Raw genomic sequence first — 57,671 nt, 5'->3', positions numbered from 1 at the left:
ACGGATCGGCGTCGTTGGTTGACTGGACACTTGACTTTGATTGCACTGGTGGGTTTAGCACTTGCCGGCTACCGTTCTGTTAGCGACCAGGCTAGCCCGTTTTGGCAATTCTTGATTGTCGGTTTGAAGCTGGCAGGCTACATTATTTTGCCAATTGTCATTTTAGTTGTTGCGATTAGTTTTGTGCGTTATAGTTATCGTCTGCTGCACAAAGAAGGGTGGCATTTACACTATACGTTATTGGCGATTGTGGGCCTTTTATTAGTGTTGATGCTTGTGTCAGCAGTTATCAACGGTCTAACCTGGCATTGGCAGTGGCTATGGAAAGCACTGGGATTGGCGTTTATTTTAACCGGCTATTTTACGTTCAGTTTTCTGGCCTACCTAGTGGCTTGTGGCACAACGCGGTTAGGTCGGATTGGGCCAATCGATGATATCATTGTCTTGGGGGCGGGCTTGATGCCGGATGGCCGGCCAACCCGAACATTGAGTTACCGTTTAAAGACGGCGGCGAAGATTTACCGGGCGCAACGTGAAAAGGATCATCATGCGATCCGAATTGTCGTTTCCGGTGGTCAAGGCAGTGATGAAGTTATGCCGGAAAGTACCGCGATGCGTCACTATTTAGTAGCGTTAGGTATTCCGTTAGATGTGATTAAAGAGGAAAATCGGTCAACGTCGACCGCTGAAAATTTACGCTTTTCACACGCGTTAATCGTTCGGCAGCAGCCGTTTTATCGCGCCGTGATGGTGACCAGTGATTATCATGTCTTACGGGCCAATATCTTAGCTCGGCGTTTACGATTGAATGTTTATGGCATGGGTGCGACCACGCCATGGTACTATTTGCCGTTTGCGATGTTTCGTGAGTACTTAGCACTGATTGTGATGTATCGCTGGTCCAATCTCAGCGCCGTAATCATCTTAAGCTTATGGTATGTGGCGTGGTTAGTTAAGATAATTTAAGGAATCTTTAAAAGACTTTGGTTCTCAGTTTGCCATGGTATAATGGAGATTGAGTTAAAAGGAGGGATTCGCCGTGGATCAAGCGCATCGACCACGTTGGGGGCTGATGGTGATCATCTTATTCGGATTGATCACGTTATCAGGCTGTGCGAAGTTGACTAGTAGTCCTAGTGACAACTCAACGTCATCAGCTGCTACCAGTGGCGCAGCTAAGATTTTAACCAAGGCAGATCAACAAATTTCGCACCATCAGATTAAGGCCGCTATCAACACCTTATCAGCGGCCAATACGAAGGATACTGCCGCTAAAAATCTCTTAACGGGATTACGGCATTATCAAAAAGCCGCGACAGCTCTTAACAAAAATCAATTAAGTCAAGCTAAGCCTTATTTCAATACGTTAGCGAATTATCAGCTAGTGACGGATGCTTCGTTTACGCAGGCGAAAGCCGCGCTAACTAAGCAGTATCAACAAGTTAAGCTAGCTAACGGCTACTATAATAGTGCGCGTGACGATATGAGTGTGCATGCATTAGCCGCTGCTAAGACGAATATCGATAAGTTAGATGAGATTGCGCCAACCCACCCGGTCATTAAAGAATTACAGCAAAAGACTACGGCGATGAAGGCTGCTATCATGAACTATGAGGCGTCGCAGTCGACTAGTTCGGGTAGTGATAGCTCGACCGTTGCTGAAAGTGATCTAACGAGTAGCGATTCATCGGCGGATACTAGCAGTACCAGCAGTAGTTCAGCTGATGAGACTAGTGACACTGATGATAGCACGGCAACTAGTCAAGCTGATCACGCCACCAGCGGTAGTGAGCGTAGCATGACCACTAAGCAAGTCTTAAGCAACTTTCGGGCTGCTGCCGGGGTCACTTTTGAACAAGACGATCAGTTTAATGTCACTAAGGAAACGAGCAACTATTATCAGATTGAAGTCATGCATGATAGCAACGATGAAAATGTGACGAATCTGACGGATATTTACCGGTATTATCCAGCGAATGGCAGTGTATTAAAACAAAATATCAATACTGGCGAGTTTGAATAAAGTTAAGCCAGTCTCAAAAAATAAAACCACTCGAGCGTTAAGTTACAGTCGCTTGAGTGGTTTTATTTTGCTCTATTTAATTATAGCGCCCAACTGCGAATCGCAAACGCAACGCCGTCTTCAATGTTTGTTTTCGTTTCAAACTTGGCAAGTGCTTTAGCTTGTGGAATGGCATTACCCATCGCCACACTATTGGTCGCGTATTTCAACATGCTTAAGTCATTCCCTTGATCCCCAATCGCCATCACGTTATCGGCGGTAAAGTTCAACCGTTCGGCCAAATCTTTTAACGCGGCACCTTTGCTGGCGTTTGGATTCATGAATTCTAAGAAATAAGGGGCCGACCTAACAATGGCGTACTTATCATGAAAGGATTGTGGAATCTTTTCGGCCGCTGCGGCTAATAATTCCGGTTGATCAATGAACATGGCTTTGACAACTGGCATATCAAGTCGCATGTCACCGGGGGCGCGGTAACGAATTGGCATGTTAACGAGCGCACTTTCGCCGACAGTATAGGGGCTGATATTGCGGTTAGCCGTGTAGATGTGATCTTCACTTTCCACGTGACAATGAATGCCTAACTTCCGACTTAAAGCCTCTAAGTCGATGTAATCTTCATGGGTCAACGTGTGGCTGGTGATGATGCGGCCACTAATTGTCTGTGCCATGGAACCATTGAACGTAATGGCGTATTCATCGTCGCCATCAATCTGCAACTGTTTTAGAAAGGGGCTAACGCCGCTTAGTGGACGTCCAGTACAAATGACGACTTTAATGCCTTGGTCACGCGCCGCTTGGACGGCGTCGATGGTGGCGGGGTTGAGTTCACTGTGTTCGTTCAATAAAGTGCCATCCATGTCGATGGCAATGAGTTTAACGGTTGACATAAGTTCCTCCTAGATGATTAAGCGATCGTTTTGAATATGGGCTTGAAAAGCTTGGTAGATGGGATCGAATAAGTCGACTTCCGAAGCTTGACTCAGCATTTCCTTTGGGAAGAAGAAGCGGCGATCACCGGATACTTTACCGGTAATGGCGCGGACCAAGTCACTAACGGTTGAGAGCTCAACGAGTGAGCCATCTTCTTGCATTAGTTCGATTTGAGTCCGCGGCTTCTTCATCTTCGGGTCATAAGCGTCGTACGGCAAGTCGTAACTATCATTGGTATCCGTATAGTAATGACTGTCAAAGCCTGCCTTTTCGATCAAGGCTTGCATCTCTGGAATCAGGTCATTTGTCTGATCGTCGATACGCGCCGATTTCAAGGGGCGTCGATCTAAGAACCGGGTGGCTAAGTCGGCTAAGATGGGGTCTTTACTGTCGCGCCAGTGATTGAAGTAAGTGTTCAAGACACCATCATCTAGTCGTAAGTAGTCTTGCAACGTAAAGTTGTTATTGAAGAATGGTAGTAGCATGTGTGGCGTGGCTTCCGCATCGACATCGTGACTTTGATACAAGTCATTGGCGCGTTCTAACAAGTGGTCCAGGATAACTTCCATTGACCGTGAGACGGGGTGGAAGTAGACCTGCATGTACATTTGGAATCGACTGACGATGTAGTCTTCAACGGCGTGCATCCCTTCCATTGCAAAGGTGATTCCACCTTGGTACGGCTTCATGACACGTAAAATCCGAGTCAAATCAAAGTTCCCATAATTAGTCCCTGTAAAGTAAGAGTCACGTAATAAATAATCCATCCGGTCGGCATCGATTTGACTAGAAATCATTTGGACGACTTGGGGATTAGGGTAAGTTTTCTGAATGACCGCGGCCACTTGACTAGGAAATTCTGGTGAAATTTGGCGCAAGACTTGGTTCACTTCAGTGTCAGGCGAAGTTAGAATTTGGACCGTCAAGGCTTCGTGATCAGTGTGAAAGATATGCTCGAATGTGTGCGAATAGGGGCCGTGGCCGATATCGTGCAAGAGCGCGGCACACAAAGCCACTAGGCGTTCGTGGTCATCCCAACCGCCATCGCCAGGGGTCTTAGTGGGATAGTTGCGTTGGAAGTTGTCGCAGATGCGGCGTGTGACTTCGTAAACGCCAAGACAGTGACCGAACCGAGAATGTTCAGCGCCGTGAAAGGTTAGTGAAGTCGTACCGAGTTGTTTAATGCGGCGTAACCGCTGAAATTCGGACGTGTTAATCAGGTCAAGAATGATCTGGTGTTGGATATAGACGTAATCATGGACTGGGTCGCGAAAGACCTTTTCCATGGGAAGCAGTTGATTGCGATATGACAAGTAAAGTTCCTCCGTTCGTTAAGCATTAATGTAGTCGGGCTTGCCGACGTTGCATGTCATGATAGGCATGGGTTAAATGAGCCTGAAACTCAGGCTCTTCGATTAGCTTTTTTAAATGATGGTGATCAAGTTGATAGCTTTGTTGCCAGACCGCGTTGAAGCGGTCGATGGCTTGATCGATGGTGAGCGCTGAGCCTTGCGCTGCCGAAATGGTTGTCATGACTTGCGGGTCAATATCTGGAAAGCGGTCATCTTGTTGACCAGCCAATCCAGCAGTGTAAAAATGGTGAATTAATTGGCTGCGTTGGTCTTGATTGCCATTGATACTGATGTAGAGCATCACGACCAAGGCATTTTCAGTCCGGCGTTGCGACATACCAGCAATTTTTTGGCCATGAATACTTAGGTCGTAATCACCAGGGCAGTAGGAACGCTTGATTTCGCCGGCAACAATCGGTAAGGTTGGCCAAGCCGCTTGAACGTAAGTCGTCATGAGTTGATAAGCGGCTTCAATCGTATAGTCGTTACGGTGGGCGGGTAAGAATAAAGAAACATTTAAAACACCGCGATCAGCGACTACTGCCAGTCCACCAGAGTTACGCAATAAGACATGGTAATCAGCTTGTGCTAAAGTGTGCAGTCCGGCTGAGAGGGCGGGCAGCTGTTGATCGCGCAGGCCTAAAATCACGGTCTGTGGCAGTTGCCAGTAATGCACGATTGGCTGCTGTTGTTCGGCTGTGAGCCAGAGCAGCGCGTTCATGGTGGCAAAACTATCGAGCTTTTCTTCTGGTTGATAATATTGCGTTAAAGTTGCTAACGTGGGTTGAGCCACACGCGTTCACCTCGTTAAGTTGGTTATTAGAATCGTGTTATGTCAGTTGTTGATTGATTCAAAGCCACTTGTGTGGTTAACAGCAAGTGCTGATTCTACGCTTGATGCTAGTTAAAATTGCCGCCTGCTGGTTGGTTGCTAAAACGCTGGAACGCCATGGGCCATTTTGAAGCCAAAAATGAGGTCTTCAAAACTGACCTTGGCCTAAGCCCGAGCAGACCACTCGCACTAAGGCCAACGACACGGCTGAGCATTTTAGCAACCAACCGCTCGGCTAAATTTACTGGTTGAACTAAATAATCAGTAATTTCTGATTAACGCCGGGCGGGCCAGAATTGGCTCAGTGGTGTCATTTATCTTGGTCGGTGATTTTCCGGCTTAGATAAAGCCCGGCTTTCGAGACCGTTCTGTGGCTCGAAAACGCGGCCACCACGTTCCAGCCGATTCTGGACCAACCAGAGTGGCAATTTAAACTCAAGCGGGCCGTTCCTGATTAATTATACTCGAAACCTTACTAGTCCGCAGAGGAATTCCCTGACTTGGGTGGATTTTTAGTCATTTCCGTTCAGATAGCTTATAATTGTTAAGGAGTTATCTTTAATGGCAAGTTAGTGTTTTTAGGGCTGAATTGTCAGATAAGAAGACGTGTGGTTTGTAAGGCTCATATTTTGAATGATTATGACTCAGTCGTTTTGGGGTTCATAAACGTAGCTGCTATGTTGCGGTATCAAGTCCAGTTCGATTGGAACGATAAGTTGAAAGCCACTATATGAACAGATACAAACCACTTAGGAAACTAATCGTGTGTGGCAATCGGGTTGGCAGTCACACACTCTGGAGGTAAAATTCATGGATGATTTAACAACTGGCGTCCCAGTGGCAATCCACCTTGAGACGCAGGCGGTACAAGATGGCGATGCAGCTAACTATGCGTTAGACGTTGATGGTCAGCTCGTTCAGATGGGTGATGCGTTTTATTTACGTTACAAGGAAGAAAGTAAAGATCAGGAGCAGCCGATACCGGTTACCATTAAGCTAGCTGCTAATGGCGATGTCGTGTTGACGCGCAGTGCCGAAAATCGATTACGGCTGCACTTTTCCAACGGTAAGCGAGTGCAAGCGCGCTACCGGACCCCAATGGGCATCCTGCCAGTCGATACAGTCACACCTTTACTACAAGTCCGGTTACGTGAACGCCCATTTTCTGGTGAAGTCAATATCAACTATGACTTGTATGCCGGTGAACAACTAATTGGTAACTACAAGTTGCGATTGCAATTCACGGCTTGATTTGGTATGATGAACTGTAAACTGCGGAAAGGACGTGCACCAGTTTGGAACTAAAACAATTTGATGGACAGAAAAAGTCCGAATTATCTTTAATCGAGGTTGCGCATGCAATTTTGTCACAACATGGTGACGCGATGGCGTTTGCCGATTTGGCGAACGCTGTGCAATCTTATTTGGGTAAAAGCGACGAAGAAATTCGGGAGCGTTTATCACAATTTTATACCGATCTAAATATTGACGGTAGTTTCATTTCGCTCGGTGACAATATGTGGGGCCTGCGTGCATGGTACCCATTTGAATCCATTGATGAAGCTGTGATTCATACCGATGATGATGAAGACGATGATCGGCCAAAACGCAAGAAGCGTAAGAAGGTTAACGCCTTCTTGGCTGACGCCGGCGACGATGATGATGTCATTGATTACGATGATGATGATCCCGAAGACGACGACAATTACGAAGATGAAGACGATTCCGAAAGCGACGATGACGATGATTCCAGTGCAAGTAAGTATGACGAACTTGCCGGTGTGGATGATAGTGATGACGACGCCGCGGATGAAACTTTACCAGATGGCATCGAAGGCCAATTATCTGAATTAAACGATGACGATGATGATGACTTCGATGATGATGACGACGAAGAGCAAAAGTAAGTTGACTGATTTGACTTGACGAAAGTTGAATCAACTTGTATTATCTTATTTGGGCTCTCTGGTAGTCATACTGGAGACATTCAAACGAAATCAAGCTCCCTATTCACTGAATAGGGAGTTTTCTTTATTTAGAGCTAATCCCCACGAAATAAATCTTTAAGGAGTTATCACATGACCAAATATATTTTTGTAACTGGTGGCGTTGTGTCGTCAATTGGTAAAGGTATCGTCGCCGCTTCACTTGGACGCTTACTTAAAAACCGGGGCTTAAAAGTCACGATTCAGAAGTTTGATCCATATATCAACGTTGATCCTGGTACGATGAGTCCTTATCAACATGGCGAAGTTTTCGTTACTGATGACGGGACCGAAACCGACTTGGACTTAGGACATTACGAACGGTTCATCGACATTAACTTGAACAAGTACTCCAACGTAACGACTGGTAAGATTTATTCAGAAGTCCTGCAAAAGGAACGTCGTGGTGATTATTTAGGTGCAACGGTACAAGTGATTCCACATATTACCGACGCCATTAAAGAAAAAATCATGCGGGCTGGGACCACTACTGATTCCGACATCGTCATTACCGAAATCGGTGGGACGGTCGGGGATATTGAATCCTTGCCATTTATCGAAGCTTTGCGTCAGATGAAGAGTGACTTAGGTTCTGACAACGTCTTCTACATTCACACTACCTTGATTCCTTACTTAAAGGCCGCTGGTGAAATGAAGACGAAACCAACGCAACATTCTGTTAAAGAATTGCGGAGTTATGGGATTCAACCAAACATGTTAGTTGTGCGGACTGAAATGCCAATTACCCGGGAAATGCGGAATAAGATTGCGTCCTTCTGTGACGTTGAACCTGAGGCCGTCATTGAATCCTTGGATGTCAAGACAATCTACTCGATTCCATTAAACGTCCAAAAGCAAAATATGGACCAAATTGTCTTGGATCACTTTAACATCAAGGCGCCTAAGGCCGATATGAGCGATTGGGAAGAACTTGAACACCATGTGCAACACTTATCACGGAAGATCAAGATTGCCTTGGTTGGGAAGTATGTGGCGTTACAAGATGCGTATATCTCGGTGACCGAAGCTTTGAAGCATGCCGGCTATACCGACGATGCGGAAATCGAATTAAACAAGATTTCAGCGGAAGACGTGACGCCTGAAAATGTCGAAGACTTATTAGGCGATGCTGACGGTATCTTAGTTCCTGGTGGCTTTGGCGATCGTGGGATTGAAGGTAAGATTACCGCAATCAAGTATGCGCGGGTCAAAGACGTGCCATTCTTAGGTATTTGTCTAGGTATGCAAATGGCTAGTGTTGAATTTGCCCGGAACGTCTTGAACTTAAAGGATGCCAACTCAACTGAAATTGATCCTGACACGCCAGATAACGTGATTGACTTGATGGCTGATCAAGAAGATGTTGAAAATATGGGTGGTACGCAACGGTTAGGGGCTTACCCATGCAAGCTGAAGCCTGGGACAGTTGCGGCCGCTGCTTACCATAACGAAGAAGTCGTCATGGAACGGCATCGTCACCGTTATGAATTCAACAACAAGTACCGCGAAGCCATGGCTGCTAAGGGCATGGTCTTCTCCGGGACGTCACCTGACAATCGTTTAGTCGAAGTAATCGAATTACCAAAGAACCGGTTCTTCGTTGCGTCACAATACCACCCAGAATTCCTTTCCCGGCCAAATCGTCCGGAAGGGTTATTCAAAGCGTTTATTGATGCGGCGAATGCTACGGGAACTACCAAATAAGAGTGTGAACGAGGACGGGTGAAGGTGAGCATTGCCTAGCCAAGTCAATTAGCCGGTGATCTTCCGGCTAGTTGACTTGGCGTAGCAAGCGGAGCCTTCAGTCCGAGTGAACACGTTTCAGCAAAACCAATTCAAAACATAAAGCGTTAGGACGCTCCCAAAGTCCTAACGCTTTTTTGCGCTAAAAAAGCCAGTCACCGTTACCAAAAATTAACCAATTTGAGAATTTTCATCATGAAAACGGTTAAATAACTAAATTTTCGTATTTTATTAGTGATAAAAGATTACAGTTTCCTGATATTGGTTGTTTTTTTGGATGACATTCTTTATTATGGTTATTGATTGTAATTGTACAGTGTGACACTTATTTAGCGAGGAAAGTTATGTTATGAAAAAAATGATTATCCATGGCGGAAAACGACTTTCTGGGGAATTGACGATCGGTGGCGCAAAAAATAGTACCGTCGCACTGATTCCTGCTGCGATTCTCGCAGACACTCCGGTCCGATTTGACACGGTTCCGCACATCTTAGACGTTCACAATTTAAAAATTATTTTGGAATCGATGAATGTCCATTCCACTTTTGAAAACGATGTATTAACGATTGATCCAACTCATATTGAAGAATCCGAATTACCAAGTCACGCAATTAAAAGCCTGCGTGCATCTTATTATTTCATGGGCGCGTTACTCGGGCGTTTTAACCGGGCAACCGTCACTTTTCCAGGCGGGGACAATATTGGTCCTCGGCCGATTGATCAACACATTAAAGGGTTTAAAGCACTCGGGGCGAATGTCGTCGAAAAAAACGACTCCGTCTTTATTTCAACTGGGACTGAAGGGTTACATGGCGCCCGTATATTCTTAGACGTGGTGTCGGTTGGGGCGACGATTAATATTATTTTAGCCGCCGTTAAAGCCCATGGCACAACCACGATTGAAAACGCCGCCAAAGAACCTGAAATCATTGATGTGGCGACTTTCTTAAACAACATGGGTGCGAAGATTCGTGGCGCCGGGACGGATGTCATCCGGATCGAAGGCGTCGATTCTCTACGCGCACGGGCCACGCACACCATTATTCCAGATCGCATTGAGACTGGGACCTACCTCTCATTGGCAGCGGCCATTGGTGATGGCATTTTACTTAAGAATGTCATTCCTGAACATATGGAATCGTTTACGGCCAAAATGCTCGAAATGGGTGTGGGGTTACAGATTAACGAAGACAGTATTTACGTTCCGCGGGTTAGTGACCTTAATCCAGTGCGCGTAAAAACAATGACGTATCCTGGTTTTGCAACTGATTTGCAACAACCGATTACGCCGTTATTATTACGGGCTAACGGCAATAGCGTCGTGATTGATACGATCTACCCACAACGAACGCAGCATATTGCACAATTACGCAAAATGGGCGCGGATATCCGTGTGCAAGATAATTTAATTGTGGTGGGACACTCTTCCCATCTACAAGGGGCGCATGTCGAAGCGGGCGAAATCCGTTCTGGCGCGGCCTTAATGATTGCTGGCTTAATTGCTAGTGGCACCACAGAGATTTCACGTGCCGACAATATTTTACGTGGCTATGACCGCGTGATCGATAAGTTGCATACGCTGGGAGCGGATGTAGAGATTGCCGCTGACGAGATCAGAGTGTGAGGTAAGCCGGGTGGGGATGAGCATTGCCTAGCCAGATAATTATCCGGTGTTTTTCCGGATGGTTATTTGGCGTAGCAAGCGGAATCCCCAGGCTTACCGAGCACGTTTCGGCAAACGACGACCAGCTGAGAAAGAGCAGTGATAATGGATAAAATTTTAACGATGCACGATCTTGAGCAAAAGACGCTCAAGGAAATTTATACGTATGCGCGCGACTATAAGATTCAATACTATTCTCAAATGAATAAAAAAGAATTGTCACTAGCCGTGCTGCGTGCCCAAGATAAAAAGCGCGGCTTTGTCCAAATGGAAGGTGTTCTCGAAATTATTGGACAAGAGGGCTACGGCTTTTTGCGCCCCATTAATTATGGTCCCTCCCAAGAAGACATTTATATCTCGCAGTCCCAGATTCATCGTTTTGGGTTGCGGAATGGGGATTATGTGGCAGGACAAGCCCGGCCACCGAAGCCTAATGAACGGTATTATGGCTTGATGCGAGTCGGAACCGTTAATGGAAAAGACCCCAATGAAGCTAAGCAACGGCCCCACTTTCCAGCCTTAACGCCGTTATATCCTGAAAAGCAATTGACCTTAACCACAACCAAGTCGGTGTTATCGACGCGCTTAATTGATACTTTTGTGCCGATTGGGTTTGGCCAACGGGGCTTGATTGTCGCACCGCCTAAAGCCGGTAAAACGACACTGTTAAAAAACATTGCCAATGGGATTATGACGAATTATCCAGACGTTAAGTTAATTATGTTATTGATTGATGAACGGCCAGAAGAAGTGACTGATCTAGAGCGGTCGATCAAAGGGGAAGTCGTGAGCTCAACCTTTGATCAACAGCCGCAAAATCATGTCCGCGTCGCTGAATTAGTCTTAGAACGCGCCCGGCGCTTAGTGGAAGACAAGCAGGATGTGGTCATTCTACTAGATTCGATTACCCGGTTAACTCGGGCCTATAACTTGACGATGCCGTCAAGTGGGCGCACGTTATCTGGTGGACTGGATCCCACGGCGTTCTATAAGCCCAAACGGTTCTTCGGTTCAGCGCGGAATATTGAAGAAGGCGGTAGTCTGACGATTTTAGGGACCACCTTAGTTGATACCGGTAGTCGTATGGACGATATGATTTATGAAGAATTTAAGGGGACTGGGAACTCTGAACTACAGTTATCCCGTGAATTAGCAGAACGTCGGGTTTTCCCAGCGTTAGATTTGAAACAATCCAGCACGCGTAAAGAAGAATTATTGCTTAGTCAAGCGGCGTTAGAGCCAGTCTGGCAGATTCGGCGTTCAATGACCGGCAATGCGTTGGAATACACGGAGCAGTTGTTACAATTCTTAAAGCACAGTGACACCAACCAAGCCTTTTTACATGACTTGAGTGGTTTGAAGTTTAATGGGCAGTCGACCCGGCGACCACGGCGATAATTGACTGGCTGGGAGGCTTGACGCTGAGCTAGGATTCATGATAAGATGTTTAGCGTTGATTAAAACTATGATAATCTCTGTTTCAGCAAATGATTCAGGGCAAAGGAGCGTAATATTATGCAAAAAGGAATCCATCCAGATTACCACAGCGTTGTTTTCCAAGATTCAACGACTGGTTTCAAGTTTATCTCTGGTTCAACTGCAATGTCAGCTGAAACTGTTGAATGGGAAGATGGTAACACCTACCCATTGATCCGTGTTGAAGTTACGTCAGATTCACATCCATTCTACACTGGTAAGCAAAAGTTTACCAAAGCCGATGGTGCGGTCGATCGTTTCAACAAAAAATACGGTCTCAAATAATCAATTTGATATCAATTCAAGTCAATCGGCAGTGTCGGTTGGCTTTTTTTTTGCGTTTAAAAGTAAGCGCTTAATGGTACACTATTAAAAAAGATAACGGAGGGATGTTATGTTAACGATTCGACCAGAACGACCAGCTGATTACGCAGCGGTTGAGCAACTGACCCGGCAGGCTTTTTACAACATGTATATGCCCGGCTGTGTGGAACATTACTTGGTACACACCATGCGAACTCATCCCGACTTTATTCGAGAATTGGATGATGTCTTAGTTCTAGATGGGCAAATCATTGCTAATGTCATGTATACCAAGGCGCAGTTAACCACGCCAACGGGTGAAGTAAAACCGATTGTAACTTTTGGACCATTAAGTGTGGCACCGGCTTTTCAGCGGCAAGGTTATGGCAAGCAATTATTGAACGCGTCGTTTAAGCAAGTCCGGGCATTGGGCTATCCGGCAATTGTGATCTTTGGTGATCCGAATAATTACGTGGGTCGTGGTTTTAAGAGTTGTCACCAATTTCAGGTGGGTTTACCAGATGGCAAGTTTCCGGCGGCAATGTTAGTTAAAGAATTGGTACCTGGTATTCTGTCTGGAAAAAGGTGGCACTATACCATGAGTTCGGTAATGGACATTGATGTGGCCGCCGCTCAAGAATATGATGATCATTTGCCACCAATGAAGCGACAATGGCAACCTAGCCAAGAGGCATTTAAGATTATTAGTCAGGCTTATTTGACGGATTGAATTTTTGAATGGTCAAAACAAAAAAACTGCCAATTGGCAGTTTTTTTTTGTTTAGTAGCGGAGTAAGGCGAGGGCCGCCGTCTCGATCGGCATCCGGTCAGCTGGGATGATCCGGACTTGTCCTTGGCGACTCATAACAACGTCCACTAAGTCATCGATTAAGTTGTCTGGTAGTTGTAGATCAGTTTGGACACTACCGTCCGGCTTGATGGTACCACCAACTTGGGCGTTAGCGGCTACAATCAAGGTATCAATCCGGCCATCCAGGGCGGGACGGATCATATCGAACGGATCGTTTAAGGCCCGTTGTCGCGACTGGGCTTGGTCGTAACGATCCAATAAGATATCAGTCAGTCCAGTGCGCCACTGGTTCTGAACGGGCGTTGTGGCGACGGCAATCTCGGCTAGACTCAGGCCGTTAGGGGACCGTTCAATCATCAAGTGCTGAGAAAGATAGGGGTTCTTGCTCAACTTGCGGAAGACAGCTTGGTTATGCGGCAAGCCCATTAAGATTAGCGGCCGTTGCGAAGCTTGCGAGTGAGCCGCTAGCAAGTACTGGTCAACTTGTAAGTAGTAATTACGTTGATCCACCGCGCGTTCTTCAGCCTTAGCGTTGTGACCATGGTAGTTCACACCATGCACGGGACTGGAATTAAAGTTCAAGTCACCGCCACGTTTTTCAGTTCCCAGAGTTCCCTTTAAGGTTGTTGGCGCGTCGATTGGCAAGTCTAAGGCCACCAGTTCGCCATGGCGTTGCTGGTACAGTGCCATTGAGTCTTCATTTAAAGCCAACAGGTCAAAGTCGAATTGTTGCTGGCGATCGGCTAAGATGGGCCGGATCGCCGGCATACTATTAACGATAACTTGAGTGTCGGTAGGCGTTTGTAAGTCGAAAATCAGACAAGTTTCGGCATTCGCAATCAAACCGGTTTGTGGGCCGGTATGTTGTAGCCAAAAGCTGTTGTCATTTGCTAGCCGGTCAAATTGAGCTTGGAACGGCTGGAAACTGGCTTTCGGAAAGCGTTGGGCCAATTGTTGCTGGGCGTCAGCCACCAGCTGTTTGAGTTGCAAGCGGCGGCGGTTCAAGTCGTTTAAGACGGCATCAGTATTCAGATAGATGGCGATGAATGGTCCAGCATCGCGTTGTTGCATCAAGTGTTGTAGATCATTTTTTACCATAGTATCCATAGGTCCAACCTACTTTCTTTATTTGTTGATCCTAGCATATCAGAAAGTAATATAATTACGCAAGCATTATGAACTTCATAAGAAAAATATAATTATTTGCCTGGGTTAATTATCTGGTGTTTGATTAGCTTAATTAGTTGGTTGGCAAGTTTACTGCAGCTTTAAGCGGTAATTGGTTACCAGTAGCCAAAGGTAGTTAGCCGCAAGTTACCGCTAACTAACTGCTTCAATCAGAGCAGCAAGCTAAATCTGATTAGTCCCGCAAGTAGTTATCGCAAGCTTATCAATGATCACAATTATTTAGCCGATTGGAGGACGGGAAATCAGGACTCGCGACTTTTCTATTGTCGTAAATTAGGGTATATTTACCGTAGACCGCTTTAGGTTGAGTGGTTAGTCTAATGGAAGGCGGGAAAGAGTATGAAATCAAAACAACATCCCGGTTTAAAATGGCTGGGGCGAATCGTGTTCGTGCTTTTGATAGCGCTGTCGCTAGCGTTGATCTTTAACGAACAAATAAAAAGTTGGTTGGTGAGTTCATATGCGCCGACCGTGACAGCTAAATCTGTCAAAAAGAATCAAACGAAAAAAGGAAATTTTGATTTTTCGAAAGTGAAGTCGTTGGATTTTCAAACGGTCGCTAAAGCCCGGATGAATAAAAGTTCGATTCACGTGATTGGGTCGATTGCGATTCCGTCAATTGACTTGTACTTGCCGATTGGTAATGGTGTCAGCAACGAAACGTTAGCGTTAGCTGCGGGAACGTTGAAAGCTGATCAGACGATGGGGAGTGGTAACTATGCGTTGGCTGGCCATCATATGATCAAGCATGGCGCCTTATTTAGCCCCCTCTACTACAAGAGCAAAGTGGGGCAGATGATTTACTTGTCGGATATGTCGCATATCTATGAATATAAAACAACGCAACGCAGCTTTATTGCCGCCACGGATGTCCAAGTCATCGATGATGTGCCGGGGAAAAAGCTGGTGACCTTAATTACGTGTGATAAGACTGGGGCAGGTCGGCTGATGATTCGTGGGACGTACGTAAAAAAGTGGCAATTCCGTCAAGCACCAACCCAGATTCAGAAGTCATTTTCGAGTCACTTTAATAACAAATATTAAATTTAAGCCGGCCTATGTTGTTGACCCAAGTTTCACGTTACAATAATGATGAGGTTTATTAGACAAGGAGGGTTCACTTGATGGTAGGTTTAATAATTATTGCGATTATCCTCGTGATTGTGGCCATTTATGCGATTATCTATAACGGCTTGGTCAAAGCGCGGATGTATACGCAAGAAGCATGGAGTCAAATTGATGTTCAGCTCAAACGACGGAATGATTTAATTCCCAACTTGGTTAGCACGGTTAAAGGCTACGCCAAGCATGAAAAGACGACATTGGAACAAGTTGTCTCGTTACGTAACCAGATGACCCAAGTTCCAGCTGGGGACCATCAACAGGCAATGGCACTTTCAGACCAATTGACTAATTCTCTAAAAAGTATCTTTGCGTTAGCCGAAAGTTATCCAGATTTAAAGGCTAATCAAGAATTTAGCAAGTTAATGGAAGAATTGACGAATACTGAAAATAAAATTGCGTATTCACGTCAACTTTTCAACTCCAGTACGGCTAGTTACAACATGAAGTTACAACAATTTCCATCTAACTTAGTCGCTGGGATTCATCACTTTCAAAAGGTTGACTTTTTGGCGGTTCCTGAAGCTGAAAAGGAAGCTCCAAAAGTCTCATTTGATGATCAAGATTAGAGGTTTTGCCCATGTTATTTGAGCAGATAGCCCGCAATAAGCGGCACACGGTTTACGTGATGGCCGCTTTTGTCTTGCTAGTGGCCGTGATTGGGGCGGCGGTCGGTTATGTCTTTTTTGACAGTACCGTAGCAGGACTCGTGATGGCGCTCGTGGTGGCCGTCATTTATATGGCCATTATGTTGGGACAATCGACCGACGTGGTGATGGGCATGAATCATGCCCGGGAACTGCACGGTGAAGCTGATGATCCTGAATTATGGCATATTGTTGAAGATATGGCATTGGTTGCTAAAGTCCCGATGCCGCGCGTTTTTATTATTCAAGATGACAGCCCGAATGCGTTTGCCACGGGGAATAATCCCGAACACGCGGCGGTTGCGGTGACGACTGGGATTCAAGCGCGGTTGAATCGTGAAGAGATGGAAGGCGTCTTAGGCCATGAATTGACCCACGTGCGTAATTACGATATTCGCTTACAAACGATTGCCTTGGCCTTGACTGCGGCCATTAGCTTACTCGTCAATTGGGGGATGAACGCCTTTTGGTGGGGCGGTGGCCGACGCCGGCGAGATAATGACCGTGATGGCAATGGCAGTGCACAAGCCTTGCTGATGGTGTTAGCTATTGTGGTGATTATCCTGGCACCGTTAGCGGCTAGTTTGGTGCAATTGGCATTGTCACGTAATCGCGAGTATCTGGCCGACGCCGGGAGTGTCGAGTTGACGCGGAATCCATTGGGGTTAATCAATGCCTTGCAGAAGATTGATGATAGTCAACCGATGCAAGCAGCTGATCCTAGCAGTGCGGCCCTTTATATTTCAGATCCGTTTAAAGCTAAAAAGTCTTGGGCGCATTTATTTGATACCCACCCGCCAATGGCTGATCGGATCGAACGTTTAAAAAAGATGTGAATCAAGCCAACTATTTCACGCGGAACGGCTTATAATGTAAGTAACAAATAGACAGTTGAAAGAGTGAGTCGATTGCAACGCAGATATATTTACGCCAATTTAGAAAAAATCGATAATTTAGTGTTTGCCTATGGGATTGACCAGAGCGATTTTGTGCATGGCATCAAACGGCTGCCGAGTAATCTAGTCTCGCTAGTCGGGGTTGACGATGAAGTGCACGCCGTCAATGCCCACACTGGGTTGAATGTGATTAATGACGAAAATGACATTCGTCGTTTTTTACTGCAGAGCCATACTGAGCAAGTTAAATGGATGGACTACGATGAAGTCGGTGACTTAGACTTTTTGACAGCTACCGAAATTGCTGAGTTATTATATTTAGGCCACATGAATCGACCAATCCGCTCGCCTTTTAATTATAAGCTGCGTAATCACTATGTTTTTTTGGAACAACGTAATGGTGGGATCAAGTTGTACTGTTACTACTTGTCGGCATTTAGCCACGTACTCAATGCGTCGATTTTACGCCATACGTTAGCGGCTTACCGCGGCCGGCGAATGTTTATGCGAACAATTAGCGTGCCACGGGTACCAGAGCCGATTATCAAGCAACTAATGCATTTAATGTCGGATGGCTTGTTTATTTACTTTGATCAGTCGATGGTGCGCCAACGTCAGTTATTAGTGCCAGTGCATACAGAGATTGCCAATGACGACATCGAAGTGTTTGATCCGGCGCGTAATGACGACGGTCGCCACACTCATAATGTGGCCACGTTGACGTTTAACTTGGTTTCGAGTCAATGGGGGCTGACGGTGCACGATGCCGGCGCCTTTGAGGATCATTTATAAGATGATTAAGAAGCGCAGAACAGTGGGTTAAGCTGGGACTGCGCTTTTACTTTTGCCCTTAGTTAATGCCGGCACTTGGCCAGTATCCGCGGATTGAGTGGCAATTTTTGCGAGTCCGTAGAGTCCCACTCGTCAAAGTGGTATAATTTTCAATGCGATAGTCAAATTTAGTTAACGCTAAATCTGCAACTAATCGGTTTAAAAAAGCTGTGCTAGTCAGGAATACGGGTTCACTAATTAATGAGAACCGTGAATGGAGAGTTATATCATATGAAGATGCAAGTTACCGAAATTGCGAAAGCAGTTCAAGCTGTGAATGCGGCGCAAGTCTGGCCAGACGTCAATGTGACGGGTGTGGCCTTTGATAGTCGACACTTAACAGCAGGCGATTTATTTGTGCCGCTCACGGGAACCAATGATGGTCATGACTATATTCAAAACGCAATTGATCATGGGGCGGTGGCAACTTTATGGGCAACTGATCATACTGATAGTGCACCAAGCGAGTTACCTGTTATTTTGGTACCAGATACGTTGACGGCGTTACAACAACTGGGTCAGTATTATTTACAAAAGATCAATCCTAAGGTAGTTGCGGTCACTGGTAGTAACGGTAAGACAACGACCAAGGATATGATTGCTAGTGTGTTAAGTACGCAATTCAACGTCACGAAGACACATGCTAATTTCAATAACCAAATTGGGGTACCAATTACGTTGTTGAGCATGGAACCTAACACGGAAGTCGTCGTGGTTGAAATGGGGATGGATCACTTTGGTGAACTGGACTTTCTGAGCAACTTAGTCCAACCAGACGTGGCAGTGATCACGATGATTGGGGAAGCACATATCGAATTCTTTGGTACGCGCGATAAGATTGCGGATGCTAAGATGGAAATCGTCCACGGCTTAAAAGCGGATGGTACTTTTATCTATAATGGTGATGAACCATTGTTGCAAGCGCGGGCAAAAGATGTGGCTCAACGTCAACGGACCTTTGGCATAAACGCTGACAACACGCTGAGTGCCAGCGCGATTGAGACCAGCCGGGCGACGACTAGTTTTACGGCTAGTCTTTGGCCAGAAGCGCCCTTTACGATTCCAATGATGGGCGCCTACAATGTGAATAATGCCATGGCAGCGTTGTTAGTTGCCGATACGTTCCACGTGCGGGAAAATCCAGCGCAACAAGCGTTAGCTAAGTTTGTACCAACTGAAAACCGAACCGAGTGGCTAACCGGTCATAATGGTGAAGCGATTTTGAGTGATGTCTACAATTCTAATCCTACCGCGGCCAAGCGCGTCTTAGCAGCCTTTGCGGCGACGCCGGTTACCGGCCAACGCATTGCCGTGTTAGGGGATATGTTGGAATTAGGCGACCAAGCTGATCAGTTACATGCTAGTTTAGCAAGTGAATTGGATCCAGAAACCATTCAAAGTGTGTATTTGAATGGGGAACACATGCAGGCTTTAGCGACTGATCTAGCGGCGAAGTACCCCGCCGCCGCGATTCACTATTATCCAACGCATGAACAACCACAATTAATTAATGATTTAAAACAAGCCGTAACCGCTGATGATGAAGTCCTATTAAAGGGCAGTCACGGGATTCATCTAGAGAACGTTTTGGCGGCATTAGAAGTTTAATGAAGTATTGCCAGGCACGAATTGGTCAGTTGACTGATTCGTGCCTTTTTTTGTTTTTAGTGCTAGTTAACAAATAGAGCGGCTAATAGTAGTCATACTAGTAAAACGTGTGGGAGATAATTTTTAAATATGCGGTTTACTAGCGTAGGGCGGACTGGATGACGCTCAGTGGTGTCGTTTGACTTAGGGCGGGTGGCTTTTCCCGACCTTAGTCAAAGCCCGGCTTGCGAGACCGTATTATGGCTCGCAAACGTGGCCACCACGTTCCAGCGTCAATCCAGGCCAACCGGAGCGGCAAGTTGCCACTAAGCTAATCCCCAAAAAAGTTAAAAATAGAAATGCTTGCAATATATCGAAAAGATACATATAATAGTGACGCTCTAAAAAAAGGCGGTGGTCGAAAATGTATGAATTATTTATTTTAGGGCAATTAATGGATCGACCGATGACTGGCTATCAATTACGAAAGGCCCTAGTCAGCGTAGTCGGTCAGGAATTGACGATTAGTTTTGGGGCCCTTTATCCGTTGCTGGATAGATTGGCGGCCGCCGACGAGTTGACCTTGGCCTTCAAGCCGACCCCGAACAAACGGCCACAAAAAGTAGCAACACTCACAACGGCTGGCCGCCGACACTTTTGGACCTTGGTGTTGGCGCCGGTTGCATTGAATAAACAGACGCAGTTGACGTTTCAGATCAAACTGAACTTTTTACATTTATTAACTATTGATCAGCAGTTGGCCGTTTTAACAGACTTTAAAACGTTCACTCAAGGCCAACTGCAGCGACTGACTGACCAGCAAGCTCGGCTGCAGCATAATATCCACATGGTCGTGGCTGACATTGCGGATGCATTGTTAGTTAATGAGTTACAACAAGTGCGCGCGCAGGCTCAGCTCAACTGGGTCAACGCCGTCATCCAAGCAAAGAAGGAAAGTGCCTTATGAAAGTAGCTTCATTTTCAACTGATCCCCAGATCCAAAAACGGCGCTGGTGGATCTTAATTGCCGTTTGTCTCTTTACCTTTATGTCAACGTTAGACGGAAGTATTGTGAATATCGCTTTGCCGGTGATGAGCAAGGCGATGGCGATTCCAATGAATCAAGCCGAATGGGTTGTGTCGATTTATTTGATTATTATTTGTGCCTTGCTATTGTTATTCGGCAAATTAGGCGATGCTCACGGTAAGATTCGAGTTTTCAAGATTGGAGCGGCCTTGTTTACGATTGGGTCACTATTGTCGGGATTTAATTCTGGCTTAGGGATGTTGCTTGCTGCTCGGAGTATTCAAGCAGTAGGGGCCGCCATGACAATGAGTGCCAACAATGGGATTATTACCGAAGTTTTCCCGTTCAAAGAACGTGGTCGAGCCTTAGGAATGATTGGGTCGTTCGTCGCTTTAGGCAGTATTGCCGGACCGGGAATTGGTGGCTTGATTTTAGCGCACTTTAGTTGGGGCTATATTTTTTGGATTAACGTGCCAATCGGTATTTTAGGAATGATCTTAGGGCAAGTTATTTTGCCAAAAGACATTACGATGAGCCACTTGCCGATTGATAAGCCAGGGGCAAGTTTGTTTGCTTTGATGATGGTCAGCCTGTTTGCTGGTGTGTTTATCGGTCAAGAGATTGGCTTCACCAAGCCCATCATTTTAGGCTGTTTTGCGATTGCTTTGATTGCCACCCTTATTTTTGTGCGTATTGAGTTGCATCATGACAATCCCATCTTAGCGTTAAAGCTCTTTAAGAATGCCCGTTTTTCAATCAGTATTCTCTGTGCCTTCTTGATCTTTGTGGCGAACTTTTTCTTCAATGTGATTTCACCATTCTACTTGGAAAATGCGCGGGGCTTGGCCGCTAATTATGCCGGTTATGCCTTAATGGCGTTTCCGATTGTGCAAGTGATTGTGGCACCAATTGCTGGGGCTGTCTCTGATAAGCTTGGTCCTGAAGGTCTCACTTTTATTGGGTTAGTGCTGATTTCAATCAGCCAAGTTGGGTACATTTTTGCTAACTTAACAACGCCGCTCTGGGTCTTTATGTTCTTTATCGGCCTGGTTGGTTTTGGTAATGGGGTCTTTCAGGCACCCAATAACGCGATTGTCATGGGGTCAGTTGAGGTAAAGGACTTGGGCGTTGCTGGCGGGATGAATGCATTAGCACGAGAACTCGGCATGATCTTTGGCATTTCTGTGGCGACGACGGTCCTCTATTCCGCCATGAGTCAATCAGCGGGATATAAAGTCACGTCTTATTTACCGGCACATCCGGAAATCTTTATTGATGGGATGCGGGTTGCCTTCATTGTGTCATTGGTGATTTGCTTGATTGCAACGGTCATTACTGGTATTCGACTATTCAATCGGCGACGGCCCGCGTAATTAGCCATAGAGGTTATTAATAGGCGCGGCGGTAAAAGCGCGTTAAAATAGAAGTGTTGTCATTGGTTATGAATTTTGGCAAGCTTTTGAAAGATTATATGGAAAAATAAATTAATTTTTCTGAAAAAACAAGCTATTTTATGGCTTGTTGCGGAGTGCGTGACTGCTGTCAGATGCTAATCAGCCAGTCCTAAGCGTGGTTTAATCGCTTAACTAGGGGTGATTCAGTAGTTGCCTGCCAGAGTGAACACGCTTGCTAATTTACATTAACCGGTGTATGATAATTCAGTTGTACTATTTGAAGCACGAAACAAGTCAGACCGTTGGCTTACTAGCAAGCGCACTACGGGGAACGGATTTTTTCCTAGCTACTAGTAATCCCATGGTGTCATCCTTAGGAGGAAACATATTTGAAGTTTACAGAACTAGGCTTATCCGATAGCCTACTTAAAGCAGTTAACCGAGCAGGCTACGAAGAGGCCACCCCAATTCAAGCTGAAACCATTCCAATGGTACTTGATGGGAAAGACGTGATTGGACAAGCTCAAACCGGGACCGGGAAGACCGCCGCGTTTGCGTTACCAATCCTCCAACGTTTGGATTTTTCAAACCATAATATCCAAGCACTTGTTATTTCACCAACGCGTGAATTAGCGATTCAAACCCAGGAAGAAATCTTCCGTATGGGTAAAGACGAAGGTGCTAAGGCGCAAGTTGTCTACGGTGGCGCTGACATTCGTCGCCAGATCAGAAACTTGAAGCAAAACCCACAAGTGATTGTTGGGACACCTGGTCGTTTATTAGACCATATTCGTCGCGGTACCGTTAAATTAGACCATGTTAAGATGTTGGTCTTAGACGAAGCCGATGAAATGTTAAACATGGGGTTCTTGGAAGATATTGAATCAATTATCAAACAAGTGCCTAACGAACGTCAGACCATGCTGTTCTCAGCAACCATGCCGCCAGAAATCAAGCGGATTGGTGTTCAGTTCATGCATGAACCACACCATGTTAAAATCAAAGCTAAAGAATTGACCGCTGATACGGTTGAACAATATTACGTTAAAGCTAAAGAATATGAAAAGTTCGATATCATGACGCGTTTATTCGATGTTCAGGCACCTGAATTAACGATTGTCTTTGGTCGGACGAAGCGCCGGGTTGATGAATTATCAAAAGGCCTTGAAGCTCGCGGTTACAATGCTGCTGGGATTCATGGTGATTTGAGTCAACAACGCCGGACGCAAATTATGCGTCAATTCAAAGCTGGTAAGTTGGATATTTTAGTTGCAACCGATGTGGCTGCCCGGGGACTTGATGTTTCTGGTGTTACCCATGTTTACAACTACGATATTCCGCAAGATCCTGACAGTTACGTCCATCGGGTTGGCCGGACTGGCCGTGCCGGACATAAAGGGGTTTCATTGACCTTTGTGACACCGAACGAAATGGAATACTTACGGGTCATTGAAAAGTTGACTAAGGTGCGTATGTTGCCTTTGAAGCCACCTACTGAAGCAGAAGCCTTTGCTGGTCAAATCGCTGCTGCTGAAGCTAGTGTTGATTCATTAGTTGCTAAGACTGAAACTAATAAGTATGCTGAACAAGCTGCAGAATTATTAGCCAAGTATGATGCCACTGACTTGGTAGCCGCTTTATTAAACGACTTAACCAAGGATGATTCAACGGCTGTGCCGGTTAAGATTACGCCAGAACGCCCATTACCTCGTCATAAAGGCGGCGGCAATCGTCGCGGCGGTGGTTATCGTGGTAACCGGAGCCGTAATGGCGGCGGTAACCGTGGCGGCAATGGCCGTTACTCACACAGCAGTAATCGTGACCGTGATCATCGTAATGGCGATCATAAAGGCGGCAGCGGCCGTCGTGGTAACGATCGTAAGAGCAATGGTTACAAAGGTCGTAGCCGCGAAGACAATCGTAGCAACAACCGTAACCATGATGATGGCCGTAAGCAAAGCAGCAAGCGGAACTTCACGATTCGGACCAACGATTAAAGCTAACTAATTAACATTACGAACAGAATCGCCGGTAACGGAGATTCGGTGAAAAGTCGAGCGCAGGCTCGGCTTTTTTTGTGGCCTGACATGCTAGAATTAGGACGAAATTAGTTGAGTTGGTCATGGATAGGCTCATTAGATTGATTGCCGCTCCGGTTGGGCTGGATTGATGCTGGAACGTGGTGGCCGCGTTTAGAAGCCTGAGAAGCGGTCTTCCAAGCCGGGCTTTGACTAAGACTGGAAAGGTCACCAGCCTAAGTCAAACGACACCACTGAGCATCATCCCGCCCGCCCTGCGCTAATGACGGTCATATTTTAGACGGCATTTGACTCTGATGTTGTAAATATTTAAAAGTAAATCAAACAGAGTCGTAGTGACCAACAAGTTCGCCGTGTCGAATCACTTTGACCGGTGGCTTTTCCGGTCTTAGTGATTGGGCCAGCTTGTTAGACGTGGTTTTCGGCTAATAAGTGCCCTGCAGACCGTCCTTGGGCTGCAGGTCTGCCCCACCGCGAACCTGTTGGTCAACGGAGACGGCGATTAACCATGAAGTATGTAGATTGATGGTGTATTAGGACTACTTTTCATGCCATCGTGAAAAGATTGCGTGTTAAACGGTCTGTTACATTACCGGCGACTGTGGTAAATTGGAAATATCAGATTTTGAAAGGCGATGGGGTTGTGATTTATGGTACCGGCATTGATTTAACTGAATTAGCCCGGATCCAAGCGATGCTGACGGCAGGGTTAAAACTGCCGGAAAAAGTCTTGACGGCAAACGAACTGGCTGTCTTTAATCAATATGGACAGAAGCGGCAAGTTGAATTCTTAGCGGGACGTTTTTCAGCAAAAGAAGCTTATAGCAAAGCTTTTGGAACTGGCATCGGCGCGCAAGTTGGGTTTCATGATGTAGAAATTTTGGATAATGCTGCCGGTCGTCCGGAGATTATCCGCCAGCCGTTTGATGGGCCGGCATGGATTTCAATCTCACATACCGATCAATTGGTGATGACGCAAGTAATTTTGGAAAGAGGCAATTAGTGATGGTTGTAATTGGGGAACACCGCCACACACAAGTCCATGTTGACTTGCAGGCAATTAAACATAATATTAATGAGGAAATGACGCGAAAAGATCCACTGACTGAACTGTGGGCCGTTGTTAAGGCTAACGGCTATGGTCACGGCATTATTCAAGTAGCGCAAGCGGCCAAACAAGCTGGGGCCACTGGCTTTTGTGTGGCTGTCTTGGATGAAGCGTTGGCTTTACGTCAAGCTGGAATAACCGCACCAATTCTAGTTTTAGGTATTGTAGAACCAGAATTTGCGGCCGTTATCGCCGAACATGATATTTCGGTTGCGGTTGGTTCGACCGATTGGCTAGCCCAAGCAGCCGCTGTTTTAGCGGCCAATCAGGTGGCCCAGCCACTACATGTGCATGTCGCTTTAGATACCGGGATGGGCCGGATTGGCTTTCAAACGCCGGCTGAATTGGCTGACGCGGTTAACGTTTTACGAGCAGCCAACAGTCCGTTTGATTTTGAAGGCATCTTTACCCACTTTGCGACTGCGGATCAGGCTGATGACACGTACTTTATGCATCAATTGTCGAATTGGAAAGCGCTGATTGCGGTGGTTGATGAATTACCACGGTATGTGCATGTCTCGAACTCAGCGACAAGCTTGTGGCATCAGGCTTGCAATGGTAATGTGATTCGTTTTGGGGTCGCGTTATATGGGTTGAATCCTTCAGGGACAGAGCTAAGCGCGCCGTATCACTTGCAACCAGCGTTGAGTCTGACTGCGGAACTGGCTTTTGTTAAAAAGTTGGCCCGTGGGAAGTCAATCAGCTACGGTGCCACTTATACCGCAGCGCAAGACGAGTGGATTGGGACAGTGCCAATCGGGTATGCGGATGGTTACGAACGGCGTTTACAAGGGTTTCACGTCTTAGTTGACGGTCAAGTTTGTGAAATTGTCGGTCGGGTTTGCATGGATCAGCTGATGGTTCGGCTACCGAAGGCCTATCCAGTTGGAACTAAAGTGACGTTAGTCGGGACGGATGGCGATCAGACCATCAGTTTGCAGGATGTTGCAGATTATTGTGGAACGATTCATTATGAAATTGCCTGTGGATTAGCGACTCGTTTGCCACGCGTTTATACTGACGGCGAATCCGACTGATGCCAAAAGCCAGTCGCGATACTAATCAATACTAATAAGAACGATAAATAAAATCCTAACCGGGCCGATGTTGCTAATGCTGACATTGGCCCGGTTTTTAAGGCTGTCAGATAAGTAAACGGTTGCTAAAAGTTGAGCTTTCATGCTATCATAAGTAGCAAGAATAGGCATGTTGTTGGCTGTCGTGAACAGTCAATCACAACTATGGGCGTCAGTAACAAGGGGAGATGAGGCGATGGTCGCAGCTGACATTAAACTCGGAGACATCTTTTATGCTGACTTATCGCCGGTCGTCGGGTCTGAACAAGGCGGGATGCGGCCGGTCTTAATCGTGCAGAATAACGTTGGTAATCATTACAGTCCCACGGTGATTGTGGCGGCGATTACCGCAAAAATCCAAAAGACGAAAATGCCAACGCATATTAACATTAATGCGGCGCATACCGGAATTGAAAAAAATTCGGTCGTGTTATTGGAGCAAGTTCGAACGATTGATAAGCAGCGGTTAAAAGATCGTGTCACCCATTTAGATGACCAGACGATGCAGCGAGTTGATGGGGCGCTGTTAATCAGTATCGGCTTAGCGGATCGCAGTAAACGGCGACCGCGGCGGACGATGCAACACTAGGTCATTTTAAGAAACTAAACCTTTACATAATAATATGCAAAGACTGTCACGGAAGATAGTCAAAACGCGAGTCAACTAACTGAGATGGTTAGTTGGCTCGCGTTTTTTGGTGTTAAGGTTTGTTCGGCTTATTTGCCGGTGTTGGCTGATCGGAATTCCAATAACTGTGGGGGAACGGTTTAGTTAATCTGTAACAAGTGGGTCTAAGTCATTAATCGCTACTAACGCCTTGGTAGTATCTAACGCTGTTAACAATGGCTTAGCATGGTTGAGTGCCCAAGTGGCTAGTGGTGCATCGCTGGTTTTATCCAAGGTCAGCACTGCGGCTGGACTGTCGGTTGGCAATTGGGCTAAGTCGGTGGCAATCGTTATTGGAATGGCTAACGTTGCTAACCAAGCTTTAACTGCGGGTACTTGGCTAGTCAAAACGTCGGTAATCAGCCCAGCTTGTGGTTGCCAGTTTTGCAACTGATAACTGTCAGTTAAGGCGGCATGCCAAGCATCGTTTAGGGTTGCGCCTAATCCCATGGTTTCACCAGTGGACTTCATCTCAGGACTCAGCTTAGTTGGTAATTGAGGCAATTTGTTGAATGAAAAGACTGGGGCTTTGACAGCGACTTGACCGGTTAATGGATATTGACCAGTTGGTAAGTCCAGATTCGCTAAGGTTGCGCCGAGGATTAATTTGGTAGCTAATTGTGCAAGCGGTAAGTGGGTCACTTTACTCATGAACGGGACGGTCCGGCTAGCCCGGGGATTGACGTCGATAACATAGACATCGTCCGTGACGACGAATTGAATATTCATCATCCCCACGCAATGCAGTGCTTGGCCTAGCTTAGTGGCGATGCTAATGATTTTGGCTTGCTTAGTCGCACTAAGCCGTTGGGGCGGGTAAATGGCGATCGAATCACCAGAATGAATCCCGGCGCTTTCAACGTGTTCCATAATGCCCGGGATACAGACGTGGCTGCCGTCTGACAGGATATCGACCTCGCACTCGATGCCAGCTAAATAATGATCCATTAAGATTGGCGCGCCATGGCCCGCGGCAACCGCTGCTTTGACTACGGGGGTTAGTTCAGCCGCGTGATGCACAATGGCCATTGCCCGACCGCCTAAAACGAAGCTGGGCCGTACGAGTAAAGGGTAGCCAATCTTTAAAGCAGCGACTTTGGCGGCGGCCAGGGTCGTCACGGTGGTGCCGGTCGCTTGGGCAATTTGTTGCTGTGCAAGTAGCGTGGCGAATGCTTGGCGATTTTCGGTCATGTCAATGGTGTCCACACTAGTCCCTAAAATTGTGACGCCCGCATCGGCCAGTTGGTTAGCGAGATTAACCGCCGTTTGACCACCGAATTGAATGATCACGCCAACCGGTTGTTCAAGCTGGATGATTGGCATTAACCGTTCCAACGTCAACGGTTCAAAGTAAAGCTTGTCGGAACTGGAGAAATCAGTCGAAACGGTTTCGGGATTGTTATTGACGACAATCGCTTGATAACCGGCTTGTTGAATCGCCTTAACACAATGCACCGTTGTATAGTCAAACTCGATGCCTTGACCGATCCGAATGGGACCAGCGCCCAATACCAGAATACTATGGCCCAGTGGCTGACTTTCGGTGGTTGTGCCAAAAGCCGTACTGTAAAAATACGGGGTCGCGCTGGCAAATTCACCGGCACAAGTATCGACCATTTTATAAACGAGGGGCACCGCGGCTGTTAAAGCTGTGACTTGTGCGACGGATAACTGACTATAATGTGCCATCGTGGCTGTACTGAGTCCATACTTTTTAGCTGTTAAGAGTTGTTGTGGGGTTGGACTAGCGGCGAGTTGCTGGGTCAGTCCAATAATGTGTTGGAGCTTACTTAAGAAAAATGGCGTAATCTCGGTTAAGTCAGCCAGTTTAGCTAATGGCCAGCCTTGTTGTAAGGCGGCAAATAAATAAAACAACCGTTGATCAGTGGGGGTCGTCAACTCAGCTGATAATTGTGCCGTGGTGACCGGCTGCTTAGGGACTAGCGTTGTTTGTACGGTCGGATCGGTTTCTAGTGAGGCAATCGCTTTTAACGTCGCTTCTTCAAGGGTTGTCCCAATTGCCATGACTTCACCAGTGGCTTTCATCTGAGTCCCCAAGTGAGCATCGGCGGTTGGAAATTTATCAAAGGCAAAGCGGGGCAGCTTAGCGACCACATAATCGAGCGCAGGTTCGAAGGCAGCGTAAGTGGTCTGGGTAATTGGATTTTTAATTTCGGCTAAGTTCAAGCCAATGGCAATTTCAGCGGCAATCTTAGCAATCGGATAACCAGTGGCTTTGGACGCCAAAGCCGACGACCGGCTGACCCGCGGATTGACTTCAATGACTTGATACTGCGCACTATGCGGGTCTTGAGCGAGCTGGACATTGCAGCCGCCTTTGATGTCTAAAGCATCGACGATTGTTAGGACAGCTTGCCGCAAGGTCTGATATTCCGTGTCGGTCAACGTTTGGACGGGGGCGTAAACGATGGAGTCGCCGGTGTGGATGCCCACGGGGTCAAAGTTCTCCATACTACAAACGATGATCTTGGCGCCAGAGTTGTCCCGCATGACTTCGAATTCGATTTCTTTATAACCAGCGATGCTTTGTTCAATTAAGCATTCGTTGACCGGTGACCGGGTCAGACCGCGTTGTAAGATTTGACGCAAGTCGTGCGGATTAGTCGCAATCCCACCACCGGAACCACCGAGGGTAAAGGCGGGCCGTACGATGACCGGGTAGCCGATCTCAGTGGCAAAGGTCAAGGCCGAAGCGACATGATGAACGGTTGTGCTGGCAGGGACGGGCTGATGGAGCTTGGTCATCAGGGCTTTAAACGCAGCGCGGTCCTCAGCTTGGTTAATGGTCTTGAGGGAAGTGCCTAAAAGTTGGATGTGTAATTGCGCTAACACGCCGGCTTGGTCTAAGGCCATGGCGAGATTTAGGCCAGTTTGACCACCTAACGTGGGTAATAGCGCGTCCGGATGACTTTGGGTTAAGACCTTGGTCACACTGGCCAAAGTTAACGGTTGGATAAAGACTTCATCAGCGGTGGTGTGATCTGTCATGATTGTTGCCGGATTCGAGTTGATTAAGATGACATGATAACCGGCTGCTTTTAATGCGAGACAAGCTTGGGTCCCGGCGTAGTCGAATTCGGCTGCTTGGCCAATCTTAATCGGACCGGAACCGATGACAGCAATACGATGAATCGTCAGATTTTTAGGCATTGGCAACGACCTCCTGAGTGAGGGTGTGAATAAAATGATCGAAGAATTGACCGGCTTCGGTCGGACCGGGATGGGCTTCGGGATGGAACTGGACTGACATAACGGTCTGACCAGGCAATGTTAAGCCTTCAACACTGCCATCATTGAGCTCAATAGCCGTCACTTGAAGTGGCGTTTTCGCGATAGATGCAGGATCGACTGCAAAGTCATGATTTTGAGCGGTCATGATGACTTGACCAGTGGCCAGGTTCTGGACCGGGTGATTTAAGCCATGATGGCCGAATGTTAGTTGATAAGTCTTGGCGCCATAGGCTAAGGCAATTAACTGGTGGCCGAGACAAATACCCGCCAACGGATAGTGTGCTGCTAATTGGCGAATCAAAGGTAAGACGGCTGCTTGGGCTTCTGGATCACCAGGGCCATTTGAGAGCAGCATACCATCGGGGTGATAGGCGGCAATCAGTTTGAATGAGCTGGTTGCCGGTACGACGCTGACTTGGCAACCACGCGCGACGAGTTCTTGGGTAATCGCGGTCTTTTCGCCGAAATCCAAGATCACAATATGTGGTTGTGAGCCATGAGTAGCTTGAACGGGTACGGGTTGAGGCGTCAGTTGTTTAGTCGGTAGACTCGCGGCTTTTAGTTGGAAATTCGTGACCGGCTGATTACTAATGATGGCGAGTTGGGTGCCGGTGTGACGTAAATGGATCGTCAGTTCACGGGTGTCGATGCCTTGGATACCGGGGACATGGTGTGTAAAAAGGAAGCTATCTAAAGTCGCTCGACTACTGTAGTGATCACTGAAGTCTGCCAGTTCATGGACGATGACGGCTTGGGTGCCAATCGTTGTGGCTTGATTGACGGTCGGGTCAATCCCATAGTTACCAATTAATGGATAAGTAAAGGCAATCAGTTGGTTTAAGTAGGAAGGATCGGTAATGGTTTCTTGATAACCGAGCATTCCAGTATTAAAGACTAAGTTGCCAGCGCCTTCAACGGATCGGTCGCCAAAGGCCGTTCCAATCCATTGGGTGCCATCTGCGAGTGTTAAGTATTTTTGCATGTTGTTACCGACCTTTCTTAAAATCAGATTAAAATTATTTTGGTTAATGCAACTAGTAAACAATTATTCAAATTGAAAGTCAAGCTAAAAATACATAAAAACATGAATATATAGTAAAATAAAGCTTAAATATTCAAAATATAAGATATAGTTGCATATATTTCCAGAAAAGCTTGCATTTGTCGAAAAATGAGAATATAGTGTGAAACATGTTCATCGCATAAACATGCAATACAGAACTAATTTTTGAATATTTGAGGTGATTTTATGCAAGTAGCGTTAATTGGCGTCAGTGGTTATAGTGGCACCGTGTTATATCGATTGTTAAAGCAGCATCCCGCGGTTGACCAGATTAACTTATATGGTCACGTTGATCAGGTAGTGACACCGTTAGCAACGGTGGTTCCAGCCTATCAGAAAGAAACGGCGATGGTCCGACCATTTGTTGCCACTACGGTGATGACAGAAAATGACGTTGCCTTTTTCGCTACTTCGGCCGGAGTGACCCAGACGTTGGCGTTACCTTTATTAAAGGCCGACTTTCCCGTCATTGATTTGTCCGGTGACTTTCGATTGCAAGACCCGGCCAGCTATACCCGCTGGTATCATCGTCCGGCAGCCGAAGTGGCCGCCTTGGCCAAAGCTAGTTATGGGTTAGCCGAGTTCAATCACCACTTAACGGCATATGTTGCTAACCCCGGGTGTTACGCGACGGCCACTTTATTAGGCTTAGCGCCGGTGGTTCAAAACCACTTGATTGATCCAACGAGTATTGTGGTCGATGCCAAGTCCGGGTTATCGGGCGCTGGCAAAAAGCTAGCAGCGACCAGTCAATTTACGATGGTCAATGATAACTTACAACTTTATAAACTCAATCAGCACCAGCACATTCCTGAAATCATGCAGCAACTACAAGCTTGGTGGCCGGCGATTCCAGCGTTGGAATTCACCACCACTTTAATTCCAGTCACACGTGGCATTATGAGCAGCATTTATGTCAAAGCCGCGCAGCCGACAACGACCGCCGCTTTAGTCGCACAATATCAGAAGACCTATCAAACCAGTCCGTTTGTTCAAGTACTACCGGCGGGTGAGCTACCAACCTTAAAAACAGTCGTGGGCTCCAACAACTGTGCGCTTGGAATCAATTACAATCCTGTGACCAAGACCATCTTGATTGTCAGTGTGATCGACAACTTGATGAAAGGGGCCGCGGGTCAAGCCATTCAAAATTTCAATCAATTAATGAATCTACCGCAAACGACTGGCTTACCAACTTTACCAACGTTTCCATAACTGAGAGGAGTACTGCTAATGCAAGTTCTAACAAGTAATCAAATTCAAACGGTCGCCTTTCAGTGGCCCGCTGGCTTTTACAGTGATGGCATCCATATCGGCCTCCGGAAAGCTAAAAAAGACTTTGGATGGCTATTCTCCAAAGTTCCCGCCGCGGCGGCTGGTACGTACACGACCAATCAATTTCAAGCGGCTCCCACTAAATTAACCAAAATGATGATTAATCAAGACCATCAGTTACAAGGCTTATTACTCAATAGTGCCATTGCTAATTCTTGTACTGGTAAGCAAGGCTGGAAAAATGCGTTGCAAGAACAACAGTGGCTCGCCAATAAATTAGCTGTTGATCCCAGCTTAATTGGAGTGGCGTCGACGGGCTTGATTGGCGCCCAACTGCCGATGGCGCTCATTAAAAATGGGTTGCCACAATTAACCCCAACGAAGAGCGATGCCGTGACTTATGCGGTCTTGACCACTGATCAACATCCCAAAACAATCAGTGTGCAATGTGAGTTAAGCGGCCATTTAGTGACATTGACGGGTTTTGCCAAGGGGTCAGGGATGATTCATCCGAAGATGGCAACGATGCTTGGCTTTGTAACGACGGATGCGCAGGTTGACGGCGCCGTTTTGCAGACCATGCTCAGTGACAACGTCGATTCAACGTTTAACCAAATTACCGTTGATGGTGATACGTCTACCAATGATATGGTCGTCACCTTAGCGAACGGGTTGGCAGATAATCCTAGCTTAACGGCTGGGACGACTGATTATAAAATTTTTAACCAAGCCTTACATCTGGTTTTAAGTTCACTGGCTAAACAAATTGCAGCGGACGGTGAAGGCGCGACGAAGCTTGTTGAATGCAATGTGACTCAGGCCGCGACACTAACAGATGGTCAGCAAGTGGCCAAAGCGATTGTTGGTTCTAACTTAGTCAAAGCCGCTATTTTTGGTGAAGACCCGAACTGGGGGCGGATTATAAGTACGATTGGGGCGACCGATGCCGAACTGGACATTGACCATGTGGATATTGCGATGAATGGGATACCGTTAGTCGCTGACAGTCTAGCCTTACCATTTGATGCAGCGGCCGTGAAAGCGACCTTGGGGCAAACGCAAGTCGTGATTGATGTCGACTTGCATGCTGGTGGTGCGACTGGTCAGGCTTGGGGTTGTGACCTAACTTATAATTACGTCAAGATCAACGCCAGTTACCATACTTAAACGGAGGCCGGTTATGAAAAATCTGATTATTATTAAAATTGGCGGTCAAGCTATCCAGCAATTGACCGAGCGTTTCTTTCAACAATTACAGTCGTGGCAAGCTCAAGGTAAACAATTATTAATCGTACATGGTGGCGGACCAATGATTACGACCTTAACGACCCAGTTGCAGTTACCGGTGCAGCGGGTACATGGCCTACGAGTAACCGATGCACAAACTTTGGCGGTAACTAAGCTGGTCTTGCTTGGGGAGGCTCAGCCGGCGTTACTAACGCAGCTGAATCAACATCACTTGGCAGCACTGGGGTTAAATGCGGCCGACCAACAGTTATTAACGGGAACGCCGCTAGATCAACCACACCTCGGTTACGTTGGCCAAGTGACACAGGTGAACCAAGTGGCACTGCAGACCTTGTTAGCACACCAGATTGGGGTATTGGCGCCGTTAGCGTTGACGGCTGAGGGGCAATGGCTGAATGTCAATGCGGATATGGCGGCCACCGCCTTAGCTCAGCAACTGCATGCCGAGAAACTCGTATTATTGACCGATGTGCCGGGCATTATCCATCACGGGATGGTCATGCGGAGTTTGTCGCCTCAGCAGGCGCAACATTTAACCCAACAATCAGTCATTACAGCCGGCATGCGGCCTAAAGTTCAAGCCGCGATTCAGGCCATTCAAGCTGGTGTCCAACAGGCAGTCATCACGAATGCGATTGACCAGCCCGGGACCGCCATCATCAAAACGGAGGTAGCCTTATGAAAATGACCCATGTTTTTCCAACGTATCAGCGGTTTCCCTTTGCCATTGAAAGTGGCCAAGGGGTTCACTTAACTGACGATCAAGGTCAGACTTATCTAGATTTTACAGCTGGGATTGGCGTCTGTAATTTTGGCTATCAAAATGCGGCCATTCAGACCGCCGTCCATCAGCAGTTAACTAAAATCTGGCATACATCGAATTTGTATGAGAATGCTTTGCAGGAACAAGTAGCCACGTTACTGACCAATGGTGACGAGCGGCTGGTTTACTTTGCTAACTCGGGGACAGAAGCCAACGAAGCTGCCTTAAAGTTGGCTCGTAAATATACGGGTAAGACAGCAATATTAGCGTTTAATCATTCCTTTCACGGCCGGACATATGGGGCAATGTCGATGACGGGTAATCCAAGTATTCAAGCAGGTTATGCGCCGTTAGTAGCAGGTGTTCAGTTTGCTGATTATAATGATCCCGCCGCTATTCAACAGATTACGCCGCGGTTAGCTGCCGTCATTTTAGAGGTGGTGCAAGGTGAAGGCGGCGTCTTCGCGGGTCAAGCTGAGTGGTTAAGAGCAGTTAATCAAGCTTGTCAGCAACAAGGGGTGTTGTTGATTATTGATGAAGTGCAGTCCGGAATCGGTCGGACCGGTTATCGGCTGGCGTATGAAGGCTATGGACTTGATCCGGATATTTATACGGTGGCTAAAGGGTTAGCGAATGGCTTACCGGTGGGGGCGATGGTTGGTAAGGCGAAGCTGGCAATGGCGTTTGGTCCGGGTAGTCATGGCTCAACTTTTGCTGGTAACGCCTTGGCTATGGCTGCGGCCCAAGCAGTGTTGCAACAGTTAACACCAGCCTTTTTGCAGACGGTCCAACATAAAGCGCAATCGGTTTGGCAAGTATTGACCGATGAGATTGCACCGTTGGCTATCGTTAAACAAGTCACCGGTAAAGGTTTGATGATTGGCATTCATCTCGCGCCGCAAGTGCCCGTCGCTAAGGTGATTGCCGCGCTACAACACCAACAGCTCCTAACCTTATCCGCTGGTGATAATACGCTACGGCTGTTGCCGCCACTAGTGATGTCAACGGCTGATTTACTGGCTGGCCTGGCAAAAATTAAGACAGTTTTGCTGGCGCTTGAAACGGAGGTAACCGCATGAACACACATTTTAATGGTCAATCCTTTCTAAAAGAGATTGATTTTACACCCGCTGAATTAACTTATCTAATTGATTTCGGCTTACATTTGAAGATGTTAAAGGCGCAACATCTTCCGCATCCTTATCTCCAAGGGAAAAATATTGCGTTGTTATTTGAAAAAACATCGACGCGAACACGTTCTGCATTTACCGTGGCAGCCAATGACCTAGGGGCGCATCCGGAGTTTTTGGGTAAAAATGACATTCAACTTGGTAAAAAAGAATCAGTCAGTGATACGGCCAAAGTGCTAGGCTCGATGTTTGATGGGATTGAATTTCGGGGTTTTGCCCAGGCAACGGTGGAAACGCTAGCCAAGGATAGTGGGGTCCCTGTGTGGAATGGCTTAACTGACAAGTGGCACCCGACGCAAATGATTGCGGATTTCATGACTTTAAAAGCGCACTTTGGACATTTACAAGGGTTAACGTTGACCTATGTGGGAGACGGGCGGAATAACATGGCGAATAGTTTGTTGGTGACTAGTGCGATGCTGGGTGTCAATATTCATATTGGCGCGCCAACTGGGTTACAGCCGGCTGCTGACGTGGTGGCTTTGGCGCAGACTTACGCGCAACAATCCGGTAGCGACATCTTAATTACCGCAGATCCACAAGTTGCGGTTGCCGGTGCCGATGCGTTATATACGGATGTCTGGGTCTCAATGGGTGAACAAGTCGATTACGGGGAACGGATTAAACAATTATTGCCGTTCCAAATTAATGCTGATCTAGTGGCTGCGACCGGTCAACCTGAGACGATCGTCATGCATTGTCTGCCGGCTTTTCATGATCACCAAACGGTCACGGGCGCGGCACTGGGACAGAAATATCAGCTAGACGCTATTGAAATCACCGATGAAGTCTTCAATAGTCCCCAAGCCGTCGTCTTCGAAGAGGCGGGCAACCGCTTGCCTGCGATTAAAGCCATCATGGCTGCCACATTAGGCGATCTGTTTATTCCGGATAGTTTATTTTAAGTTGATCGTTGCCGCTACGGTTGGTCTGGCCTGATGCTGGAACGTGGTGGCCACGTTTGGAAGTCTGAGAGGCGGTCTTCCAAGCCGGGCTTTGACTAGGGCCGGGGAGGGTCACCCGACCCAAGTCAAACGACACCACTGAGCATCATCCAGCCCGCCCTACGCTACAATTGTTCTCCTTGAGATTGTTTGGGAACAAGTACTCAGGTGAGTACTTGTTAGTGATAGTGTTGACTGTTACGCAAGTCATGCTCAATTCAAGGGATTGACTAGCTAACGGCAGGCGGGGCAGAATTGGCTCAGTGGTGTCGTTTATCTTGGTCGATGATTTTTCGACCTAGATAAAGCCCGGCTTTTGAGACCGTTCTGTGGCTCAAAAACGTGGCCACCACGTTCCAGCCGATTCTGCCCCAACCAGAGTGACAAATGGAAATCTACCTTGCGACGACTGATTAGTCGTGCTACGATTGAATCCGCTCGTTAATTTTCGTGGTTCGTAACCATCCCACGTAAAAAAACTAGGAGGAAAAACAGCATGACTAGTTCAAAAATCCGCCCATGGATCATTAATGCCTTAGTGGCGGCGTTATATATCGTCTTATCAGTTGGTCCAGCAGCCTTTAACTTGGCGTCTGGGGCAATTCAATTCCGGGTGTCGGAAGGCTTGAATCACTTAGCTGTCTTCAACCGCAAGTATATCTGGGGCATCGTGGCCGGCGTCATCTTGTTTGATGCCTTTGGTCCGGGGGCCAGCTTGTTGAACGTGTTATTTGGCGGGGCCCAGTCGTTGATTGCCTTATTACTGGTGACGTGGTTAGGACCAAAGCTTAAAACGGTTTGGCAGCGCATGGCGTTAAACATCTTCTTGTTTACGATTTCCATGTGTATGATTGCTTGGATGCTGATGTTGGTTGGCGGTGGGACGGCTTTTTGGCCAACTTACCTGACCACGGCACTCTCTGAATTCATCATTATGACGATTACCGCACCGATTATGTATGGACTGGATAAGATTTTACATTTTAGTGCCCGATTACAATAATAAAAATGGATTGCCAGCAACCAAGTGGCAATCCATTTTTTGTACTTATTATTCAGCTTGTAAATCTTCAACTTCGATTACTTTGAATTGTTTGCGGTTCAAGTTATCAGTAATGCGTTTCAGTTTTTCAGTATCCACGTCTTCTGGTAAGGTGAACAAGGTCCGATGACCCAAAGTGCCGTTTTGAACATCCAAGGTCAAACAGCCGGCAATCGACGTGTACTTGGTGATGATCTTAGCCATCGCGGCCAAATCACCACGTTCACCGATTGAAACGACCGTTAAGACGTAACTACCAACGTTAACGTTCCAAGATTGTGACAGCATATCCAATAAACGCGTATGGGTCAAAATGCCATAGAAGTAGCCGTGTTCATCTAGAACGGCGATGTAAGGCAAGTCTTTGATTGAGAAGAAGACGTTATAAAAGGCTGAATCGACCTGAATCGTTTTGGTGGCATTCTTGAGTAATGATGTGACGGGTAACGACATATCGCCGCCCCGTGATTTATGGCGATAAATATGCATTTTATAAATATTACCGCGGAAAATATGCCCAGTTTCGTCCAAGATTGGGACACACCGGAAGCCAGAATCTTCAAGGACTTGTAAGGCTTCTTCCAAAGTGGCATCGGCCGTGACGGTAGTGAGCCGTTCTTTGGGTTTAACTAAAGTTTTTAAGAGCATAATGACTGATCCCCCAGATTTATTAGATTTATTCTAATTAAATAATACCATAAAAGCGTCAACGGGGGGAGTGATGACTAACCGTCAGAACCGGTTTTGAACTAAAAAAACAGCCGATCAGCAATTACTGATCGACTGCTTAAATTAAATTTAAATTAGAAGACGACGACTGGCGTGCCAACTGGAACCGCGTCGTAAACTTTACCAACAACCGATGGTGGGGTGTTCACACAACCGTGGGAACCGTGGGACTTGTACCAGGTACCACCGTATTGTGGTTGCCATGGTGAGTCATGGATTCCTTCGCCAGTGTCATCAAATGGCATCCAGTAAGCAACGGGTTGGGTATAGCTAGAGCCATTATCGTTTTGACCACGTAACGTGGCATGTCGTTGTTTGCTCCAAAGGTTCCATACGCCAGTAGTCGTCGCATGTGCGCCGGGCTTACCGGTGACGACATCCGTTGAGACCTTGACTTTACCGTTGACATAGACCCACATATGTTGATTTTGTTTGTCAACTTCGATATAGGTGTTGCCAATGTCAGTCTTTTTGTTGTGATAACCAGACCCACTGATGATTGGCGTCCGGGAGAAGTCTTTACCAGCTAGGACTTGTTTGCTTAGTGCGGCCGCTTCTTTCTTGGTCTTAATCGACCAACCGAATAAACCGCCATTGATCTTGACCGTCCCACGCATCGTACTCTTAAAGGTCCGCGTGGTGTGGTAAGTGTGATACTTGTCATTTAACTTGTTGACGTAAGCCAAGACCGACTTTTGATTTAAAGTGACTTGGCCGGCTTTGTCAACTTGAATCCAACCTAAAATCGTATTATTCGGAATCTGGAACTTGTGACCATTGATGTTGTACTTGGCAACTTCTTTGGCATAAGGTTGGGCTTTGGTTTTAGCCGTTGTGAGAGCCTTGCTGGTACTCGTTAACGTTGGCTTAACGTAAGCATCCTTCAGATTGATACTAGTCTTCCCATCCGCGAGGGCTTTTTTAACGACGATCTTTAAGGCTTTGGTATTGATTTCAGTACCTTGGACTTCTTTTTGAATGGCGACTTGGTCATTTTTATAAACTAACTTCGCGTTTTCGGTTTTAGTCCGCTTGGTGTTGCCGGCAGTTTTCATAATTTGATTAACCAATTGCTGCATGCTAGCACTGGAAACGCTGAGCTTACCCAAACGAACACTATCATCAGCACTGGCGGAATTCATCAGCGCAAGTGGCCAGCTCCAGTAGTTTTGATGCTTAGCTAGCTTTTGTAGGTCATGCTGGGTATCGATGCTAATGCCAGCTGACTTACTATTAAATGAATAGATTGCTTGCCCGTGTTCAACGACATGGTAAGTCCGGTGCTCCAAAGCATGGCTAACTTGGTCAGTCACTTGATTGGCGGTTTTACCACTAACATCGACCCCCGCAATCTGAGTATTCATCAGAAATTTTTGGTTATGTTGAAGTGTGAGACTGGTGGCGATGTAACCGACCGCTAGTAAGCCGACAATGCCGCCCGCAATCTCAATCCCCCGTTTATGTTTCATTAAGAAATGCCTCCGTGTGCATATTAATATTTTTACCTTATAACATTTCAACGTGAATGGCAAATTAAGCGCTTGATAAAAAGCGAGCTTAACTCGGGTACAGTGTGGGCTGGAAGCGTTGTTAGAAAAAAGTTAATTAACAATTAGTAGGGCGTGCTGATGTTGAACCAGTTAGGTTAAGATTGTCACTCTCGTTGGTCCAACATCATGCCAGCTCGCCCCGGACGGCAATGCAGAACTAAAAAAACAGTGCCGCCCCAACCAGGACGACACTGCTAATCAGACAATGATTATTTATTTTCTAATTCAGCTAACCCATCGTTTAAAACTTTCTTCAAGGTTGCGGCTGAGTCTTGCATCTTTTGTAATTCGTCAGCTGATAATGGTGATTCGATGATGGCCTTTAAGCCAGTCCCACCAATCACAGCTGGAGTACCGATAAAGATGTCGTTTAAGCCATATTGGCCGTCCATATAGGCACCAACTGGTAAAATGGCATTTTCATCACGGAGGATGGCTTTCGAGATCCGCATTAACGCCGTCCCGATACCGTAGAAGGTTGCGCCTTTCAAGTTGATGATGTCGTAAGCTTTGTTACGAACGCCATCTTCTAATTTAGCTAAGTCATCATCGGTTAAGCCTTGTTCCTTGGCAACTTCGCGTACTGGGCGAGTCCCAATTGTTGCGGTTGAGTAAGCTGCAAATTCAGTATCGCCATGTTCACCCATGATGTAAGCATCAACGGAACGTGGATCAACATTAAATTGCTTGCCTAAAGCGACCCGCAAACGGGATGAATCGAGTGACGTCCCAGAACCAATAACGCGATCCTTTGGGAAACCAGAGAATTTCCAAGTTGCATAGGTCAAGATATCAACTGGGTTAGCGGCAACTAAAAAGATGCCTTTAAAGCCAGAATCAACGATTGGCTTAACGATCGTTGATAAGATATTTAAGTTCTTGTTTACTAAGTCTAAACGTGATTCGCCGGGCTTTTGTGGGGCACCAGCTGTAATCACAACTAAATCAGCGTCTTTGCAGTCAGAATATTCTCCTGAGTAAATCTTCTTGGGAGCGGTAAAAGCTTGAGCGTCTTCAAGATCGAGGGCGTCACCCTTAGTCCGATCTTTAATAACGTCGACAATCACAAATTCTTCAGCAATTCCTTGTTGAGCCATGGCGAAAGCGTAACTAGATCCTACGGCGCCATCGCCGACTAACACAACTTTTTGATGGTTTGGCATGCTTGACAAAATAAGTCATCCTCTCATAACGAAAATTTATTGTTTCCAACGCTTCCATTATAGCATGATAATTGATAGAAAGTCGCTTTAAATGTAATCGCTTTAATCAAATTGCCATAACTAACAAACAATGCTTGACACATGCCCGGTTGCGGGGAGTATGGTATACTAATTGCACTGAAAAATGAGGCCAGTTGGTTTAGTGAACTGGTGAACAAATTCGTTCGGCACTGCCGAATCAGGGTGAGCCTGGTTCGGCCTGTTTTGCATGTCAACAACCTAGAGGAGTTAAGGATTAATGATGAAAATGATCGTTGGTTTAGGGAACATTGGCGCTAAGTACGCCCAGACACGGCACAATGTTGGGTTTATGATTGTCGATGAGATTGCCGCCAAATTAAATGTCGATTTTAAAACAAGTAAATTTGAAGCAGAAGTTGCCACGGCTTTTGTTAATGGTGAAAAGATTCTATTGGTCAAGCCGTCAACTTATATGAATGATTCTGGTCGCGCCGTTGGACCATTGATGACTTACTACAATATTGATCCGGCTGAGCTATTGGTTATCCATGATGACCTGGATCTGCCGTTGGGCAAAGTGCGCTTGAAGCAAAAAGGCTCAGCGGGTGGTCATAATGGTATTAAAAGTATTTTAAGCCACGTGGGTGATCAGCACTTTAAACGGGTGAAGGTGGGCATCGAGCATCCACAAAAAATGAGTGTCGTGGATTACGTGCTTGGTAAATTCACGCCGGCCCAGTTGCCGCTATTTAATGATGCCAAGCTTACAGCCGTGGCTGCGGTCGAAGCTTGGCTAGCCGGAACCGATTTTGCGGCTGTTATGAACCAGTACAATTAATTTAGGAAGGAAGTCGCCATGGATATAGAAGCGATTATTGAACAGACCCCGGATTTTCAGACGATTTTAGCGGGCGTTAGTCCCGGTAGTCGGCAACTGGTGACCGGACTAAACGGTTCGGCCCGCACGGCCTATGTGAGTGCACTTTTTCATCAGCTGACGCATTCAATCCTGATTGTGACGGATAATGGCTTTCATGCCAGTCAATTAGTTGATGATTTAACGAGCCTACTAAGTGATGAGCAGGTCTTTTTGTTCCCTGCGGAAGAAATGGTGGCGGCCGAACTTGCGACTAGTTCACCGGAGTATCGGGCGCAGCGGGTCGAAGCCCTGAATGCCTTAATTAGTGATCAACCAGCCGTGGTAGTGACTTCGGTCGCCGGGGCACGACGATTCTTGCCACCGGTTGCCCAGTTTAAGGCCGCGGCTTTAACGCTAACGGTTGGCCAAGATATTGATTTAGAACAGCTGCAGGTCCAGTTACATGATATGGGCTATTTAAAAGAAAAATTAGTTGCGCGGCCCGGCGATTTTGCGGTCCGGGGCTCAATTGTGGACATTTATCCACTAGATGCTGACTATCCGTTACGTTTAGATTTGTTTGATACTGAGATTGATACGTTGAAGTATTTCGACCCGGAAACACAGCGCTCGGTTGATAACTTAGCGACCTTTACAGTATTACCGGCCACCGACTTTATCTTGACACAAGCCATGATGACGACGGGCGCCGAGCGGTTAACTAAAGCGATGGCGACAGAAAGTAAGCAATTAGCCCCCGCTGATCGCCAAACGTTAGCCGATAACTTGGCACAACCCTTATCTGACATGCGTAAAGGGTTAATCGGTAATGACTTATTACTGTATGGCTCCTACTTATATGGTAGTAAAACCAGTATTTTTGACTATCTGCCAACCGATGGGGTCGTGCTATTCGATGAGTATTCCCGAATTTTGGACGGTGAACAACAGTTACTGCAAGAAGAAGCCAACTGGGTCACCGATCAATTGGCCCATCATCGGGTCTTATCAACGGCTGATTACGGTAATGATATCCGCGATCTGCTAAAGAGCGATGCCCACGCGCAGTTACTAATCTCACTTTTTCAAAAAGGAATTGGTAACGTCCGGTTAGCTCAGATTACCAATGTTCGGACGCGGCCGATGCAAGAATTCTTCGGCCAATTGCCAGCTCTGAAAACGGAATTAGATCGGTGGCACAAGCTAGATCAAACCGTCGTCTTGATGGTTTCAGAAGCTGAGCGATTGACCAAGGTCAGCAATACGTTAGATGATTTTGAGATTGAAGCTGTGATGACGAAGGCTGAGAATTTGCAGACTGGTGTGGTACAGATTGTACAAGGCACTTTGCAGAACGGGTTTGAATTCCCAGATGGCCATCTAGTCGTGGTGACGGAACAAGAAATGTTTAAAAAGGTCGCCAAGAAGCGGCCTCGGCGTCAAACCTTAGCCAATGCGGAACGGTTGAAGAGCTATACCGACTTAAAGCCCGGTGATTACGTCGTGCACGTTAATCACGGGATTGGGAAGTACATTGGGATGGAAACGCTGGAAGTCGATGGTGTTCACCAAGACTACATCACGATTGCTTACCAGAATAATGCGAAGATCTTTATTCCAGTGACGCAGTTAAATCTCGTTCAAAAGTATGTCTCGTCAGAATCCAAGACACCGAAAATTAATAAGTTAGGCGGGACTGAATGGACTAAAGCCAAGCGTAAAGTTGCGGCTAAGATTGAAGACATCGCGGACGAATTGGTCGAGTTATACGCTCAACGTGAAGCTGAAGTCGGCTATGCCTATGCGCCGGACGATAGTTATCAGACGGAATTCGATAATGAATTTCCATATGCTGAAACGCCGGATCAGTTGCGGTCCATCGAAGAAATCAAGCATGATATGGAAAAGCCTAAACCAATGGATCGCTTATTAGTTGGGGATGTTGGTTATGGGAAGACCGAAGTCGCGTTGCGAGCGGCATTTAAAGCGATTGAGGCCGGTAAACAAGTGGCGTTTCTAGTGCCGACCACGATTCTAGCGCAACAACATTATGAAACGATGCTCAACCGCTTTGAAGGTTACCCAGTGAATGTCGGCATGCTGTCGCGCTTTCGGACGGGTAAGGAAATGAAGGAGACCGTCAAGCAACTTAAAGACGGTGACTTAGATATTGTCGTCGGGACCCACCGGCTCTTGTCTAAAGATGTGAACTTTGCTGATCTGGGGCTGTTGATTATTGATGAAGAGCAACGGTTCGGCGTTAAGCATAAGGAACGGCTGAAGGAATTGAAGTCGAGTGTCGATGTCTTAACGTTGACGGCGACGCCAATTCCACGAACGTTGCATATGTCGATGCTGGGCGTGCGGGACTTATCCGTCATTGAAACCCCGCCAACCAACCGCTACCCAATTCAGACTTATGTGATGGAACAAAACTTTGGGGTCGTTAAGGAAGGTATCGAACGCGAAATGCAACGGAACGGCCAAGTCTTCTACTTGCATAATCGAGTCCACGATATTGATAAAGTTGTGGCCCAGATTAAAGCCTTAGTACCAGAAGCGGCGGTTGCCCACATTGACGGTCAGATGCCGGAATCTCAGTTGGAAGGCATCTTATATGACTTTATTCGTGGGGAGTACGATGTATTGGTCACGACTACCATTATTGAAACCGGGGTCGATATTCCTAACGTAAATACGTTGTTCGTTGAAAATGCCGATCATATGGGCTTGTCACAACTTTATCAATTGCGGGGCCGTATTGGACGGAGTAGTCGAGTGGCTTATGCGTACTTTACTTACCAACAGAATAAAGTGTTGACCGAAGTCGGCGAAAAGCGGCTACAAGCAATTAAAGACTTTACCGAGTTAGGATCCGGCTTTAAGATTGCCATGCGTGATTTGTCAATCCGGGGTGCGGGAAATCTACTTGGTAAGCAGCAACATGGCTTTATCGATTCGGTTGGGTATGATCTCTATACGCAGATGTTGTCAGAAGCCGTGGCTAAGAAACGCGGTCAGGCAGCCAAAGTTAAGACCGATGCCACAATTGAGTTGGGGATCGAAGCTTACTTGCCATCCACTTATATTGAAGACGAACGCCAGAAGATTGAAATCTACAAGCGGATTCGACAATTGGAAAATAATGATCAGTACTTGGAAGTCCAAGCTGACTTGATTGACCGGTTTGGGGATTATCCGAGTGAGGTGGCCGGCTTGCTGGCAGTTGGTAAGTTGAAGATGCTAGCCGATGATGCCTTGATTGAAAAGATCCAACGTACCGATAGCGACTTGCATTTGACGTTATCGAAGCAGGGGACCGCTAAGTTAGATACTAAAGATATCTTTAAGGCCTTAGCAAAAACGAAATTACGAGCGACAGTCGGGATTGATGATGATAAAATGAAGGTTAAATTAGTGATTCAACCGCAGATGCAAGAAGACGCTTGGCTTAATCAGCTGACGTTATTCGTGCAACAGTTGGGGGCCATTTTGGAACCCACACCTGCGGCCACACCGAGTAAGTAATCGGTAGAAGGGATTTGTGATGCCAAAAGATCACCTGAACACCATGTTCCGGGGCGCCCTAATACTTTCCATCTCGTCATTAGTGGCCAAGATTTTGAGTGCGGTGTACCGGATTCCATTTCAAAATATGGTTGGTAATACGGGCTTTTACGTTTACCAACAGATTTATCCCATCTATGGTTTAGGCATGACCTTTGCCTTGAATGGGTTTCCAACCTTTATTTCTAAACTCGTAGCGGAACAGCCAGACGAGACGAGTAAATCATTGATCGCCCGCCGCGCATTTCATATTTTAAGCGGACTATCGCTAGTATTGTTTATTGGCCTGCAACTGGGTGCTAATTGGTTAGCAGTTCGCATGGGCGATGGCCGCCTAGCACCGATTATTGATGCGGTAGCTTGGATGTTCCTATTCATGCCATGGTTGGCGACTGGTCGGGGCTACTATCAAGGGAAGTTCTTGATGGGACCGACTGCCGTTTCACAGCTGATCGAACAAACGGTGCGGGTGGCGGTTATTATTATGGCCGCCTACTTTGGCCTACATCGTGGCTGGGACGATTATCATATGGGAACTTGGGCGATGAGTTCCGCCGCAATTGCAGCGGTCTGTTCGTCGTTGATCTTTGTCAGCTTTGGGTTACGGCATATCCTAGCCCCTGCGCCGACACCTACTAGGTCGTTACCAGACTATCGCACCTTAACGAAACGGTTTATTGTTGAAGGCGGCACCTTGTGTTTGGTTGCAGCTGTCGTTATCTTATTACAGTTGATCGATTCGTTTTCGGTGATGCGCGGCTTGACCCGTCAAGGCTTGCCGATTGATTTCGCTAAGTCGTTAAAAGGGGTCTATGACCGTGGCCAGCCGCTAGTCCAATTAGGCTTGGTCGTGGCCACGTCATTTTCCGCCACCTTGCTACCAGCTCTGACCAATGCGCTGGCCAAACGGCAATTAATTGAATTCAAACGGCATACCCGGGCGATGGTCCATGTCAGTTTAGCGTTATCAATGGCGGCTACTGTGGGGCTAGTGGCCTTAATGCCCCAGATCAATCGGTTGTTGTTTGGGTCGATGGAAGGTACCACCGCGCTGCGAGTCTATGTCTTTAGTATTTTATTTGCGGCGCTAATTACCACCTATACCAGTGTGTTACAAAGCTTGGATCAATATACGGCGATGATTATTGGTATTATTGCCGGGTTGGCGATTAAGGTCCTTTTGAATTATCAAATGGTCGTGCGGCTGGGAATTAATGGAGCCAGCTTGACGACCGTGTTGAGTCTAGCGGTGATGTTTGCAGTCATGTGGCTGGGTTCACCGGAAGATTTACGGCAAGTCTTGTTGGAAAGCGGCTATTTGATTAAATTGTTGTTAGTTAGTGGCGCGATGGGCTTAGTCGTCTTATTGACGAGTCGTGAAATTCGCGCTTTAGTCGGGCCAGTGATGGCCAATCATCGCGGCATGGCCGGTTTGATTACCCTGGTGGGCGTTCTAATTGGGGTCGCCGTGTTTGTCGTGGGTTCAGTGGCTGTCCGGTTATTTACAATTCGTGAATGGCTAGTGCTGCCATATGGTAAACGACTAATTAAAGTTGTTGCTAAAGGAAAGGAACATAACTAATGAGTATGCGTTTAGATAAATTTTTGAAAGTTTCACGGATTATTAAACGGCGCACCGTCGCCAAAGAAATCGCCGATAAAGGGCGGATTCAAATCAACGGTAAAGTTGGCAAGTCATCATCGACAGTTAGTGTGGGCGATGAATTGATTATTGCATTTGGCAATAAGACGTTGACGGTCAAAGTGACTCAATTGCTAGAAACGACCAAGAAAAATGATGCTGAATTAATGTACGATATCGTCAGCGAAGACTACAAGACAGACTATCGGGAACAATAAGCTTCGTTAAGTTGCCACTCTGGTTGGTCCAGCATTGGCTGGAACGTGGTGGCCGCGTTTATGAGCCATAGTGCGGTCTCATAAGCCGGGCTTTTACTGAATCGGAAAATCACCGATTAAGTAAAACGACACCACTGAGCCAATTCTGGCCCGCCCGACGTTAATTGATGGGGATGTTTAAATTAATGATTGCGTAAGCCCGGTGTTTTTAGCTTGGGGATTAGTTTCTAGATGTTCGGTTATGTTGCTGGGGTCAAGGACAACTTTGAAGACGTTGGCTTAGGCTTCAAAATCGGTCAATGTTCCCAGGTATAAAAATTGGTTTGCAGGTGGCAGTGCTAGTTGGTACTAAGCTTATTTTTAAAACCAGTATGAGTCGTAGTGACCAGCATGTTCGCCGTGTCGAATCACTTAGACCGGTGATTTTCCGGCCTTAGTGATTGGGCCAGCTTGCTAGACGTGATTTTCGGCTAACAAGTGCCCTGCAGACCGTTCTTTGGCTGCAGGTCTGCCCCACCGCGAATATGCTGGTCAACGGAGACGGCAATCAATGTTTATTATGTCGGTCGCACAGCAAGCGGTTGTTTTAACGTAGCTGTCTTATGAAAGCTGGCAGCTAACTAAGCGAGCTGTTTTGGTTCAATTTAATGGAAATGAAAATTAACTGAAAACATTGGTCTAATCCCAATGATGTCGTTTACACGACGGTTTTAAGTTGGTATAATTTAGGCAACACGATTTGAAAGGACTGGCAAGCATGACGAATGGTGCTCGTAATAAGATCAAGCAGTTGGATAATGACTATTCGCGACAAGTGGCTTCTAATCAGCATGGGTATCAACAGCGCCGGCTACAAGTACGACGGCGCCGGTTTATTACGATTGTCGCGGTGTTTGGGGCGTTGTTATTGTTCTTTGGCTTCCAATTGATCAATACCCGCGCAAGTTTGCAGGGGGTTAATCGTCAGGTTGCCACCAGTCAAGTAAAATTGGATCAAGCGCGTACCCAACATACGAAGCTTGACACGCAGATTAAGCAGCTGAATAATAAGGATTACTTACAAAAGCTTTTGCGTTCAAAGTATGATTATACGAAAACTGGTGAGACGGTTTACAGTTTACCAAATGATAATGCTTCGGACGTAACTGCTAATTAAAACGGGGTTGAGAACCGCTTTTTATAGGTAGACCATTTTAATGCTGGGATTAAATTATTTCATTCAAGCTAGCGTAATGTATGCTATACTAAAACCATTATTTCATAGGAGGAACAACTTTTTTTATGGCAATTGAAGTAGGTACGAAAGTCACTGGTAAAGTATCCGGAATCACCAATTTTGGTGCCTTCGTGAACTTAGGTAACAATCAAACGGGGCTGGTGCATATCAGTGAAGTTTCCGATGGATTCGTTAAAGATATTCATGATGTTTTGAGTGTCGGCGATGACGTGACCGTCAAAGTGTTATCAGTTGGTAACGATGGTAAGATTGGGTTGTCAATTCGTAAAGCGGTGGATCATCCTGAAGGGGAACATCAACATCGTGATCATGACAATCACCATAGCAGCAATAACCATCAAGGTGGCAATCACCAAGGTAATAATCACGGTCATTTTGATCGTAACGACCACCAAGGCAACGGGAACCATCAACGTACTAATAACTTTCATAGTCGGGGCGGTAACGGCGGCGGTCGTTTCCAATCACGGCAACATGAAAATAAGAAACAAGATTTTGATTCCTTAATGTCCGGCTTCTTAAAGGAAAGCGAAGATCGTTTGACGACTTTGAAGCGGAACACTGAAGGTAAACGCGGTGGTCGTGGCGGCCGTCGTAGTTAGTTCACTAAGGGCTAACACCAATTTCTATGAGTAATCACTAAAGTAAAAAAAGTAAGCGCCAAGACAATGTCTGGCGCTTTTATTGTCAGCAAATTTGAAAGCGGGAACAAGCATGACTCCTATTCAACGATTCAAACGTCAATTGGCGGCTCAGCAGTTGTTAGATCCTGAGGTCACGGTTATCGTGGCGGTATCAACTGGGGTTGACTCGATGGCTTTACTAACCTTGCTTGAGCAGCTGCCAAGTCAGCAACGGCCACAGCTAATTGTTGCACATGTCAATCATCATTTACGCGTGCAGAGTCAAACTGAAGCGGCTTATTTGACTAAGTATTGTCAGCAACACCAGTTAACCTTGCGACTAGCAGACTGGCCGGTTAGTGCGCACCCGCAAACGGGCATTGAAGCCGCTGCTCGCCAATTTCGGTATGCCTTTTTTGGCCAATTGATGTTGGCGACGAACGCTACCGCCGTATTAACCGCCCACCATGCGAATGATCAAGCGGAAACTTATCTTATGAAGTTAGCGCGGGGGGGCGACTTGGCGCAGCTGGTTGGCATTCAGACGGCCCGTCCATTTTATACTGGTCGACTGGTCCGACCCTTGTTGGCTTGGTCGAAGCACCAGTTGCGCGAGTATGCGCAAGCTCAAAAGGTAACTTGGTTTGAGGATGCGACGAACGCGGATATTGAATTGACCCGTAATCGTCTGCGTCATCGGGTTGTCCCCGAACTAACGCAACTCAATCCGGCTTTCTTGGAACATGTAGCTAGTTACGAACGTCAGTTACAACAATTATTGAGGGCACAAGCTGAAATGGTCGCCGTTCTATTGCCAACGGTCATGGCTCCGGAAAAGCAGTTGAAGGTGGCTGCTTGGCAACAACTACCCAGCAGTTGGCAGCTGCCGGTATTGAAAGCTTGGTTGGCGCAAGTAACTAATCGCCCGGTCAGTCAACTAAAGTTAGGCCCGGTGGCTCATTGGGTGCAAAGTTTACAATTACCAACGGGACAGCTCACATTGAATCGCGACTGGCAACTGTCAAAAGCTGCTGGTCTGATTGCCATCCAACCGCTTAAAAAAAGGGTTAAAAAGTTAAGGCCGGTTGAAAAAAATATGGTAGACTTAAACCAATGGCAGAAAATCACTGCGACTCAAGTTGTGGGTGTTTTCGAACGGGCGCCACGCGCAACTAGTCAACCATTTCCAGTAACTGATGAGGATTGGCCGCTGCAATGGCGGCCATGGCAAGCGAACGATCTGGTGCAATTAAAAGGCGGTGGTCATCAAAAGGTCCGACGCATTTTAATTGATCAAAAAGTGCCAGTTGCACAACGGGCGTCAGTTCAAGTATTAGTGAATGCTCACGATGTGGTGTTATGGGTCGTCGGTCATAAGTTTAGCTACCGGCAGCCGACCACCGCAACGCGAACAGTATTTTTAGCCTTAAAACATACGGAGTTGAAAGGAGCACATCTGAAACGATGAACAACGACATTGAACGAGTACTCTACAGTCGCGAACAAATCCATCAAGTTGCGCAAAAGCTAGGTCAGGAGTTAACGACGGAATATGCTGGCAAGAACCCGTTAATTATTTGTGTACTCAAGGGTGCCGTCTTATTTACTACGGATATTATCCGAGAAATGGATGTTTATGCGGATCTTGATTTTATTAACTTATCCAGCTATGGTAACGAGACGATTTCGAGCGGTGAGGTCCAATTAACCAAGGACTTAGATGCAGATGTGACCGGTCGCGATGTGTTAGTGATTGAAGATATCATTGATACCGGCCGGACGTTGAAGTTTTTAGTTGATCTATTACAACGGCGCGATGTGAATTCAGTGAAGGTTTGTACCTTATTGGATAAGCCAGCTGGTCGTTTAGTCGACATCAAAGCAGATTATATTGGTTTTGAAGTTCCCAATGAGTTTGTTGTTGGCTATGGTTTGGATTATGCCGAACGTTACCGGAACCTCCCGTACGTTGGGATTTTAAAACCAGCGATTTACGAGCATAAATAATTGGTCAATGATAGTCAAATGTGCTATTATTTAGACTATCGAAGTATAGTACCGTGCTTTTAGCAGTATATAAGAGTTTCGATGAAGGAGGCACATATGAACAATCGACGCAATGGACTCTTTCGTAATAGCTTATTTTATATCTTGATCTTTTTGAGTTTGATGGGGATTATTTATTTCTTCTTTGGGAATAACTCCGGCTCACAAACGCAAGATATCCGCTACAGCGAATTTGTCAAACAATTAGACAAGGATAACGTCAAGAACGTTAGCATCCAGCCTAGTGGTGGCGTCTACAAAGTAACCGGTCAATACCGGAAAGCGCAGAAGGTTTCTTCAACTAATGCGTTAGGGATTGCCAGCAGCTCATCGTCGAAAACGACTTCGTTTTCAACGACGATGCTTGAAAACAACTCCACGGTCGAACAGGTTTCTAAGTTAGCCAACCAACACAACGTTAAATTAACGGCTAAAGCCGAAGAATCTAGCGGAATCTGGGTCACGTTATTGATGTATGTCGCGCCACTGATTTTGTTTGTATTCCTATTCTATATGATGATGGGACAAGCTGGTCAAGGTGGCGGGAACAACCGGGTCATGAACTTTGGTAAGACGAAGGCGAAACCAGCCGATAGTAAGCAAAACAAAGTTCGTTTCTCAGATGTTGCCGGTGAAGAAGAAGAAAAACAAGAATTGGTCGAAGTTGTCGAATTCTTGAAGGATCCACGCAAGTTCGTGTCCTTAGGTGCTCGGATACCATCGGGGGTACTCCTCGAGGGGCCTCCGGGTACTGGTAAGACGTTGCTAGCTAAGGCGGTTGCCGGTGAAGCAGCCGTGCCATTCTTCTCAATCTCTGGTTCAGATTTCGTCGAAATGTTCGTCGGGGTCGGAGCTAGTCGTGTTCGGGACTTATTCGAACAAGCTAAGAAGAATGCCCCATCAATCATCTTTATTGATGAAATTGATGCGGTTGGTCGGCAACGTGGTAACGGCATGGGCGGCGGTCATGATGAACGTGAACAAACCTTGAACCAATTATTGGTTGAAATGGATGGGTTCACGGGTAATGAAGGTGTCATCGTCATGGCGGCTACCAACCGTTCGGATGTCTTAGACCCAGCTTTACTTCGTCCAGGTCGTTTTGACCGGAAGATCTTAGTTGGTCGTCCAGACATCAAGGGTCGTGAAGCTATCTTGAAAGTCCACGCCAAGAACAAGCCATTGGCCAGTGACGTTGACTTGAAGGAAATTGCTAAGCAAACGCCTGGGTTCGTTGGGGCCGATTTGGAAAACTTATTGAACGAAGCGGCATTACTTGCTGCTCGTCGTAATAAGAAACAAGTCGATGCTTCGGACTTAGACGAAGCTGAAGACCGGGTTATTGCTGGTCCAGCTAAGCATGATCGCGTTGTTTCGAAGCACGAACGGGAAACCGTGGCGTACCATGAAGCTGGTCATACGATTGTTGGTCTAGTCTTAAATGATGCGCGAGTTGTGCATAAAGTAACGATTGTCCCACGGGGTCGCGCTGGCGGTTATGCTATCATGCTCCCACGGGAAGATCAGATGCTAATGTCGAAGCGGGATGCCAAGGAACAAATGGCTGGTTTAATGGGTGGCCGGGCTGCCGAAGAAATTATCTTCGATGCCCAATCATCCGGTGCTTCCAATGACTTTGAACAAGCCACGCAAATTGCGCGGGCAATGGTCACTCAATACGGGATGAGTTCTAAACTTGGTCCGGTTGAATTGGAAAATGCTAACCAGCAAGCGGCTTACCAACAAGGCATGGGCGCTAGTGCCTTCTCACAACATACGGCTCAATTGATTGATGATGAAATTCGTCGTTTGGCTGAAGAAGCCCATCAAACGGCGATCGATATTATTCAATCGCACCGTGAACAACATAAGTTGATTGCGGAAGCCTTGTTGAAGTATGAAACCTTGGATGAAAAGCAAATTCTCAGCCTGTTCAAGACTGGGGAAATGCCTGCTAAGGCCGGCAACGAATTTCCTAGTGAAAAAGCGGCGACCTTTGAAGAATCGAAGCGGGAATTGGAACGGCGTGAAGCTGAAAAGCAACAAGCCCAAAGTCAAACTGCTAGTGATAGTAGTGCAGCTGACGAACCAAGCTTCCCAAGTGAATCGCAAGCAATGTCCACAGCAACTTCAGCAGACTCTGCTGAAACCAGTGCGGCAACGAGTGCGACTAGCGAAGCAAGTGCGGATAGTGCTGCTACTTCCGGCGATGATTCAGATAGCCAAGCTTAACCAAAAGATTAATCAAGAGCTGAGACTTTGTCTCGGCTCTTTTTCTGTTGTATTATTAATCAGAATATGAATTAGTTTGTTTAAGTGAAACTTAGACAATATCAGCAGAGGAGTTTATTAATGGAAGATTATTTAGTGAAGAGTATTGCCGGTAACGAAATGTTTCGCGCGTATGCGGTCAGTGCTACGGCCATGGTCAGTGAGGCCCAACAACGGCATGATACTTGGAGTGCGGCTTCAGCAGCATTAGGTCGAAGCCTGGTGGGAACGTTATTGTTAGCCTCTTCGGTATTGAAAGGCGACGAAAAGCTGACGGTTAAGATTAATGGGAATGGCCCAGTCGGCGGAATCGTAGTCGATGGGAATGCGAACGGCACGGTTAAAGGCTATTTGCAGCATCCACATGTACATTTACCATTGAATGACCAGCATAAGATTGATGTGCGGGCCGCAGTTGGGAGTGAAGGCTTCTTAGCGGTGACTAAAGACCAAGGCGTTGGTGATCCGTTTACGGGTCAAGTGCCGTTGGTTTCTGGTGAACTGGGTGAAGACTTTACGTACTATTTGGCTCAGTCTGAACAAATTCCATCAGCAGTTGGCTTGTCGGTCTTTGTGAATGAGGATAATTCAATTGGTGTTGCGGGGGGCTTTTTAGTACAAGTCTTGCCGAATGCGACTGATGAGGCGATTGATTCGCTAGAGACTAAGCTAAAGGATATGCCGTTAGTTTCTAAGCTATTACGGGATGGTAAGACACCAGAAGATATTTTAGCGTTATTATTTGATGGTGATGTTAAGGTCTTGGATAAGATGCCAGTTAAGTTTGAGTGTGACTGTTCAAAGGAACGGTTTGCAGATTCTTTAGCGGCATTGCCCAAAGCTGAAGTCCAAGCTATGATTGATGAAGATCATGGGGCGACTGCAGTATGTCATTTTTGCGGCAATGAATACCATTTCTCAGAAGCGGACTTAAAGGCCGTCTTAGCACACGCACACGGTCAACACTAGTGGCAGTCGCATTAGCTAGCAGTTGGCAGATTGGTTCGGTGTCGATTGCTAATCGCGTGGTCGTGGCACCGATGGCGGGGGTGACCAATGCCGCTTTTCGAGTGATTTGTAAAGGGTATGGTGCCGGCTTGGTGGTTTGTGAGATGATCTCTGATCGAGGCATCATGTATCATAATCAAAAGACTTTAGCGATGATGACCGTTGATCCACGTGAGCATCCGATGAGTATTCAAATTTATGGCGGTTCGAAGGAAACTTTGGTGCAAGCTGCTCAGTTTGTTGACCAACAGACAACCGCTGACATTATTGACATTAATCTTGGCTGTCCGGTGAATAAGGTTGTTCGGACGGATGCCGGTGCCAAATGGCTACTGGACCCGGCTAAAGTATATGAAATGGTGGCCGCTGTTACAGATGCGGTCCACAAGCCGGTGACCGTTAAGATGCGGACCGGTTGGGATAGCCGTCATTTATATGCGGTTGACAATGCCTTAGCTGCTGAACGAGCTGGCGCTAGTGCGGTTGCAATGCATGGACGGACACGACAGCAAAAGTTTCAAGGCCAGGCCGATTGGTCGATTTTAAAGCAAGTTGCCGACGCGTTGACGATTCCATTTATCGGTAACGGTGATGTTCAGACGCCAGCAGATGCCGAACGGATGTTAACGACTGTTGGTGCCGATGCGGTTATGATGGGCCGTGCCGTTCAGGGTAATCCATGGCTCTTGCGCCAAACGACTCACTATTTAGCGACGGGTGAACTATTGGCACCGCCTAGTCCGTTAGCTAAGCTGCAGATGGCCCAGCATTTATTGCATCAATTAGTAGATGTTAAGGGGGAAGCAGTGGGCTGTCTTGAATTTCGACAGCAAGTTTCGTACTATTTAAAAGGTATTCCAAGGTCAACTCGACCAAAAGTTGCGTTGATGTCAGCGGACACATCAGCAGCGATGGATGCGATCATAGATCGTTTTAGTGAGCAATTGGCGACTTATTTGGCAACGAAAGCGGTTAAGTGAATAATTCGCTTGCTTTTTTGCTAACTGATTGTCAAAATTGAAAGGTATAGTGAAGTTAATGGGACCGGCTGGTTTGATACTGGCAAGATTGGTGTGTCGCAGGATGACTGCCAATTAGTCCCAGACAGAAATGGAGGAACACTAGTGGCACGACAAGAACAGACGATGAATGACCAACTTAAGGTTCGTCGTGATAAAATGCAAGAATTACGTGACGAAGGCGTAGATCCCTTTGGTCACCGTTTTGAACGGACCGATTTGGCTTCAGACTTACAAGCTAAATATGGTGACGAAGATAAAGATGAGTTGAACGAAAAAAAGGCAACTGCAACGATTGCAGGACGGATGTTAGCTAAACGGGGTAAAGGTAAGGTTGGTTTTGCTGACCTTTGGGACCGTTCTGGCAAAATGCAATTATACGTCCGTAAAGATGTTGTTGGTGAAGATGTTTATCATATCTTTAAGCGCTCTGATATTGGTGATTTCTTAGGAATTACTGGGGAAGTCTTTAAGACTGATTCTGGTGAATTGACCTTAAAGGCTACCAATGTCACGTTCTTATCAAAGGCTTTACGTCCATTACCAGATAAGTTCCATGGTTTACAAAATGTTGAACAGATTTATCGTCAACGTTATTTGGATTTGATCTCTAACCGTGATAGTTTCAATCGTTTTTTGAAGCGGACGAAGATTATCTCAGCAATTCGCCATCATTTGGATAGTGACGACTTTATTGAAGTTGAAACACCAATGTTGCATAACCAAGCTGGTGGTGCTTCGGCCCGTCCATTCATCACGCATCATAATGCATTGAATATTGATTTGTATTTGCGGATTGCTTTGGAATTACATTTGAAGCGATTAATTGTCGGTGGAATGGAAAAGGTTTATGAAATTGGCCGGGTCTTCCGTAATGAAGGGATGGACCGGGAACATAACCCTGAATTTACGATGCTTGAAAGCTATGTCGCTTATTTTGACTTCCATGATGTTATGGATGAAACAGAAGGCATCTTCAAAGCAGCAGCTAAGGCTGTGACTGATGACGGAATTATTACCTATCATGGGCAGACCGTTGATTTGAATAAGCCATTCAAGCGTGTGCATATGGTTGATGCCATTAAAGCCCAGACTGGGATTGATTTCTGGCAACCAATGTCTTTAGACGATGCTCGGAAGCTAGCTGACGAACATCATGTTAAGTATGAATCTTATTGGAAGGTTGGTCATATCATTAATGCCTTCTTTGAAGAATTTGTCGAAGCTACTTTAAACGAACCAACTTTCATTTATGGTCATCCAGTGGAAATCTCACCTTTGGCTAAGAAGAATGCTGATGATCCTCGGTTTACCGATCGCTTTGAATTGTTCATTTTAGGTAACGAGTATGCGAATGCCTTTAGTGAATTGAATGATCCGATCGATCAACGGCAACGGTTTGAAGCCCAAGCTGCTGAACGGACTGCCGGTAATGATGAAGCTGAACATATTGATGAAGACTTCGTGGAAGCCTTAGAATATGGGATGCCGCCTACTGGTGGGTTAGGTATTGGGATTGATCGGCTGGTTATGTTAATGACTGATGCTGATTCAATTCGCGATGTTTTGTTGTTCCCAACGATGCGTCCAGAAGAAGATAAGTAAAAATAATCGGTTTAAAGTTGACGGTTTGTCAGCTTTAGACCGTTTTTTTATATTCTATAGCGTGTTTTTAGTTGCAATAGTTGGTTATATTTGAAAGTAATGAAAAGTTTTTGAAGAAAGTGAAGATTATATTTTATCGAACATTCCCACGACTAATGATTGCAAACATCTGGTATTATTTACCATTTGTTGGCAAAATTGAACAATTGTTGTCATTATCGGTTAATATCCGGACAATGTTTGAATGTGATTTTGAACATGGTTATATTGACTGGTTCTTTTTTGAATTTAAGGCTTGCAATTGGCCGTGATAATTGGTAAATTAGTATACGTTGTTGAGGCGCACAAAGCGTTTAGCCGCGTGCCTTCCAATTGAAAATTGATTGAAGAAAGTTGTTGACAACTTCTTCGGTTATTGATAAAATTGTTTCTGTTGTCGCAACGACAATACATGACAAATTGAGTTGTTACTTCTTGAAAAAAGATGTTGACATGAAATACTTAAAATGTTACGATAATTAAGTTGCGTTGAGGAAATCAACGAACGAACTTAGACCTTTGAAAACTGAACAAAGTTTCGACGAATCAAATGTGTAGGGTCTATCAATTCTTGAATTGGTAGCAAACATTTGC

47 protein-coding genes and 1 riboswitch (1 of these 48 running past the window's edge) are annotated in these 57,671 nt (G+C 46.3%); of the genes, 38 read left to right on the top strand and 9 right to left on the bottom strand.

What is annotated here, in order from left to right:
• Window positions 1-966 carry the 3' portion of a YdcF family protein gene (locus FFM80_RS04200; protein WP_137639652.1) on the top strand. 57 nt of this gene lie to the left of the window's left edge, so the window shows 966 of its 1,023 coding nt (coding positions 58-1,023); the start codon falls outside the window, past its left edge; it ends in the stop codon at window positions 964-966.
• Between the two features lie 73 nt (window positions 967-1,039).
• Entirely contained in the window at window positions 1,040-2,023 is a 984-nt protein-coding gene (locus FFM80_RS04195) for a hypothetical protein (protein ID WP_137639651.1), read from the top strand.
• Window positions 2,024-2,103: 80 nt separating this feature from the next.
• Here the strand turns inward: FFM80_RS04195 and yidA are convergent, their stop codons facing one another.
• The 3 genes from yidA to FFM80_RS04180 are packed head-to-tail and all read right to left on the bottom strand — an operon-like array spanning window position 2,104 to window position 5,101.
• Window positions 2,104-2,913: a sugar-phosphatase gene (yidA, locus tag FFM80_RS04190; RefSeq protein ID WP_137639650.1), complete on the bottom strand. Its 810-nt coding sequence runs from the start codon at window positions 2,911-2,913 to the stop codon at window positions 2,104-2,106.
• Between the two features lie 9 nt (window positions 2,914-2,922).
• Window positions 2,923-4,269: an HD domain-containing protein gene (locus FFM80_RS04185; protein ID WP_137639649.1), complete on the bottom strand. Its 1,347-nt coding sequence runs from the start codon at window positions 4,267-4,269 to the stop codon at window positions 2,923-2,925.
• Between the two features lie 25 nt (window positions 4,270-4,294).
• Window positions 4,295-5,101: a lipoate--protein ligase family protein gene (locus FFM80_RS04180; RefSeq protein ID WP_223877291.1), complete on the bottom strand. Its 807-nt coding sequence runs from the start codon at window positions 5,099-5,101 to the stop codon at window positions 4,295-4,297.
• An 849-nt stretch (window positions 5,102-5,950) separates the two neighbouring features.
• On the opposite strand from FFM80_RS04180, the gene FFM80_RS04175 reads away from it, so the two are divergent.
• The 7 genes from FFM80_RS04175 to FFM80_RS04145 all read left to right on the top strand — a co-directional run bounded on the left by FFM80_RS04175 (window position 5,951) and on the right by FFM80_RS04145 (window position 13,040).
• Window positions 5,951-6,391 (top strand): YwiB family protein, encoded by a 441-nt coding sequence (locus FFM80_RS04175; protein WP_137639648.1) that lies wholly within the window; start codon window positions 5,951-5,953, stop codon window positions 6,389-6,391.
• 44 nt (window positions 6,392-6,435) lie between these two features.
• Window positions 6,436-7,047, top strand: coding sequence for a DNA-directed RNA polymerase subunit delta (gene rpoE, locus FFM80_RS04170; protein WP_137633733.1), 612 nt, complete (start codon window positions 6,436-6,438; stop codon window positions 7,045-7,047).
• 171 nt (window positions 7,048-7,218) lie between these two features.
• Window positions 7,219-8,829, top strand: coding sequence for a CTP synthase (locus FFM80_RS04165; protein ID WP_137639647.1), 1,611 nt, complete (start codon window positions 7,219-7,221; stop codon window positions 8,827-8,829).
• Window positions 8,830-9,217: 388 nt separating this feature from the next.
• The gene (locus tag FFM80_RS04160; RefSeq protein ID WP_137633731.1) at window positions 9,218-10,492 is read left to right on the top strand and encodes a UDP-N-acetylglucosamine 1-carboxyvinyltransferase; all 1,275 of its coding nucleotides are present in this window, start codon (window positions 9,218-9,220) and stop codon (window positions 10,490-10,492) included.
• A gap of 144 nt (window positions 10,493-10,636) precedes the next feature.
• Window positions 10,637-11,929, top strand: coding sequence for a transcription termination factor Rho (gene rho, locus FFM80_RS04155; RefSeq protein WP_137639646.1), 1,293 nt, complete (start codon window positions 10,637-10,639; stop codon window positions 11,927-11,929).
• Window positions 11,930-12,046: 117 nt separating this feature from the next.
• A complete protein-coding gene (locus FFM80_RS04150; protein WP_137639645.1) occupies window positions 12,047-12,292 on the top strand; it encodes a type B 50S ribosomal protein L31 in 246 nt (81 codons plus the stop codon).
• Between the two features lie 109 nt (window positions 12,293-12,401).
• A complete protein-coding gene (locus FFM80_RS04145) occupies window positions 12,402-13,040 on the top strand; it encodes a GNAT family N-acetyltransferase (RefSeq protein WP_137639644.1) in 639 nt (212 codons plus the stop codon).
• A 51-nt stretch (window positions 13,041-13,091) separates the two neighbouring features.
• On the opposite strand, the gene FFM80_RS04140 is transcribed toward FFM80_RS04145, so the two are convergent.
• On the bottom strand, window positions 13,092-14,228 hold the full coding sequence (locus FFM80_RS04140) for a baeRF6 domain-containing protein (protein ID WP_137639643.1): 1,137 nt from the start codon (window positions 14,226-14,228) through the stop codon (window positions 13,092-13,094).
• A 420-nt stretch (window positions 14,229-14,648) separates the two neighbouring features.
• On the opposite strand from FFM80_RS04140, the gene FFM80_RS04135 reads away from it, so the two are divergent.
• From FFM80_RS04135 to FFM80_RS04085, 11 genes are all read left to right on the top strand, one after another.
• Window positions 14,649-15,353: a class A sortase gene (locus FFM80_RS04135; RefSeq protein ID WP_137639642.1), complete on the top strand. Its 705-nt coding sequence runs from the start codon at window positions 14,649-14,651 to the stop codon at window positions 15,351-15,353.
• A gap of 80 nt (window positions 15,354-15,433) precedes the next feature.
• The gene (locus FFM80_RS04130; RefSeq protein ID WP_137639641.1) at window positions 15,434-16,000 is read left to right on the top strand and encodes a LemA family protein; all 567 of its coding nucleotides are present in this window, start codon (window positions 15,434-15,436) and stop codon (window positions 15,998-16,000) included.
• 11 nt (window positions 16,001-16,011) lie between these two features.
• On the top strand, window positions 16,012-16,914 hold the full coding sequence (gene htpX / locus FFM80_RS04125) for a zinc metalloprotease HtpX (protein ID WP_137639640.1): 903 nt from the start codon (window positions 16,012-16,014) through the stop codon (window positions 16,912-16,914).
• Between the two features lie 63 nt (window positions 16,915-16,977).
• Window positions 16,978-17,766, top strand: coding sequence for a hypothetical protein (locus tag FFM80_RS04120; protein ID WP_171001026.1), 789 nt, complete (start codon window positions 16,978-16,980; stop codon window positions 17,764-17,766).
• Window positions 17,767-18,036: 270 nt separating this feature from the next.
• Window positions 18,037-19,413, top strand: coding sequence for a UDP-N-acetylmuramoyl-tripeptide--D-alanyl-D-alanine ligase (locus FFM80_RS04115; RefSeq protein ID WP_137639638.1), 1,377 nt, complete (start codon window positions 18,037-18,039; stop codon window positions 19,411-19,413).
• Window positions 19,414-19,816: 403 nt separating this feature from the next.
• On the top strand, window positions 19,817-20,359 hold the full coding sequence (locus tag FFM80_RS04110; protein WP_137639637.1) for a PadR family transcriptional regulator: 543 nt from the start codon (window positions 19,817-19,819) through the stop codon (window positions 20,357-20,359).
• Window positions 20,356-21,792, top strand: a complete 1,437-nt coding sequence (locus FFM80_RS04105) for an MFS transporter (protein ID WP_137639636.1) — start codon at window positions 20,356-20,358, stop codon at window positions 21,790-21,792. Before FFM80_RS04110 ends, FFM80_RS04105 begins: the two co-directional genes overlap by 4 nt.
• Before the next feature lie 410 nt (window positions 21,793-22,202).
• The gene (gene cshA / locus FFM80_RS04100; RefSeq protein ID WP_137639635.1) at window positions 22,203-23,810 is read left to right on the top strand and encodes a degradosome RNA helicase CshA; all 1,608 of its coding nucleotides are present in this window, start codon (window positions 22,203-22,205) and stop codon (window positions 23,808-23,810) included.
• A gap of 685 nt (window positions 23,811-24,495) precedes the next feature.
• Window positions 24,496-24,855 (top strand): holo-ACP synthase, encoded by a 360-nt coding sequence (acpS, locus tag FFM80_RS04095; RefSeq protein ID WP_137639687.1) that lies wholly within the window; start codon window positions 24,496-24,498, stop codon window positions 24,853-24,855.
• Window positions 24,856-24,857: 2 nt separating this feature from the next.
• The gene (alr, locus tag FFM80_RS04090) at window positions 24,858-25,997 is read left to right on the top strand and encodes an alanine racemase (RefSeq protein WP_137639634.1); all 1,140 of its coding nucleotides are present in this window, start codon (window positions 24,858-24,860) and stop codon (window positions 25,995-25,997) included.
• A gap of 235 nt (window positions 25,998-26,232) precedes the next feature.
• The gene (locus FFM80_RS04085) at window positions 26,233-26,625 is read left to right on the top strand and encodes a type II toxin-antitoxin system PemK/MazF family toxin (protein ID WP_137639633.1); all 393 of its coding nucleotides are present in this window, start codon (window positions 26,233-26,235) and stop codon (window positions 26,623-26,625) included.
• Between the two features lie 183 nt (window positions 26,626-26,808).
• On the opposite strand, the gene carB is transcribed toward FFM80_RS04085, so the two are convergent.
• Together carB and FFM80_RS04075 are read right to left on the bottom strand one after the other, a co-directional pair.
• Window positions 26,809-29,874 carry a carbamoyl-phosphate synthase large subunit gene (carB, locus tag FFM80_RS04080; protein WP_137639632.1) on the bottom strand — a complete coding sequence of 1,022 codons (3,066 nt, stop codon included), beginning with the start codon at window positions 29,872-29,874 and terminating at the stop codon, window positions 26,809-26,811.
• A complete protein-coding gene (locus tag FFM80_RS04075; protein WP_137639631.1) occupies window positions 29,867-30,937 on the bottom strand; it encodes a carbamoyl phosphate synthase small subunit in 1,071 nt (356 codons plus the stop codon). Before FFM80_RS04075 ends, carB begins: the two co-directional genes overlap by 8 nt.
• Before the next feature lie 267 nt (window positions 30,938-31,204).
• Here FFM80_RS04075 and argC point away from each other — a divergent pair, with 267 nt between their 5' ends.
• From argC to FFM80_RS04045, 6 genes are all read left to right on the top strand, one after another.
• Window positions 31,205-32,233 carry an N-acetyl-gamma-glutamyl-phosphate reductase gene (gene argC / locus FFM80_RS04070; RefSeq protein ID WP_137639630.1) on the top strand — a complete coding sequence of 343 codons (1,029 nt, stop codon included), beginning with the start codon at window positions 31,205-31,207 and terminating at the stop codon, window positions 32,231-32,233.
• Between the two features lie 18 nt (window positions 32,234-32,251).
• The gene (gene argJ / locus FFM80_RS04065; protein ID WP_137639629.1) at window positions 32,252-33,460 is read left to right on the top strand and encodes a bifunctional glutamate N-acetyltransferase/amino-acid acetyltransferase ArgJ; all 1,209 of its coding nucleotides are present in this window, start codon (window positions 32,252-32,254) and stop codon (window positions 33,458-33,460) included.
• A 13-nt stretch (window positions 33,461-33,473) separates the two neighbouring features.
• Window positions 33,474-34,223 (top strand): acetylglutamate kinase, encoded by a 750-nt coding sequence (argB, locus tag FFM80_RS04060; RefSeq protein ID WP_137639628.1) that lies wholly within the window; start codon window positions 33,474-33,476, stop codon window positions 34,221-34,223.
• Window positions 34,220-35,383, top strand: a complete 1,164-nt coding sequence (locus FFM80_RS04055) for an acetylornithine transaminase (RefSeq protein ID WP_137639627.1) — start codon at window positions 34,220-34,222, stop codon at window positions 35,381-35,383. Before argB ends, FFM80_RS04055 begins: the two co-directional genes overlap by 4 nt.
• The gene (gene argF / locus FFM80_RS04050; protein ID WP_137639626.1) at window positions 35,380-36,399 is read left to right on the top strand and encodes an ornithine carbamoyltransferase; all 1,020 of its coding nucleotides are present in this window, start codon (window positions 35,380-35,382) and stop codon (window positions 36,397-36,399) included. The genes FFM80_RS04055 and argF overlap by 4 nt, the downstream gene beginning before the upstream one ends.
• A 483-nt stretch (window positions 36,400-36,882) precedes the next feature.
• Window positions 36,883-36,927: riboswitch (PreQ1 riboswitch) on the top strand.
• A 7-nt stretch (window positions 36,928-36,934) separates the two neighbouring features.
• Window positions 36,935-37,441, top strand: a complete 507-nt coding sequence (locus FFM80_RS04045; protein WP_137639625.1) for a QueT transporter family protein — start codon at window positions 36,935-36,937, stop codon at window positions 37,439-37,441.
• A 48-nt stretch (window positions 37,442-37,489) separates the two neighbouring features.
• Here FFM80_RS04045 and cbpA read toward each other — a convergent pair whose 3' ends face one another.
• The 3 genes from cbpA to FFM80_RS04030 all read right to left on the bottom strand — a co-directional run bounded on the left by cbpA (window position 37,490) and on the right by FFM80_RS04030 (window position 40,931).
• Window positions 37,490-38,128 carry a cyclic di-AMP binding protein CbpA gene (gene cbpA / locus FFM80_RS04040; RefSeq protein WP_137639624.1) on the bottom strand — a complete coding sequence of 213 codons (639 nt, stop codon included), beginning with the start codon at window positions 38,126-38,128 and terminating at the stop codon, window positions 37,490-37,492.
• A 155-nt stretch (window positions 38,129-38,283) separates the two neighbouring features.
• Window positions 38,284-39,678, bottom strand: coding sequence for a L,D-transpeptidase family protein (locus tag FFM80_RS04035; RefSeq protein WP_137639623.1), 1,395 nt, complete (start codon window positions 39,676-39,678; stop codon window positions 38,284-38,286).
• Window positions 39,679-39,968: 290 nt separating this feature from the next.
• On the bottom strand, window positions 39,969-40,931 hold the full coding sequence (locus FFM80_RS04030; RefSeq protein WP_137639622.1) for an L-lactate dehydrogenase: 963 nt from the start codon (window positions 40,929-40,931) through the stop codon (window positions 39,969-39,971).
• A 292-nt stretch (window positions 40,932-41,223) separates the two neighbouring features.
• Between FFM80_RS04030 and pth the strand changes: the two genes are divergently transcribed.
• From pth to lysS, 12 genes are all read left to right on the top strand, one after another.
• Window positions 41,224-41,781 carry an aminoacyl-tRNA hydrolase gene (pth, locus tag FFM80_RS04025; RefSeq protein WP_137639686.1) on the top strand — a complete coding sequence of 186 codons (558 nt, stop codon included), beginning with the start codon at window positions 41,224-41,226 and terminating at the stop codon, window positions 41,779-41,781.
• An 18-nt stretch (window positions 41,782-41,799) separates the two neighbouring features.
• Window positions 41,800-45,330 carry a transcription-repair coupling factor gene (mfd, locus tag FFM80_RS04020; RefSeq protein WP_137639621.1) on the top strand — a complete coding sequence of 1,177 codons (3,531 nt, stop codon included), beginning with the start codon at window positions 41,800-41,802 and terminating at the stop codon, window positions 45,328-45,330.
• A 19-nt stretch (window positions 45,331-45,349) separates the two neighbouring features.
• A complete protein-coding gene (locus tag FFM80_RS04015; RefSeq protein ID WP_137639620.1) occupies window positions 45,350-46,951 on the top strand; it encodes a putative polysaccharide biosynthesis protein in 1,602 nt (533 codons plus the stop codon).
• Window positions 46,952-46,956: 5 nt separating this feature from the next.
• A complete protein-coding gene (locus FFM80_RS04010) occupies window positions 46,957-47,229 on the top strand; it encodes an RNA-binding S4 domain-containing protein (RefSeq protein WP_171001029.1) in 273 nt (90 codons plus the stop codon).
• A gap of 757 nt (window positions 47,230-47,986) precedes the next feature.
• Window positions 47,987-48,385, top strand: coding sequence for an FtsB family cell division protein (locus FFM80_RS04005; protein ID WP_137639619.1), 399 nt, complete (start codon window positions 47,987-47,989; stop codon window positions 48,383-48,385).
• 125 nt (window positions 48,386-48,510) lie between these two features.
• Window positions 48,511-49,068, top strand: a complete 558-nt coding sequence (locus FFM80_RS04000) for a S1 domain-containing RNA-binding protein (RefSeq protein ID WP_137639618.1) — start codon at window positions 48,511-48,513, stop codon at window positions 49,066-49,068.
• A gap of 112 nt (window positions 49,069-49,180) precedes the next feature.
• A complete protein-coding gene (gene tilS / locus FFM80_RS03995) occupies window positions 49,181-50,557 on the top strand; it encodes a tRNA lysidine(34) synthetase TilS (RefSeq protein ID WP_137639617.1) in 1,377 nt (458 codons plus the stop codon).
• The gene (gene hpt / locus FFM80_RS03990; protein ID WP_137633699.1) at window positions 50,554-51,096 is read left to right on the top strand and encodes a hypoxanthine phosphoribosyltransferase; all 543 of its coding nucleotides are present in this window, start codon (window positions 50,554-50,556) and stop codon (window positions 51,094-51,096) included. Before tilS ends, hpt begins: the two co-directional genes overlap by 4 nt.
• 96 nt (window positions 51,097-51,192) lie before the next feature.
• Window positions 51,193-53,367, top strand: coding sequence for an ATP-dependent zinc metalloprotease FtsH (ftsH, locus tag FFM80_RS03985; protein WP_137639616.1), 2,175 nt, complete (start codon window positions 51,193-51,195; stop codon window positions 53,365-53,367).
• A 120-nt stretch (window positions 53,368-53,487) separates the two neighbouring features.
• Window positions 53,488-54,375 carry an Hsp33 family molecular chaperone HslO gene (hslO, locus tag FFM80_RS03980; RefSeq protein WP_137639615.1) on the top strand — a complete coding sequence of 296 codons (888 nt, stop codon included), beginning with the start codon at window positions 53,488-53,490 and terminating at the stop codon, window positions 54,373-54,375.
• Window positions 54,375-55,394, top strand: a complete 1,020-nt coding sequence (gene dusB / locus FFM80_RS03975; RefSeq protein WP_223877290.1) for a tRNA dihydrouridine synthase DusB — start codon at window positions 54,375-54,377, stop codon at window positions 55,392-55,394. Before hslO ends, dusB begins: the two co-directional genes overlap by 1 nt.
• 144 nt (window positions 55,395-55,538) lie before the next feature.
• On the top strand, window positions 55,539-57,038 hold the full coding sequence (gene lysS / locus FFM80_RS03970) for a lysine--tRNA ligase (protein WP_137639614.1): 1,500 nt from the start codon (window positions 55,539-55,541) through the stop codon (window positions 57,036-57,038).
• Window positions 57,039-57,671 lie beyond the last annotated feature (633 nt).

The sequence above is a fragment of the Lactiplantibacillus dongliensis genome, assembly GCF_005405105.1.
In the GTDB taxonomy this organism is placed as follows: domain Bacteria; phylum Bacillota; class Bacilli; order Lactobacillales; family Lactobacillaceae; genus Lactiplantibacillus; species Lactiplantibacillus dongliensis.
The sequence above is the reverse complement of the archived record's forward strand: the minus strand, read 5'-3'. Positions and strand labels throughout refer to the sequence as shown.

What these genes read in the sequence shown, in the direction of transcription:
- yidA (WP_137639650.1), bottom strand. Translation starts at nt 2,913, where the DNA reads ATGTCAACCGTTAAACTCATTGCCATCGACATGGATGGCACTTTATTG.
- FFM80_RS04175 (WP_137639648.1), top strand. Translation starts at nt 5,951, where the DNA reads ATGGATGATTTAACAACTGGCGTCCCAGTGGCAATCCACCTTGAGACG.
- FFM80_RS04165 (WP_137639647.1), top strand. Translation starts at nt 7,219, where the DNA reads ATGACCAAATATATTTTTGTAACTGGTGGCGTTGTGTCGTCAATTGGT.
- FFM80_RS04160 (WP_137633731.1), top strand. Translation starts at nt 9,218, where the DNA reads ATGAAAAAAATGATTATCCATGGCGGAAAACGACTTTCTGGGGAATTG.
- rho (WP_137639646.1), top strand. Translation starts at nt 10,637, where the DNA reads ATGGATAAAATTTTAACGATGCACGATCTTGAGCAAAAGACGCTCAAG.
- FFM80_RS04150 (WP_137639645.1), top strand. Translation starts at nt 12,047, where the DNA reads ATGCAAAAAGGAATCCATCCAGATTACCACAGCGTTGTTTTCCAAGAT.
- FFM80_RS04145 (WP_137639644.1), top strand. Translation starts at nt 12,402, where the DNA reads ATGTTAACGATTCGACCAGAACGACCAGCTGATTACGCAGCGGTTGAG.
- FFM80_RS04140 (WP_137639643.1), bottom strand. Translation starts at nt 14,228, where the DNA reads ATGGATACTATGGTAAAAAATGATCTACAACACTTGATGCAACAACGC.
- FFM80_RS04135 (WP_137639642.1), top strand. Translation starts at nt 14,649, where the DNA reads ATGAAATCAAAACAACATCCCGGTTTAAAATGGCTGGGGCGAATCGTG.
- FFM80_RS04130 (WP_137639641.1), top strand. Translation starts at nt 15,434, where the DNA reads ATGGTAGGTTTAATAATTATTGCGATTATCCTCGTGATTGTGGCCATT.
- htpX (WP_137639640.1), top strand. Translation starts at nt 16,012, where the DNA reads ATGTTATTTGAGCAGATAGCCCGCAATAAGCGGCACACGGTTTACGTG.
- FFM80_RS04115 (WP_137639638.1), top strand. Translation starts at nt 18,037, where the DNA reads ATGAAGATGCAAGTTACCGAAATTGCGAAAGCAGTTCAAGCTGTGAAT.
- FFM80_RS04110 (WP_137639637.1), top strand. Translation starts at nt 19,817, where the DNA reads ATGTATGAATTATTTATTTTAGGGCAATTAATGGATCGACCGATGACT.
- FFM80_RS04105 (WP_137639636.1), top strand. Translation starts at nt 20,356, where the DNA reads ATGAAAGTAGCTTCATTTTCAACTGATCCCCAGATCCAAAAACGGCGC.
- alr (WP_137639634.1), top strand. Translation starts at nt 24,858, where the DNA reads ATGGTTGTAATTGGGGAACACCGCCACACACAAGTCCATGTTGACTTG.
- FFM80_RS04085 (WP_137639633.1), top strand. Translation starts at nt 26,233, where the DNA reads ATGGTCGCAGCTGACATTAAACTCGGAGACATCTTTTATGCTGACTTA.
- carB (WP_137639632.1), bottom strand. Translation starts at nt 29,874, where the DNA reads ATGCCTAAAAATCTGACGATTCATCGTATTGCTGTCATCGGTTCCGGT.
- FFM80_RS04075 (WP_137639631.1), bottom strand. Translation starts at nt 30,937, where the DNA reads ATGCAAAAATACTTAACACTCGCAGATGGCACCCAATGGATTGGAACG.
- argC (WP_137639630.1), top strand. Translation starts at nt 31,205, where the DNA reads ATGCAAGTAGCGTTAATTGGCGTCAGTGGTTATAGTGGCACCGTGTTA.
- argJ (WP_137639629.1), top strand. Translation starts at nt 32,252, where the DNA reads ATGCAAGTTCTAACAAGTAATCAAATTCAAACGGTCGCCTTTCAGTGG.
- argB (WP_137639628.1), top strand. Translation starts at nt 33,474, where the DNA reads ATGAAAAATCTGATTATTATTAAAATTGGCGGTCAAGCTATCCAGCAA.
- FFM80_RS04055 (WP_137639627.1), top strand. Translation starts at nt 34,220, where the DNA reads ATGAAAATGACCCATGTTTTTCCAACGTATCAGCGGTTTCCCTTTGCC.
- argF (WP_137639626.1), top strand. Translation starts at nt 35,380, where the DNA reads ATGAACACACATTTTAATGGTCAATCCTTTCTAAAAGAGATTGATTTT.
- FFM80_RS04045 (WP_137639625.1), top strand. Translation starts at nt 36,935, where the DNA reads ATGACTAGTTCAAAAATCCGCCCATGGATCATTAATGCCTTAGTGGCG.
- cbpA (WP_137639624.1), bottom strand. Translation starts at nt 38,128, where the DNA reads ATGCTCTTAAAAACTTTAGTTAAACCCAAAGAACGGCTCACTACCGTC.
- FFM80_RS04035 (WP_137639623.1), bottom strand. Translation starts at nt 39,678, where the DNA reads ATGAAACATAAACGGGGGATTGAGATTGCGGGCGGCATTGTCGGCTTA.
- pth (WP_137639686.1), top strand. Translation starts at nt 41,224, where the DNA reads ATGAAAATGATCGTTGGTTTAGGGAACATTGGCGCTAAGTACGCCCAG.
- mfd (WP_137639621.1), top strand. Translation starts at nt 41,800, where the DNA reads ATGGATATAGAAGCGATTATTGAACAGACCCCGGATTTTCAGACGATT.
- FFM80_RS04015 (WP_137639620.1), top strand. Translation starts at nt 45,350, where the DNA reads ATGCCAAAAGATCACCTGAACACCATGTTCCGGGGCGCCCTAATACTT.
- FFM80_RS04010 (WP_171001029.1), top strand. Translation starts at nt 46,957, where the DNA reads ATGCGTTTAGATAAATTTTTGAAAGTTTCACGGATTATTAAACGGCGC.
- FFM80_RS04005 (WP_137639619.1), top strand. Translation starts at nt 47,987, where the DNA reads ATGACGAATGGTGCTCGTAATAAGATCAAGCAGTTGGATAATGACTAT.
- FFM80_RS04000 (WP_137639618.1), top strand. Translation starts at nt 48,511, where the DNA reads ATGGCAATTGAAGTAGGTACGAAAGTCACTGGTAAAGTATCCGGAATC.
- tilS (WP_137639617.1), top strand. Translation starts at nt 49,181, where the DNA reads ATGACTCCTATTCAACGATTCAAACGTCAATTGGCGGCTCAGCAGTTG.
- hpt (WP_137633699.1), top strand. Translation starts at nt 50,554, where the DNA reads ATGAACAACGACATTGAACGAGTACTCTACAGTCGCGAACAAATCCAT.
- ftsH (WP_137639616.1), top strand. Translation starts at nt 51,193, where the DNA reads ATGAACAATCGACGCAATGGACTCTTTCGTAATAGCTTATTTTATATC.
- hslO (WP_137639615.1), top strand. Translation starts at nt 53,488, where the DNA reads ATGGAAGATTATTTAGTGAAGAGTATTGCCGGTAACGAAATGTTTCGC.